Origin of the sequence: Dokdonella sp. (assembly GCF_044227025.1) — a bacterium.
Lineage (GTDB): Bacteria > Pseudomonadota > Gammaproteobacteria > Xanthomonadales > Rhodanobacteraceae > Dokdonella_A.
Window position 1 is genome coordinate 795,995 of record NZ_JBGAFX010000001.1, and the last position, 55,927, is coordinate 851,921.

The 55,927-nt window shown below is 64.4% G+C and carries 55 protein-coding genes and 1 other RNA gene (2 of these 56 cut by a window edge); 28 read left to right on the plus strand and 28 right to left on the minus strand.

The genetic code is table 11. The features are described 5' to 3' along the window. Together ACILRJ_RS03510 and ACILRJ_RS03515 are read right to left on the minus strand one after the other, a co-directional pair. Positions 1-468: the 5' portion of a hypothetical protein gene (locus ACILRJ_RS03510; RefSeq protein ID WP_395680424.1), read on the minus strand. Its footprint begins 381 nt before the window's first position; 468 of the gene's 849 nt are visible here — the first part of the coding sequence; the start codon lies at positions 466-468; its stop codon lies beyond the left edge, outside the window. Positions 469-522: 54 nt separating this feature from the next. Next, positions 523-828 (minus strand): helix-turn-helix domain-containing protein, encoded by a 306-nt coding sequence (locus ACILRJ_RS03515; RefSeq protein ID WP_395680426.1) that lies wholly within the window; start codon positions 826-828, stop codon positions 523-525. Positions 829-1,078: 250 nt separating this feature from the next. On the opposite strand from ACILRJ_RS03515, the gene ACILRJ_RS03520 reads away from it, so the two are divergent. From ACILRJ_RS03520 to ACILRJ_RS03540, 5 genes are all read left to right on the plus strand, one after another. Beyond that, positions 1,079-2,107, plus strand: a complete 1,029-nt coding sequence (locus ACILRJ_RS03520) for a Kelch repeat-containing protein (protein ID WP_395680428.1) — start codon at positions 1,079-1,081, stop codon at positions 2,105-2,107. A 13-nt stretch (positions 2,108-2,120) separates the two neighbouring features. Further along, positions 2,121-2,558 carry a hypothetical protein gene (locus ACILRJ_RS03525; RefSeq protein WP_395680430.1) on the plus strand — a complete coding sequence of 146 codons (438 nt, stop codon included), beginning with the start codon at positions 2,121-2,123 and terminating at the stop codon, positions 2,556-2,558. A 93-nt stretch (positions 2,559-2,651) separates the two neighbouring features. Next, on the plus strand, positions 2,652-3,041 hold the full coding sequence (locus tag ACILRJ_RS03530; protein ID WP_395680432.1) for a hypothetical protein: 390 nt from the start codon (positions 2,652-2,654) through the stop codon (positions 3,039-3,041). Between the two features lie 808 nt (positions 3,042-3,849). Continuing rightward, on the plus strand, positions 3,850-4,332 hold the full coding sequence (gene radC / locus ACILRJ_RS03535; protein ID WP_395680434.1) for a DNA repair protein RadC: 483 nt from the start codon (positions 3,850-3,852) through the stop codon (positions 4,330-4,332). A 416-nt stretch (positions 4,333-4,748) separates the two neighbouring features. After that, entirely contained in the window at positions 4,749-7,826 is a 3,078-nt protein-coding gene (locus tag ACILRJ_RS03540) for an SIR2 family protein (protein ID WP_395680436.1), read from the plus strand. 216 nt (positions 7,827-8,042) lie between these two features. Here the strand turns inward: ACILRJ_RS03540 and traD are convergent, their stop codons facing one another. From traD to ACILRJ_RS03555, 3 genes are all read right to left on the minus strand, one after another. Continuing rightward, on the minus strand, positions 8,043-8,363 hold the full coding sequence (traD, locus tag ACILRJ_RS03545) for a conjugal transfer protein TraD (protein WP_395680438.1): 321 nt from the start codon (positions 8,361-8,363) through the stop codon (positions 8,043-8,045). Continuing rightward, positions 8,360-8,791, minus strand: coding sequence for a hypothetical protein (locus tag ACILRJ_RS03550; RefSeq protein ID WP_395680440.1), 432 nt, complete (start codon positions 8,789-8,791; stop codon positions 8,360-8,362). The genes traD and ACILRJ_RS03550 overlap by 4 nt, the downstream gene beginning before the upstream one ends. A gap of 692 nt (positions 8,792-9,483) precedes the next feature. Next, positions 9,484-9,981: a hypothetical protein gene (locus ACILRJ_RS03555; RefSeq protein WP_395680442.1), complete on the minus strand. Its 498-nt coding sequence runs from the start codon at positions 9,979-9,981 to the stop codon at positions 9,484-9,486. Between the two features lie 189 nt (positions 9,982-10,170). On the opposite strand from ACILRJ_RS03555, the gene ACILRJ_RS03560 reads away from it, so the two are divergent. From ACILRJ_RS03560 to gmtX, 5 genes are all read left to right on the plus strand, one after another. Then, positions 10,171-11,835 carry a MobA/MobL family protein gene (locus tag ACILRJ_RS03560; protein WP_395680444.1) on the plus strand — a complete coding sequence of 555 codons (1,665 nt, stop codon included), beginning with the start codon at positions 10,171-10,173 and terminating at the stop codon, positions 11,833-11,835. A 99-nt stretch (positions 11,836-11,934) separates the two neighbouring features. Beyond that, the gene (locus ACILRJ_RS03565; RefSeq protein ID WP_395680446.1) at positions 11,935-12,300 is read left to right on the plus strand and encodes a hypothetical protein; all 366 of its coding nucleotides are present in this window, start codon (positions 11,935-11,937) and stop codon (positions 12,298-12,300) included. Then, complete coding sequence (gene gmtY / locus ACILRJ_RS03570; protein WP_395680448.1) at positions 12,297-13,790, plus strand: gamma-mobile-trio recombinase GmtY; 1,494 nt, start codon at positions 12,297-12,299, stop codon at positions 13,788-13,790. The genes ACILRJ_RS03565 and gmtY overlap by 4 nt, the downstream gene beginning before the upstream one ends. Continuing rightward, positions 13,787-16,186: a VPA1269 family protein gene (locus ACILRJ_RS03575; protein WP_395680450.1), complete on the plus strand. Its 2,400-nt coding sequence runs from the start codon at positions 13,787-13,789 to the stop codon at positions 16,184-16,186. The genes gmtY and ACILRJ_RS03575 overlap by 4 nt, the downstream gene beginning before the upstream one ends. Continuing rightward, on the plus strand, positions 16,183-16,932 hold the full coding sequence (gene gmtX, locus ACILRJ_RS03580) for a gamma-mobile-trio protein GmtX (protein WP_395680452.1): 750 nt from the start codon (positions 16,183-16,185) through the stop codon (positions 16,930-16,932). Before ACILRJ_RS03575 ends, gmtX begins: the two co-directional genes overlap by 4 nt. A gap of 230 nt (positions 16,933-17,162) precedes the next feature. Here the strand turns inward: gmtX and ACILRJ_RS03585 are convergent, their stop codons facing one another. Then, a complete protein-coding gene (locus ACILRJ_RS03585) occupies positions 17,163-18,548 on the minus strand; it encodes a hypothetical protein (protein WP_395680454.1) in 1,386 nt (461 codons plus the stop codon). Positions 18,549-18,786: 238 nt separating this feature from the next. Further along, positions 18,787-20,109 carry a Spo0J and IME4 domain-containing protein gene (locus tag ACILRJ_RS03590; RefSeq protein ID WP_395680456.1) on the minus strand — a complete coding sequence of 441 codons (1,323 nt, stop codon included), beginning with the start codon at positions 20,107-20,109 and terminating at the stop codon, positions 18,787-18,789. A 198-nt stretch (positions 20,110-20,307) separates the two neighbouring features. On the opposite strand from ACILRJ_RS03590, the gene ACILRJ_RS03595 reads away from it, so the two are divergent. After that, positions 20,308-21,360: a hypothetical protein gene (locus tag ACILRJ_RS03595; protein WP_395680458.1), complete on the plus strand. Its 1,053-nt coding sequence runs from the start codon at positions 20,308-20,310 to the stop codon at positions 21,358-21,360. Between the two features lie 497 nt (positions 21,361-21,857). On the opposite strand, the gene ACILRJ_RS03600 is transcribed toward ACILRJ_RS03595, so the two are convergent. From ACILRJ_RS03600 to ACILRJ_RS03625, 6 genes are all read right to left on the minus strand, one after another. Then, entirely contained in the window at positions 21,858-22,751 is an 894-nt protein-coding gene (locus ACILRJ_RS03600; RefSeq protein ID WP_395680460.1) for a DUF2608 domain-containing protein, read from the minus strand. A gap of 72 nt (positions 22,752-22,823) precedes the next feature. Further along, positions 22,824-24,350 carry a hypothetical protein gene (locus ACILRJ_RS03605; RefSeq protein ID WP_395680462.1) on the minus strand — a complete coding sequence of 509 codons (1,527 nt, stop codon included), beginning with the start codon at positions 24,348-24,350 and terminating at the stop codon, positions 22,824-22,826. 38 nt (positions 24,351-24,388) lie between these two features. Further along, positions 24,389-25,183 carry a hypothetical protein gene (locus ACILRJ_RS03610; RefSeq protein ID WP_395680464.1) on the minus strand — a complete coding sequence of 265 codons (795 nt, stop codon included), beginning with the start codon at positions 25,181-25,183 and terminating at the stop codon, positions 24,389-24,391. A gap of 843 nt (positions 25,184-26,026) precedes the next feature. Continuing rightward, on the minus strand, positions 26,027-26,791 hold the full coding sequence (locus ACILRJ_RS03615; RefSeq protein ID WP_395680466.1) for an ImmA/IrrE family metallo-endopeptidase: 765 nt from the start codon (positions 26,789-26,791) through the stop codon (positions 26,027-26,029). Next, the gene (locus tag ACILRJ_RS03620) at positions 26,781-27,188 is read right to left on the minus strand and encodes a hypothetical protein (RefSeq protein WP_395680468.1); all 408 of its coding nucleotides are present in this window, start codon (positions 27,186-27,188) and stop codon (positions 26,781-26,783) included. Before ACILRJ_RS03620 ends, ACILRJ_RS03615 begins: the two co-directional genes overlap by 11 nt. Next, positions 27,185-27,814 (minus strand): hypothetical protein, encoded by a 630-nt coding sequence (locus ACILRJ_RS03625; RefSeq protein ID WP_395680470.1) that lies wholly within the window; start codon positions 27,812-27,814, stop codon positions 27,185-27,187. The genes ACILRJ_RS03620 and ACILRJ_RS03625 overlap by 4 nt, the downstream gene beginning before the upstream one ends. Positions 27,815-27,942: 128 nt before the next feature. On the opposite strand from ACILRJ_RS03625, the gene ACILRJ_RS03630 reads away from it, so the two are divergent. Both ACILRJ_RS03630 and ACILRJ_RS03635 read left to right on the plus strand, forming a co-directional pair. Further along, on the plus strand, positions 27,943-28,170 hold the full coding sequence (locus ACILRJ_RS03630) for a DUF2188 domain-containing protein (RefSeq protein ID WP_395680472.1): 228 nt from the start codon (positions 27,943-27,945) through the stop codon (positions 28,168-28,170). Positions 28,171-28,223: 53 nt separating this feature from the next. Continuing rightward, positions 28,224-28,460 carry a hypothetical protein gene (locus tag ACILRJ_RS03635; RefSeq protein ID WP_395680474.1) on the plus strand — a complete coding sequence of 79 codons (237 nt, stop codon included), beginning with the start codon at positions 28,224-28,226 and terminating at the stop codon, positions 28,458-28,460. Positions 28,461-28,508: 48 nt separating this feature from the next. Here ACILRJ_RS03635 and ACILRJ_RS03640 read toward each other — a convergent pair whose 3' ends face one another. Next, positions 28,509-28,757: a hypothetical protein gene (locus ACILRJ_RS03640; RefSeq protein ID WP_395680476.1), complete on the minus strand. Its 249-nt coding sequence runs from the start codon at positions 28,755-28,757 to the stop codon at positions 28,509-28,511. Between the two features lie 152 nt (positions 28,758-28,909). After that, complete coding sequence (locus ACILRJ_RS03645) at positions 28,910-29,662, minus strand: hypothetical protein (RefSeq protein WP_395680478.1); 753 nt, start codon at positions 29,660-29,662, stop codon at positions 28,910-28,912. 158 nt (positions 29,663-29,820) lie between these two features. Between ACILRJ_RS03645 and ACILRJ_RS03650 the strand changes: the two genes are divergently transcribed. From ACILRJ_RS03650 to ACILRJ_RS03670, 5 genes are read left to right on the plus strand one after another with little or no spacing between them, the layout of a single operon-like run. Further along, positions 29,821-30,069 (plus strand): multiubiquitin domain-containing protein, encoded by a 249-nt coding sequence (locus tag ACILRJ_RS03650; RefSeq protein ID WP_395680480.1) that lies wholly within the window; start codon positions 29,821-29,823, stop codon positions 30,067-30,069. Further along, entirely contained in the window at positions 30,044-31,240 is a 1,197-nt protein-coding gene (locus ACILRJ_RS03655; RefSeq protein ID WP_395680482.1) for a ThiF family adenylyltransferase, read from the plus strand. The genes ACILRJ_RS03650 and ACILRJ_RS03655 overlap by 26 nt, the downstream gene beginning before the upstream one ends. A 26-nt stretch (positions 31,241-31,266) precedes the next feature. Beyond that, positions 31,267-31,650, plus strand: a complete 384-nt coding sequence (locus ACILRJ_RS03660; RefSeq protein WP_395680484.1) for a DUF6527 family protein — start codon at positions 31,267-31,269, stop codon at positions 31,648-31,650. 54 nt (positions 31,651-31,704) lie between these two features. Continuing rightward, a complete protein-coding gene (locus ACILRJ_RS03665; RefSeq protein WP_395680486.1) occupies positions 31,705-31,911 on the plus strand; it encodes a hypothetical protein in 207 nt (68 codons plus the stop codon). 43 nt (positions 31,912-31,954) lie between these two features. Next, a complete protein-coding gene (locus tag ACILRJ_RS03670; RefSeq protein ID WP_395680488.1) occupies positions 31,955-32,119 on the plus strand; it encodes a hypothetical protein in 165 nt (54 codons plus the stop codon). A 185-nt stretch (positions 32,120-32,304) separates the two neighbouring features. On the opposite strand, the gene ACILRJ_RS03675 is transcribed toward ACILRJ_RS03670, so the two are convergent. The 5 genes from ACILRJ_RS03675 to ACILRJ_RS03695 all read right to left on the minus strand — a co-directional run bounded on the left by ACILRJ_RS03675 (position 32,305) and on the right by ACILRJ_RS03695 (position 37,903). Next, positions 32,305-33,900, minus strand: a complete 1,596-nt coding sequence (locus ACILRJ_RS03675) for a hypothetical protein (protein WP_395680490.1) — start codon at positions 33,898-33,900, stop codon at positions 32,305-32,307. 91 nt (positions 33,901-33,991) lie between these two features. After that, entirely contained in the window at positions 33,992-35,092 is a 1,101-nt protein-coding gene (locus tag ACILRJ_RS03680) for a DUF3800 domain-containing protein (protein ID WP_395680492.1), read from the minus strand. 189 nt (positions 35,093-35,281) lie between these two features. Continuing rightward, positions 35,282-36,016: a hypothetical protein gene (locus tag ACILRJ_RS03685; RefSeq protein ID WP_395680494.1), complete on the minus strand. Its 735-nt coding sequence runs from the start codon at positions 36,014-36,016 to the stop codon at positions 35,282-35,284. Further along, positions 36,003-37,694, minus strand: a complete 1,692-nt coding sequence (locus tag ACILRJ_RS03690) for a class I SAM-dependent DNA methyltransferase (protein WP_395680496.1) — start codon at positions 37,692-37,694, stop codon at positions 36,003-36,005. The genes ACILRJ_RS03685 and ACILRJ_RS03690 overlap by 14 nt, the downstream gene beginning before the upstream one ends. Continuing rightward, complete coding sequence (locus ACILRJ_RS03695; RefSeq protein ID WP_395680498.1) at positions 37,691-37,903, minus strand: ribbon-helix-helix protein, CopG family; 213 nt, start codon at positions 37,901-37,903, stop codon at positions 37,691-37,693. The genes ACILRJ_RS03690 and ACILRJ_RS03695 overlap by 4 nt, the downstream gene beginning before the upstream one ends. A 189-nt stretch (positions 37,904-38,092) precedes the next feature. Here ACILRJ_RS03695 and ACILRJ_RS03700 point away from each other — a divergent pair, with 189 nt between their 5' ends. The 3 genes from ACILRJ_RS03700 to ACILRJ_RS03710 all read left to right on the plus strand — a co-directional run bounded on the left by ACILRJ_RS03700 (position 38,093) and on the right by ACILRJ_RS03710 (position 40,902). Next, positions 38,093-38,716: a hypothetical protein gene (locus tag ACILRJ_RS03700; protein ID WP_395680500.1), complete on the plus strand. Its 624-nt coding sequence runs from the start codon at positions 38,093-38,095 to the stop codon at positions 38,714-38,716. Further along, positions 38,716-39,855 carry a helix-turn-helix domain-containing protein gene (locus ACILRJ_RS03705; protein ID WP_395680502.1) on the plus strand — a complete coding sequence of 380 codons (1,140 nt, stop codon included), beginning with the start codon at positions 38,716-38,718 and terminating at the stop codon, positions 39,853-39,855. The genes ACILRJ_RS03700 and ACILRJ_RS03705 overlap by 1 nt, the downstream gene beginning before the upstream one ends. Before the next feature lie 381 nt (positions 39,856-40,236). Then, a complete protein-coding gene (locus ACILRJ_RS03710; RefSeq protein WP_395680505.1) occupies positions 40,237-40,902 on the plus strand; it encodes a hypothetical protein in 666 nt (221 codons plus the stop codon). Between the two features lie 91 nt (positions 40,903-40,993). Here ACILRJ_RS03710 and ACILRJ_RS03715 read toward each other — a convergent pair whose 3' ends face one another. The 8 genes from ACILRJ_RS03715 to ACILRJ_RS03750 all read right to left on the minus strand — a co-directional run bounded on the left by ACILRJ_RS03715 (position 40,994) and on the right by ACILRJ_RS03750 (position 49,988). Continuing rightward, a complete protein-coding gene (locus ACILRJ_RS03715; RefSeq protein WP_395680507.1) occupies positions 40,994-42,523 on the minus strand; it encodes a choice-of-anchor Q domain-containing protein in 1,530 nt (509 codons plus the stop codon). A gap of 77 nt (positions 42,524-42,600) precedes the next feature. Next, complete coding sequence (gene rpiA / locus ACILRJ_RS03720) at positions 42,601-43,245, minus strand: ribose-5-phosphate isomerase RpiA (RefSeq protein ID WP_395680509.1); 645 nt, start codon at positions 43,243-43,245, stop codon at positions 42,601-42,603. Positions 43,246-43,300: 55 nt separating this feature from the next. Continuing rightward, a complete protein-coding gene (locus ACILRJ_RS03725; RefSeq protein WP_395680511.1) occupies positions 43,301-43,753 on the minus strand; it encodes an EVE domain-containing protein in 453 nt (150 codons plus the stop codon). A gap of 57 nt (positions 43,754-43,810) precedes the next feature. Beyond that, a complete protein-coding gene (locus ACILRJ_RS03730) occupies positions 43,811-44,425 on the minus strand; it encodes a 5-formyltetrahydrofolate cyclo-ligase (protein WP_395680513.1) in 615 nt (204 codons plus the stop codon). A 152-nt stretch (positions 44,426-44,577) separates the two neighbouring features. Continuing rightward, positions 44,578-44,765, minus strand: a non-coding RNA gene (ssrS, locus tag ACILRJ_RS03735) — 6S RNA. A gap of 7 nt (positions 44,766-44,772) precedes the next feature. Next, on the minus strand, positions 44,773-45,078 hold the full coding sequence (locus ACILRJ_RS03740; protein ID WP_395680515.1) for a cell division protein ZapA: 306 nt from the start codon (positions 45,076-45,078) through the stop codon (positions 44,773-44,775). After that, positions 45,075-45,293 (minus strand): TIGR02449 family protein, encoded by a 219-nt coding sequence (locus tag ACILRJ_RS03745; RefSeq protein ID WP_395680518.1) that lies wholly within the window; start codon positions 45,291-45,293, stop codon positions 45,075-45,077. Before ACILRJ_RS03745 ends, ACILRJ_RS03740 begins: the two co-directional genes overlap by 4 nt. Positions 45,294-45,404: 111 nt before the next feature. Further along, the gene (locus tag ACILRJ_RS03750) at positions 45,405-49,988 is read right to left on the minus strand and encodes an EAL domain-containing protein (RefSeq protein ID WP_395680520.1); all 4,584 of its coding nucleotides are present in this window, start codon (positions 49,986-49,988) and stop codon (positions 45,405-45,407) included. A 120-nt stretch (positions 49,989-50,108) separates the two neighbouring features. Between ACILRJ_RS03750 and ACILRJ_RS03755 the strand changes: the two genes are divergently transcribed. From ACILRJ_RS03755 to ACILRJ_RS03785, 7 genes are all read left to right on the plus strand, one after another. Then, positions 50,109-50,657, plus strand: coding sequence for a UPF0149 family protein (locus ACILRJ_RS03755; RefSeq protein ID WP_395680522.1), 549 nt, complete (start codon positions 50,109-50,111; stop codon positions 50,655-50,657). Positions 50,658-50,709: 52 nt separating this feature from the next. Beyond that, positions 50,710-52,023 (plus strand): aminopeptidase P N-terminal domain-containing protein, encoded by a 1,314-nt coding sequence (locus tag ACILRJ_RS03760; RefSeq protein WP_395680524.1) that lies wholly within the window; start codon positions 50,710-50,712, stop codon positions 52,021-52,023. Next, on the plus strand, positions 52,020-53,456 hold the full coding sequence (locus tag ACILRJ_RS03765) for an AcvB/VirJ family lysyl-phosphatidylglycerol hydrolase (protein ID WP_395680526.1): 1,437 nt from the start codon (positions 52,020-52,022) through the stop codon (positions 53,454-53,456). The genes ACILRJ_RS03760 and ACILRJ_RS03765 overlap by 4 nt, the downstream gene beginning before the upstream one ends. Positions 53,457-53,538: 82 nt before the next feature. After that, on the plus strand, positions 53,539-53,988 hold the full coding sequence (locus ACILRJ_RS03770; protein ID WP_395680528.1) for a hypothetical protein: 450 nt from the start codon (positions 53,539-53,541) through the stop codon (positions 53,986-53,988). 10 nt (positions 53,989-53,998) lie between these two features. Beyond that, positions 53,999-55,024, plus strand: a complete 1,026-nt coding sequence (locus ACILRJ_RS03775; protein ID WP_395680530.1) for a DUF2167 domain-containing protein — start codon at positions 53,999-54,001, stop codon at positions 55,022-55,024. A gap of 93 nt (positions 55,025-55,117) precedes the next feature. Next, complete coding sequence (locus ACILRJ_RS03780) at positions 55,118-55,483, plus strand: hypothetical protein (protein WP_395680532.1); 366 nt, start codon at positions 55,118-55,120, stop codon at positions 55,481-55,483. Between the two features lie 71 nt (positions 55,484-55,554). Continuing rightward, positions 55,555-55,927, plus strand: partial view of a diguanylate cyclase gene (locus tag ACILRJ_RS03785; RefSeq protein WP_395680534.1) — the start only. It continues 1,265 nt past the right edge of the window; only the first 373 of its 1,638 coding nucleotides appear in the window; the start codon lies at positions 55,555-55,557; the stop codon falls past the right edge of the window.

Below are 55,927 nucleotides of genomic sequence, written 5' to 3' on the forward strand. Positions count from 1 at the left end.
GTGCGCGCGATCGTGCAGACCAACGAGGCCCACGCCGTGCGCGACATCCATCGGGCGCAGAAAGTCGTCCCAGAACACGGTGCGCTTGAGTTCGGAAAGCGACAGCACGTCATCGGATACCCGCAGCTTGCCCGGGCCCTGCGCTTCACCGGGGGGCGGTCGCCACGGGTTGTGCGCGGCGTAGCGGCTCTCGTACGCCACGGCCGACGCCGCCTCCGCACCGACGAACGCGGGCAGGCTGTCGCGCCCTCGGGTGAGATCCACCGCGACGATGGCGGCGGAGCGGCTTCTCGTCGCGCGCGTGATCTCGCCTAAGAGATCGGTGGCCCAGTCGGCTTCCGCGACTCGGCTGTACAGCGTCAGGAGGATGCGGTCGTACGCGGAGCTCATGGGCCTACTTCGGCGGACCGGCGAGGGATTGTCCATTCCCATCTGGGAATGCCGTCGTTCGCGCGCGATCAGCAGCATTCGAGCCGTCCCGTTCCTGTGCTCGGTGATGCCCCATGCTGGCCGTCGCTCTCCTCAACCCCTGCGAGAACCCTTCGAGTCGCCTGGCTTGGCGGTGCTCTTCGTCTTCGACGTGGCTCGGGCGATGCGCTTTTCCAGTTCGCGCGCGAACGCCACGAACTGGACGTCGTAGACAGCCGCCAGTTCCCGTACCTGGAGCAGCGTGCCCGAGCGCACGCCCCGTTCGAGGTCCGAGACGTAGGTCTGCGGGCGGTCGAGCTGCGCGGCAACCCATGCTTGCGTCAGTCCTCTCTTGGTGCGCAGGTCCCGCAGCAGCGCGGCGATTTCCTGCTGGGCAACGGAGTAGAGAGATGGTCGCATGGCCTTCCTTCCGGAGGGCAGCGAACCTAGTACCTGTATCCCGTATATCTAAAATTCAGATCATAACCTGTTTTTCAGGTAACCTTGCTCGTCACCGCGAGTCCGGCCAGGTGCCGCTCGCCGGACAGGGAGCAGGACCATGAGTGGTGGACAGCGGGAGGGTATGGCCCGGAGCGGGGCACTTCTCGGGGTGGTTCTAGCGGCGGCGTGCCTCGGTCTGCCCGCTTTGGCGGCCGACGCATCCGACGGGATGTTCTTGCCGGTCGCCGATATGACGTTCTCGCGCTACGCGAGTGCCGGCGCCCTGCTGAACAGTGGGACAGTCGTGCTCTACGGCCCCTCGTACGACGGGGACGCGTACGATCCGGTTGCGGGCACCTGGAGCGCGACCGCGCCCATTCCTTCGCCGCGCTTCAACGGCCACCTGTTCGCTTTGCCGGACGGCGACGCGTTGCTGGTCGGTGGCGACCCGACGGACGCGCGGACGGTGCGCTACGTGTCTGAGACACGGTCGTGGGCATGGGGACCGGCCCTTCACGCATCCCGCCGGTTCGAGCAGGCTGCCGCGTTGGCGGACGGCCGCATCCTGGTGGCGGGCGGTTTCGGCGCCGATGCGGCGCCCACGAACAGCGCCGAGATCTACGATCCTGCGACCGGCGCGTTCACAGCGACCGGGTCGATGCCGCGACCGCGCGCGGGCGGCAGCGCCGAGCTGCTCGCCGACGGGAGGGTGCTCATCGCGGGTGGCATCGACGCGACCGGAAACGCTGACCCCTGCGCAACGGTGTACGCCCCAACGACTGGAGCGTTTACCGCTGGCGGCTGCTTCGCCGCAGCGACGCACGGTCGCTTCATGCCGGCGGCAGCGCGGCTCCACGATGGTCGTGTGATCGTCTTAGGCGGTCAGACGTATTTCCTAGGCAGCACACGCTTGGCACCGGACGCCGACGTGTACGACCCCGCGACGAACCGATGGACGCAGCGCCTCGCGGCCGCCCGCTTCGAGCACGCGCTGACCACGCTCGACGATGGGCGCGTCTTGGCCATCGGTGGCGTCGACGACTGGAACAGTCCAATCGAGACCACCGAAATCTTCGACCCGGTGCTCGATGCGTTCCGCGTGGGGCCGCCGCTGATAGTGCCGCGCTATGGACATACGGCCACGGCACTGCCTGGCGGACGCGTGCTGGTGGCGGGCGGGCGCATATCGGCAAGCGAGTGGACGACGAGTGCCGAGGTGTTCCTGAGCGACGCCCTTTTCTCAGCAGATTTCGAATGATTGGGAGGATGACATGAACGGTCCCGCGGTGATGGTGCTGGTGGCGGTGGTGTTTCTCGTCTGGTGCATGGTTGTGTTCGCGCGCCGCGGCGGAGGGAAGGGCGCGTTGGCGCCGGAATGGAACGCAGCGTGGGGCGCGAAAGGCACGGCGGAACGTCCGTTTGAGCCAACGGTGAGCGGCCCGGGCATCGCGATCGACGCGACGCACAGCTGGTTGTGGGTCGCTACGGACGAACACGGCCACCGACTCATCGACAAAGCCGACGTGCGGGGCTGGAAGCACGAATGGAGAGAGGTCAACCAGGGCCATACACAGCTGGAGTTCTGGAACAACGCGATCGTCATCCGTCTGGCAGATCTGGCAGTGCCCGTCGTGCGGGTGTCGTTCGGTCGCGACAAGGAGCTGGCGAGCCAGTGGCAAGCGCGTTTGACGACCTGGATGAATGGGTAGCGCGCCCCTGGGCAGTCGGCGCTCCGGCATTCGCCGTCGGGCCATCACCCATCGCGACGCGCGCACGCGTCGCCACAAATCAAGGGGAAGCACATGTTCAAGAAAAGTGTGACGGTTGTATTGGCGGCGGTCGCGGCGGGATGCACGGCCACGCAAGGCACGCGCATCGACGCCGACCAGACCACCGACTTCATCAAAGGGCGCACGACGAAGGCCGAGGCCGTGTCCAAGCTCGGCGCCCCGTATTCCGAAAGCAGCGCACCGAGCGGCAGCGTGCTGCTCTACGTCTTCAGCAAGCGCACGGCGCAGGCGTCAAACTTCGTCCCGGTGCTCAACTGGTTCAAGGGCCGCACCGACAGCGAAAGCCAGACGTGCCGGTTCCTCTTCGACGTGAAGGGCACGTACCAGAGCCATGACTGCACGGGCGCCAGCGCCACGCAGCGTGCCGCGCTGGAAGAGACCCGTCTGACGCCCGCGCATTGAGGGCGCGCGCTGACGCCCTTGGTGCACACACGGCGCATTAGCGCAGCGCGCCTTGCACGACGCGCTTGATTGTCCTAAAACGGCGGCGTCCGCAGGCGAGCGCCGCGGACGTTGTGCCCATACCGCTTAGCTGATGGGTGCCACGGGATGAGCTTTAAGCCATCCCGGGCTCTCCCTTTTTCTATCAGCTGAGAGGTGGTGTCATGACGCATTCGATCAAGACGGCCCGCGCGCGGGCCTTTCACCGCCAGAATGGACGCTGCTGCTATTGCGACGGTCCTGTCTGGCTCGCCAACCCTGTGGCTTTCGCCCGAGCGTACGGTCTGACCGCCGCTCAGGCCGCCCAGATGCGAGCGACGGCGGAACATCTTCGAGCGCAGTGCGACGGCGGTCGAGGCGGCGCCAACATCGCGGCCGCATGCTGGCTCTGCAATCGGCGCCGCCACCAGCGCAGAGGTGATGCAATGCCGCCGGAGCGCTATCGCCAGCACGTGGTGAAGCGCGTCCGAAAGGGTCGCTGGCACCCGTTTCCATTGGCATATGCGTTGCGCTCGCGACGGCCAAGGCAGTGAGTTCGCCTCAAGCCTTCGCATCAACGTTTACGATGCCGTGTCGGGCGCGTCCGTCATCGCGGTCGTCTCAACGCGCGAAGCATCGCCTTCTTGGGAGTACCTTCGCTCGGACCGCGGGTGCTGCAACGGCTTCGCCGTCGTCCACTGCGTTTCCGTCCTGCGGATGCATTACCCGCTCATCGTCCGAGCGGCCGGTTTCCCACGGCGCCACCCCGCGCGCCGGCAGGAGACCGAACATGGTGGTGCGCGACCAACTCGGCAGGTATAGCTTTCGAGGCAAGCAGAGCGAAACCGACATCCTCGGCATCGCGGAAGACATTCTTCAACGCCGACTCGAACGCTTGGGCACAATGACCAGCCCGGACCAGAGCGCGCAGTTTCTGCGCATGCGGCTGGCCCACCTTCCACACGAAGAGTTTCACGCGGTATGGCTCGACAACCGGCACCGGGTGCTCGCCATCGAGTCGCTTGCCCGCGGAACCATCGACGGCGCGTCCATTCACCCACGCGAAGTCGTGAAGGCGGCGCTGCGCTGGAACGCGGCCGCAGCGATCTTTTCGCACAACCATCCTTCGGGCGATCCCGAACCAAGCGCGGCCGACCGAGCCATCACGAGGCAGTTGAAGGAGGCGCTCACGCTCGTCGAGGTCCGCGTTCTGGACCATGTGGTCGTGGGTGCAGCCGGCACGGTGTCGCTGGCACAGCGAGGATGGTGCTGAGGCACCTCGATGGTCATGTCGGCGCGAGCACACAGCGCGCCGGCATGCGCTTCCGCTCCCGGGCGCGTCGCACCGGCGTTTCACCCATGGGACGGCAGTGGAGTGGGCGCATCAGAACCCTCGGGCGGGTGATGATCCGCTCATTGTCCTGCTGCCCCCATGCCGTTAGCGGCGTGGCCGCATGATTGAAGCTGCTCGGCCCATCATGACGTACACAAGCCGAAGCTGGTCGAGAGTGAGCCGTCCCACCTTATCCATGTCCTTGGGATGGGGGTAGTGGCCGCGCGTCGGGCCGTTGCCTCGAATCCCGCCGCGGTGCGGCGCAAGCGATCGAGCCCGGCGCTCTTCAGGCTCTCTCGCCGCCGCAGTAGGATGCTGCATTCAACGCGCTCAGCACTGCTCACGGGGAAATCCGGATGACCATCTCTATTCCATTGGCATTGAAGTCGGCCATCGAATCCGGCGACTGTGTCTTGTTCCTCGGTGCTGGTATCGGCGCTCACCTACAGGGCCTGGATGGGAAACCCCTCCCGGATGCCGCCGCGCTCAGCGGGGAAATGGCCGCCCATTTCAGCATTTCTTTTTCCGGAGATCCGCCATCGCTGTCGAAGATGTCGCAACTCGTCGAGATACGAAAGACGCGGGAACAACTGGACGAATTTTTAAGGAAGCGGTTGGCCAATTCCGAACCGGATGACGTCCTCGGGTGGATCACGACCCGACGGTGGCAAGCCATTTACACGACCAACTACGATTCTGGAATACCAAGGGCCTACGAAAAAAGCGCTAGGCCGGCTCAAACCCCGCGCGTCATCTCCAAGACCAGCGAGTTGAACCTTTTGCAGGATTTCGAGGTGCCCATTTATTTCATTCATGGCGCACTATTTGGGGCAAGCGCGACCGGCCGCGTGGTCATCACCGAAAAGGATTACACGCGCTTCCGAGAAGAGCGGCGCATGCTTTTTGAGCGGCTCAAGAATCACTTTGCCACGTCTCCCTTTTTGTACATCGGATATTCGAACCGGGATCCCAACTGGTCGTTGGTTCTCGATGAGGTTGAGGAAGAGTTCTCGCCATCCCGGACGCCGCGATCGTTCCGAGTCTGCCCGCATGAAGACGCCTTTGATGAAGAAATCTTGTTGAGTCGGAACATCGAGACGATTCACACCGATTTGGCCGGATTCGTCGCCACCACACAGGCGGTCCTCAACGAACTCGCCGTCGACTCCGATAAGCTGGGTCGCCTTCGAAAATTGGTGCCTCATGACCTTCGGGAAGCCTTCGACAAGAACCCGGCCGCGGCGACGCGCTTGTTGAACTCCTGGGATTACGTGAATCAAACCGATTTCAGTGCCGCGTCCAATCTTCAGGATTTTTTGCTCGGCGACCGTGCCAAATGGAGCCTGTTGGCCGAACGGAAATTTTTCAAACGCGATATTGAAGACGACGTGTTTGACGAGGCGCTGGATTACATCACCGGGGAGAACGCGAAACCCGGTGTCATCCCCATTCTTGGCCCCGCGGGATACGGGACCACTACTCTGCTCATGGCCCTTGCGACTCGACTTGTCGATGAGCGGGCCGGTCGGGTGTTTTTCCACCGACCCGGTGCCGCGCTCTTGGAAGGCGATATCGATTTCGCTGTCTCCCTATTTGGTGGTTCGACCATCTTCTTCATCGACGACGCTCCGCAAAACGCCGCGGTCATCGTGAATGTGCTGAATGGGTTGCGGGCGACAAAAGCGCGGGCGCTGTTCGTCCTAGGCTCACGGTTGAACGAATGGTCCCAAGCTCGGTTCCGTATCTCGTCGAAAAGTTTCGAGATTGATCCGCTCTCCGACGCAGAAATTGAACGGCTCTTGAAATTTCTAGAGAGCAACAATGCCCTGCAAGGGCTCGCCAACTTGAAGGAAGACTTGCGCTTCGCATTCATCCGGACGCGCGCAAATAAGGAACTTTTGGTGGCTCTCCGAGAGGCCGCCGATGGTCGAGGGCTTGGTTTCGACGCAATCATCGAGGATGAGTTTCGAAAAATCGGCAGCGACGTGGCCAAGGAAGCCTACCTCACAGTCTGTTGCTGCTACCAGTTCGGCGCCTACGTTCGTGACGCGACGTTGGCGAACATGCTGAACCGCTCGTTGACCGACTTCTATGAGGCTATCGCGGATGCGACCAACGGCGTCATTGTTTTCGATGTCGTCGACCAAGTGGGTGGCATCACCGCTGCTCGGGCGCGCCACTCCACGATTGCCCGAATCGTCTGGGAGCGCTCCGGCTCGCCCGCGGGCAAGGACGCCGTCCTTCAACGCTCGCTGGAGTTGTTGAACTTGACCTACCGCGTGGACGTGGAAGCGTTCGAGCATTTCACCCGAACCGACAGACTGATTGACTCCATCCGCTCGTTTGACGACAAGGCACGCTTTTTCGAGACCGCGTGTCGGAAGGATCCCGAAAACCCGTATGTGCGTCAGCACTACGCTCGCATGCTGTTGCGCGCCGAAAAGCCGGAACTGGCGTTGGGGCAAATTGAAGAGGGGATATTGCTCAACCCCAAATCCGTGCCCAAGGTGCTGCTGCATACCAAGGGAATCATCCTGACCGAACTGGCCACCAGCATTGAGAGCACGGATATTGCCCGCAAGAGGATGGTCCAGGCCGAGGGGGTCTTCCGCTCTTCCATCCAGAAAAATATCAGGGACGACTACGCGCACACCGCGCTCGCTCAACTGTATTTAAAATGGGCGCAACGTGATTCGATTTCCGAAGACGAGTCTTCGGATTACTTGACCAAGGCCGAGGGAGCTGTGAGCGAAGGCCTGCGCGCGTGCTCGGACAAAGAGGCTTTATGGGTCGTCTCCGCTAGCATCGAACATAAGCTGGGGGACCAGCCAGCACGGATGAAAGCTCTTGAGAAGGCAGTCAAGGAAAATCCCATTGGTGTTGTCCCGCGCTTTCTGCTTGGCCGCCTTTACCGAAAGAAGGGGAAACACCAAGAGGCCATCGCGATCTTGAAACCCGTTGTTGAAGGCCACCCGGAGGAGTTCCGGGCGGTGCAGGAATATGCGCTCGCCATGCTGGACGGAGGCGCCAAGTTGCCCGAGGCCATCGCCGTGCTCCGCCTTGGGGAGACTTACGGCCTTAGCGACCTGCGTTTCATCTGTCTGCTGGGCGGCCTCTTGTTCCTGGATAAGCAATTCGACCGTGCCGAAGAGGCATTCGGTGCCTCTGAACGCCGCGACTTCGCCTACAAGGATTTGATCACTATTAATTTCCGTCCCAAATCCGGACCCGAATGCTCGAACCAACTGACCGGCCGCGTGGTGCGCATGGGCACGTCCTATTGTTTCGTGGAGGTCCAAGGGTATCCGCTGTTTTATTGCCCGTTCGTTCGAGTGGGAAAACTCTCGCTGCGCGTGGGCGCGGACATTCGCTTCCTGTTCGGCTTCGCGGCCAAGGGCCCGCGGGTGGATGAGATTCTTTGGGCGAGCAATTGAGGGCTACTGCTGAGCCTCGTTCTTCGAGTTGAGCTACGGGCGGCGCATCACGTTGGCCGTTTTGCGCACTACCTAGCGCTCTGACGCGCGAGCCATCGAGCACGTACGCTTGACCTAGATGGCAGCGGCTCGACGTGATCAGGGAACGAGCGGGTGGCCGCCAACCCAGTAAGGCATGGCGATAACCAAGCGGCGCTCGCCATGCCCGACGAGAAATTACGATGCGCTCGTCGAAATGCCCTCCAACCATTCCTGCCCCTTCTTTCGGATGGCCAACCGCATGGTGGGTGAGGCACCCACGCGTTCCTTTCCGTCGAGCAGCAGGCCCACGATCTCGACCGACGAGAAATCTGCACACTTGGCGGTTAGGACCGCACCTCCGAACTCAAGACGCTTCCGTCGCTCTTCCCGTCTAGACCGTAGCTTCGCCAGATGAGCGTTGCGCATCTCGCGCATGAGTTGACGCGCTTTCAATGCAGCCAAGCGCTGGGTGGCCGATGCCACCCGTTCGCTCAGCTTGTCCGAACTCGAACTCATCGCGGACGCCTCCGGCAGCGCACCGTGGGCTGCTCTTCGAAATCACCTTGCGGCGTATCGCTTGGAACGTCGGTTTGAGACACGTCTTCGGGTATATCCGACGCTGCCGACGGGGCATTGCCAGCGACCCTGCCGGCTTCTTCCGCCCGCGCGCGTCGCCGCGCCTCAATCGCCGCCCGCAGGCGTTGTCCGCTGTCCATGGATGGCTTGTACTGCGGTCGGGGGCCGCGACGCTGGTTGTCGCCATCCAGAACGGTGCGGACGAGGGACGCCGTCCGGTTGGCGAAATCGTGGAGGCAAATGTCGTCCGCCGTCATCGCGAAGTGCGGGAGCCGATCGAGTTCGGACCGGTAGCACCAAATAAGGTGGTCCAAGGCGAAGCCGGCCTCAAGAAGTGCGGCGCGGTGAAGGGGTTCGTACGTGGTCATGGCGAGGCGTCCTGGTTGGGGAGTACCTCTTCGGAATACACGCCGAGCTCCGAAGCACAAGGACATGAAATATGCGATTTTTGGATTCGCATATTGAATGCCCGTGGCCATGTGACGGCCGTCACGTTACAGGCGCTGGCTCGAAGCGGATGCCGCGATGTGGAAACGAAAGAGCATGCCGTCGCAGCGGCACCCATGGGCAGGGCTCAAGCCTGGCCGATAGGAAGCGATCATCAAGGCGAGGCAAGAGCGCAAGGACGCAAACTCCCTGCGGGGTTTGCCGGCCCCTGGCGGGGCCGTTGCGCCGGAGCTGCGCCCCGGACCCCGATGCGACACGCATCGATGATCCGCTTGTAAAGGTGCGATCGTGCCCAATCGTCGTGACGCTGTGCGCGGGAAGGTGGCCTTGCCAAGGTCGAAAAATCTGCTAAGACAATGCAGGTCGACTTGAGGGTGATGCGCTATGAAAGTCAGTACGTTTTGGAACAAAGCTTTTCTCGCTGCGCTCCATCGCTTGGCCGCTGCGGATGCAGAGGCGGAGGCGGATGAAGCCACCCGCCGTGCTGTTTCGAGCTGGCAAAAGCATGCGAATGACTACGTCCCTACCATGACATTCCGTGGAGACCTAGACGTGGCGAAGCATCCGCTCCAATTGTCCAAGTTGGCGCCGCCTCCCGAACTACCTGACTACCTCAAGCCGGTGAGTTAGCGCGCGGATCAGTCGGAGCTTGCTGCGTAATAATTCTCTGCATTGCGGCAATCTCCTTTGTTGCAGCAAGCAAGCGGAGCTCCAAAATCACCGCGTGGGATGCATCTGCAAAGCGACCGACGAAATCGTTCCCTATATAGGCGTCGGTACAACGCATACCCCCTCCAAAGGTGTTCGAAGTCAACGCAAAATTCGTCGGCTTCGGAAGTTCTTGCGTATCAAGTTTCACCCACGAATCGTAGCCGTCTGCGAATAAGATGGCCCAAGCATCGTACGCAAAACTGGCCAGAAACATCCCGGCGTTCGTGTAGACCTCGAAGTCGTACTCAGTAGTCGAACTCGTCTCACTCTTTTCAACTTCGCTGAAGGATGAGGGTGCGGATGTTAACGACGGCGGTAGGTCGGGAGCCGGTTTCTTTGCCTTGATGCCGTGCGTCTGGCGCGCCACTTTTTCAACATAGCAATGTACAAACTTGCGCACGGACATAATGATCCTTGTCAGTGAGGAGGCGTCAAAAGCAAAGCAAGAAAAGGTCACCCGCAATCGGTGAAGCGCGAGACTGTTGGACGCACGCAACATGCGCTCCCATATCGTTGCATAGTACGGTTTCGCACATCCAATGTCCTTGCGGATCCCGATGTTTGCCGTACGGTGTAGTTCACACCGCCTATGGCCATCTACTACTCCCGCCTCTCCCCCATCTCCCGCTCCCGCGGCCACAGCGCGGTCGCGGCGGCGGCCTACCGTGCAGGCACGCGCCTCCACGACGAGCGGACCGACCAGGCGCACGACTATTCGAAGCGGAAGGGCGTCGTGTCCGCGGCGATGCGTGCTCCAGTACGCGCCTCGTGGGCATTGGACCTCGCTTCCGTCTGGAGCCGCGCCGAACAGGCGGAAGTTCGGCGCAACGCTCGAACGGCGCGCGAGCTGGTTGTCGCCTTGCCCGCAGAGCTGACCGAGGTACAGAACGAGCGGCTTGCCCAGGACATCGCACAGGACCTCGTCGACCGTTACGGCGTCGCGGTGCTCGTGGCGGTCCACCGACCCGACGCGCATGGCGACGATCGCAACGTCCATTGTCATCTTCTGATGAGCACCCGCGTCGCCGGTCCCGAAGGGTTCGGTGTGAAAGTTCGCGTGCTCGACGACCGGACAACAGGCCCCATTGAGGCCGAAGCGATGCGGTCGCGGGTCGCCGAATGCATCAACGCCGCCTTGGCTGCCGCGGGACACGCCAAACAGGTCGATCCCCGGCCACTGAAGACACAGGCCCGGGATGCGGCGGAGCGAGGCGACTTCGCTGGCGTCGTCGCGCTCACGCGTACGCCGACCTGCCACCAAGGTCGGGCCGCCTCGGCAATGGCGCGGCGCGGCGGTGCATCCGAAATCGTCGTCGACAACGCGGCCGTGCGGCGCGACAACGCAGAGGTGACCGCATGGGGTGCCGGGCGTGCGCAGGTGCTGCGCCGGGTTGCGCAGACACGAGCCGCGCGCAGCGTTCGCGCGTCGAGCGTGAATCTTGGCGATCGGCTTCGGCCGCGCAATGGGTTGGGTCCGCTCAACGCCTTCACGCGGGCGACGGGAGCCGACGCCGAACTTCTCAACGCCCAAGCACAAGCGGCCCATGAAACCGCGCGCGTGGAACGCGATGCATCGGAGCATCTCCTCGATCTCATGGCCCGTGCCGCGAACCAACACGCATCAGCCATTCAGGCCCATTTTGAGCTCCTGAACAAGTCGGGCGCGAGCGCCGCCACCGCACGTTCGGCCTCCTCTTCGGCAATGTATTCCTGGGAAGTACCGAGCCGTCGGAGCGAGAAGGGATTGCCGGACGCACGAGCGGCGCGGACCTCGGTCCAACGAGCGCGGGCCCGCGAAGAGCGAGATCGGGGGCGCCTTGCTCGTGCGGAGCGCCGAACGGACCGCGCTGCAGGGGAGCCCACCTACTCCGAAGGCTTGCAGCCACCGACGTGGAAGAAACCGCTCACGCGTCGGCAATGGGCCGAGTACCGCCGTAGCCAGCGCTCCGCGCTCCGCGCCGCTGTTGCGGACGACGGGCAGGCTCGGCACGTCGAGGTGCGCGAGGCGGGTGCCCGCGCACGTGGGGCGCACAAGAAGGCGCACGCTGCGCCGCGCGCGCCGGCCGACGCAATGCGCGCATCCGAAGCGATGCATGCGCAAACCGCACCGACCGCGCTGACGCCAACCCCCTCACTCTTCGGCGAGTTCGATACCGTCCAGGCGGACCTGGCCCGGGCGATGGACGCCCTGGTCCGCGGGATGCCGTCTCCTTCATACCGGCCCTCGATGCGTCGACGCCCGACGCCTCCATGATGGCAGTCGGACCGCGCCACCTTTGGTTGAAGCTGGGGACTTGACGCGCCGCACAACCTGCATACGTTGGACGAAACGTCTCGCGTCGAGGAGCCAGGTGTGGACCGCATACAACCGATCGTCGCGCTGCTCGTCGAGCGACCTCTGTGGTCCAGCGCCCGCATCGCGCGCCACGTCCAGTGCGATCCTCGCAGGGTGCGGCGATACAGAAGGTTGCTGGCGGAAACCGACGTCGAACCGGCTGCATTCTTGGATTGTGACGTTGCGACGCTCGATGAGTTCTTCAACGGTCGCCGGGGAGCACCGCCGCGCCGCCGCGTGCCCTGCTTCGCTGAGCTCGAACGCGAGCATCCCGGATCATCGGGGCGTTCGCTGTGGCGCGCCTACGTCGCCCAGGCAGCGAAGAAGGGTGAGCTGCCGATGAGCTATTCGCAGTTTCTGCGGCGGTGGAAGGGCGTGGCGTGAGCGCGAATGACCTGCATCTCGGCCTCCACCGCGGCTCCGTCGCGAACGATGAATCTCCAACCGGCGAGCGGGCCGATGACGCCCACGTATGCGCATTGACGACGGTTGCGGCTGCCAGTCGTCGAAACGAGCGCTTCTACGTCCTGTACCGCCGCTCGGCGCATGACCACGCATCCGAAGCGGTTGCGCCCTTCGTTCCCTTGCTTCAGTTCTTCATCGACCGAGGGATGGCGAACCGCTTGCAGCGGCAGCGTACGCATGCGCGCAGCGTGGCGCTGCTCCTCGATTACTTGGCCGCGCGGGGCGACTCGGTGACCACCGCGCCAGCCGACGCACTTCAGCATTTCGTCGATGACCTCGTGGCAGGAACGATGGATGATGACGGGCGCGATCCGACCGGATTGCGTTGGCCGCCTCGCTCAACCGCAGTGGTGGAGGCGCACCTCGCGCGCATCACCGCATTCGCAGATTGGCTCTCTGAGCGCGTGGGTGGCCGTTCGCTCAACCCGTGGCGAACTGCACGCCCGGAGGAACGCATCCTTCAACTCCGACGTTTCGATCGCCGCGCCGCCGGTGCGCTCTTGGCTCATGCGTCGTATCGCGCGCACGAACGCGGCGCTGCGGAGCGCGTGCGGAACGTACGCGCGCCTCGGTACGACCGCGGCGGGTTCGAAGAGGTGAGAGCGTTCGACGAGAAGGCGTTTGCGCGGCTCATCGAGCACGGTTGGTCGCGGCGAGTACCGGATGGCGCGGCATTGGCACAGCGTTTCCGGTTGCGGGACCTCATGCTCAGCGTTCTCATGCACGGCGGCGGGTTGCGTGTCAGCGAGGCGTTTCACCTGTTCGTGGGTGATGTCATCGAAGATCCGGACCACCCTGGCACAGCGCTGGTGCACCTCTTTCACCCCGAGTCCGGTCAAGCGCCGGACGACTTGGGCGGGCCGTGGCGGGACCGTGCGCACTACTTGCGCGATCGGTGGGGCCTGCGCCCTCGAACGTTGGAGACGGGCGCGCTCCAAGCCGGCTGGAAAAACCTGGCATTGACCGACACGCGACGCAAGGCATCGCGCGTCTACTTCTTCCCGACGCACTGGGCCGAGCTCTTCTGGCTACTCTACAGAGCGTATGTTCGCCATCGCCCTGATGGGGACCATCCTTGGCTTTTTGTGAGCGAGCGCTCAACAGAGCGCGGGCGGCCCTACACGATCGCCGCGTTCGAGCAGGCGCATGTCCGAGCAGTGAAACGCGCAGGGCTTTCTCACGGCAAGCGTCACGGCACGTCGCCGCACGGACATCGGCACGCCTACGGACTTCGCCTCGCCAACGCCGGGATCGACCGGCGTGTGGTGCAACGCGCGCTGCACCACCGAAGCCCCTGGTCGCAGGACGTGTACACGGCTGCTCAGGCTAGAGAAGTAGCGGCCGTTCTGGATGCCGCTTCGCAACGCATGAGTGACCAAGCGGCCTTCCGCATCGCGGAGTCGCCATGAAGCATTCCGCCGTGGCCGCTCGCCCCTCTTCTCATGTTCGGAGAGATACCAGCAATGGCGCCAAACGGGAGGAAGTCGTTGACGTGGGGCGCGAGCGACCATTCCCGAAGCGATCGGACCCTTGCTTCACCTGGGCAGTGAACCATCCACAACTGGATGCGTGGCGCAACGCATTGACCGAATGGGTAGGCCAACGGGCAAGTCGGCGCGCAGCAGTCGAAGTGGGCAACGCCTTGCTCGACTTTGCGCACGAGGCGCCCACGCTCCGAGAGTCGCCGGAGGTTGTCTGCCGCCGTCAGGCACCTCACGGCGCGTCGTTCAACGATTGGTTGGCGGGGACGCCGAAGAATCGACCGGCGCTCGTGAACCTCGCTCACGAGTTCTTCGCGTGGTACCTCGACAAGCACCTCAGCGCGGCCGACGACTACGGCCAGCCGGTGCGCAGCCCCAACCACTTCAACCCCGTTCCGCGGCGGATCCAAAGCCGCCACTCGACGGAAACGAGTAGGGATCCGCTGCCCACCCGCTACGTGCGCGAGCTCCGGCGATTGCTGATGGCCGATGACTGGGCATGGGCCAAGAAGCAGCGCCGCGACTGGGTGGCCGCCGTCGACACGCAAACGGGCGAACGTGTGCAGACATGGTGTCCGGTGCGCGCCTCCGCGATCGCGTTGAAGCTGCTTCTACCCTTGCGCACATTCCAAGTACGCATGCTCGATTCTGGAGAGGGCGATTCATGGACCCATGAGGCGACGGGTTGGAAGCCCAATACCGGCCCGCATGCAGCTGCCGGGACTCGGCTCGTGCGCCGCGGTTTCCTTCGTCGGTTCACGGACGCTGCCAGCGGGACCGAGATCACGGGGTTCTTCGTCAACACGAACAAGACGGCCGACGCGCTCGCCGACGAGGCCCAGCACGGCTACGAAATCCCATGGGAGAACCAGGAGGCCATCGGAATCGTTGATGCTTTGGTGGCGTGGCAAGCGCGCTTCAACCCGATTGCCGGGCCGCTGGCGTGGGCCGATGTCGCCTCTCCCGACGTGCGCTTGGCGGGGATCGCGAGGGCCGGAGATGTGTATTTCCTGATGCGCGACCCTTGTTCGAAGGACGCGCGACAGCCGATCGGCAAGGAAACGCTGGACGACTTCTGGGCGGCCTTGCTGGACGAGCTTGAAGATCGGGTGGCCGCACGCGGCGAAATGCGGCCGAACGGTACCCGCATCCAGTTCGTTCGAAAGACGAAGAAAGAGTCCGGCCGCTTGGCGCTCTTCGGGCTTCACTCGCTGCGCGTCAGTCTGCTGACGGCGCTGGCTACAGAAGGCGCGGTCCCTCTGCACATTCTTTCGAAGGTCGTGGCAGGGCACGCGTCGATCGTCATGACGCTGTACTACGTAAAGACGAATCCGGCGGAGCTGACGCGCTGTCTGACCGAAGCCTCTCAAAAGGTGGATGCCGCCGAGCAAGCTGATTTCGTCCGCTACCTCGCTTCGGAACAGCGCAAGGAGGAGGCGTTTGTCAGCAACGATGCGGCCGGCACGACGGCGCTGAGCCGCATGGACGCCGGGCTTTGGAAGACGATGTCGACAGGCGTCTGTCCGGTAGGCGGCACACGCTGCGGTGATGGAGGGCCGAAGCTTTCGGGCAATCGCTACGCGCCTGTGCCGGGCGGCTCGCTCAACTGCGTCAGCTGTCGTTTCCACATTACCGGCCCGGCCTTCGTGCCCGGGCTCGTTGCGCGCTTCAACGCAGCCAGCTTGGCGATGGAAGGGGCGCGGCGCGAACTTCGGTCCGCCGAAGAGGCATTGACGGTTGCGGAAGATGCTCGTTTCGACCGAGAGCAGGCCGGCCAAGAAGGTGGCGCGTTGGACGTGGCGCGCGCGCACAGCCGCTTGGAAGCGGCGGAAACGCGGCTCGCGGCGAACGTGGCCGCCATGCAAGCGACCTATGGCCTCATCGAGCGATGCAAGGCGGCGGCACGCAACACCCAGAGCGGTCTTAACCTCGTACTGGCCGGCTCGATGGACGACATCGAGGTGGCGGTACGCGAGACGACGCAGGTGGATCTCTGGGATGCCGTTTGCCACGCTGCCGACATTCATCCGGCTCCTGAAGTGACCGAGGCGACGCTGAGGCGATCGCAGGCGATAGACCGGTTGCTGATGCGTCAAGGAGCGCCACCCTTGCTGATGGATATGCCGGACGATGTCGCGCGGATCGCCGGCAACGAACTCATACGATGGATGAGCCGTCAGGTCGGCCGCGATTCGGCATTGGCGTTGCTGGACGGACGGGCAGCCGGCACACCGGACGTTGACCAACTCGTCGCGGAAATGGTCGACCAGCTATCGCATGCCGCTGGAGCGGCATCCACTTCGCTGTCGGTGCGGACGTCATGACCGCGCATGAAACGGAGACGCCCGACGGGGTGCTGGCGCGCTTGCGGGCGCTTCATGCAGATCCGCGTCGGCAGCGATCCCTATTGGTCGTCGACGAGGTATGCCGTTTGCAGCGCGAACATGGAAGCCACGACTTCAGCGTGAAGACGATCGGCCGTCTGTCCGCCACTCGCAACGGTCCGGGACGCGCGGCCATCGCGAATCCCAACGGAGCACCCTACCGGGAACTCATCGATGCGCACCAGCGAGCGACAGTTCCGATGCGTGCGGCGAGCGGGGGTGCGCAGGACGACGAAGCCGCAATCTTGGCCGGGGTCAGTGGGCCGCTCCAACGGGCGCGCGTTCGCACGGCGCTAGCCGACGCTCGCCACTGGGCCGAAGAGGCGAAGCGATGGCGCAGGAAAGCGAATGCCCTGCAGGCGATCGCCAATGCGTCCGCCACTCTCACCCTGGAACCCGGAGAAGGGGCCGGCGACCTGCCGACTGCTCGCTTGGGTCGAGCGGCGCGCATCGAGTTGCTGGCCACCGAGAAGGCCGCGCTGGCTGCGGCGCTCGATGGGCGGCGCCTTGGAACCATTGGCCTTCGCACCGACGCACGCGGGCGCGTCCTGGATGCGGAAGGCCGGGTTGTTTTTCCTATTGGATTTGCCACGATGCTTGCGAAGGTGGCGGTCGCGTTGGGCGTTGAGTTCGGTGACCGGACTTCGGTGACGTCATCGACGCAACGTCGTGATTCCTTGGGCTAAGTGGATCGGTTACTAGGGAATCTATCGGTTTTCCCTAGTAACACGAGGTCACCGAACGCAAGAGTTCTGCGTGGAAGGTTTAGCTGCGCAAAGCGCAATCGCTAAACCGGGGCGCGCCGCATAGCGGGAGCGGCCGATCGAGGTGAGCTCGTAGAGGACTGCGCCGCATTGTCTCGACATTCCCGGACCCCAGACCGTCCTCGTCGAATCGCACGCGCGCCGGACATCGCCTACATGGTCTGAAACGCCTTGGGATCATCGGGGCCAGCGTAGTGTGGCAACCGAGCGAGCGATGTGCGTAACGCCGACCTCGCGAGAAAGGTTGCGTACCTGCGCTCCTCGTCGAACGGCATCATGAGATCGACATGGTTGCCATGCAAAAACTGCGAGCGTCCATGGCTGTAGATGCGGTTGACCACCTCCTTGAAGGTCATCGGCGCAGGCCCTTTGACCATGACATCGTTCGCTTTGCGGCCGGTCTGGTGGAGCAGCATTGCGCGAATGCCCTTTTCCATCCCTCCTCCGGACAGGATGTCGAGACTTGATGCGAGCTTGGCGAGTGCAAGGCCGTCGTGCGTCTCTCGGCAGCCTTCGGAGGCGACAGCCAAGGCCGTCGCCCATCGCTGGATCAGCTGCGGATGCTTGGAGCGTAAAGGATCCAAGAGGGTTCGAATGACAGCACCAGCCGATTTCAGCAACTTCTTCTCCTTAGGCGAGGCCACAGCCGCAATCGCGTCTGCCTCTGCTCCAGTCCATCCGCGGAGCTTCAGTCCAGAGCCTGGAATCCAAAGGTGGCCTTTCGACTCCATAAGCGTCGAGCCGCTGACAGGGACGACGCGATCGTCGCCGAGGACAAACTGTGCATGGTGTTCCGCATCCTGAAAGAGGAGCGCGAGGCAATCGAGCGCTGTGCGAGCTGCGTAGCGTGCACGTTGTCTCGACAGTGCGCGTTCGCTGCCTGTGACTTTGACCTTTAGGACGGACGGGGCGTCCTTGATCGCCCGGTATACCCAATCGGCCAGCGGCCATGGTTTGGATGGGCGCGCTTTACCGGCAAGGAGCTCCCGCACGCGGCGTTTCCAATCGGTGTCTCTTTTCCCGGGGCGCTTCGCGAAGTATTGCAGAGCCTTGCGAGAGAAGTGGACCGAGTCCAGCCACTTGTCGCGAGTAAGAAAGACCACAGGCCCAATCGCGAATTTCCGCTGAGCCTCCACGTTCATGGTCCACGCCGGGAAGGAATGTGTGAACTCCGTGGTCAAAGCCGCGACCGCTTCCGTTAGTCGCTTCTTCAAGCACGCCTTTCCGTTCGGAACGCCGCCGACTTTCGGAGCGAAATCGCCCGAGGCGTAGCAATCGGCGATCGCCTGCCGCACCATCGCGTAGTAATCGTTTTCGCCCAGAATCTTGGGCAGGCTGTTGGATGCGCGGTACAAGATGTGGCTGATGTGGAGCAGTGCTTCGAGGGACCTCTTCGTGTAGTGCAGCTGATGGCCGCTCTCCGCCGTCACGAACGTTGGCAGCACACCTTCATCGAGCTTGTTGACGTCGACTTGTCCATCGGGATGAACATGGTCGAACTCTTCGATCACTTGCGTGAGTGCCTCATCCAGCTTCATGGCGTGCTTCCTGCTTTGCGGCTGCACGATTGTGCGTTCTGTGGACTGCCCAGGGGAATGTAGGTCCTTTCGGCACATGATTGGAGAGCGCATCGGCGGATACGTGGCCGGAGGAAGAGGGATATTCCAGGCAAGGCAGTACGGTGGCCGCGGCAGATCAGCGCCAACGTGCCAGGGTGACGGAGGCTCGCCTCGCCACAAAGCGATGCCGAGCAGACGGCTGCGCAATGGTCCTGGCTCACCGTTTCGTTCCTTTCGGCTTGGCGGTGGGCTTCGCCCGGGGAGTCTTGCGCTTGGCACGCGCCGACACCTTTCGCGACCGAGGCTGACCCGACGCCTCATTCCGTCCCACCTGAGTCTTCTTGGCTGCCGCGTACGTGCCGTCATTGGCCGCCGCGCGCTTCGGACCCGACGGCGGCATGGCGACCTGATTTCCCAGCGCGAGCCATCCTTTCCGGGCTTCGCGGCTGAAGAGCTCGACTTTGGCGGCGTCGGGATAAAGCCGTTCGATTTCGTCGACAAAATGCGGCGGCTTTCGGGAATGAGCCTCCACGCAGTCCGGGTCGATGAACACGCTGGCCATCGGCTTGCCTGCACTCACGAGCCCCTGCCCGCGCTTTCCCATGAGCAGGGTTTCATGCTTGGGCAAGATGGCGCCGAGCGTGGGCACGCCGCGCCGTTTGATCCACACCGCGGCAGTGACGTAGCGGAAACCCCAGGCTTCAAGGACCTCCAAGGCGTCCTTCAGCAGGCAGTTCGGTGTCCAGAGGAACAGCACCGCGTCCTTCGCAGCCAAGCGGGAAACCGGCAGCTTCTTGATGGCATCCAAGTCCATTGTGGGGTAGTGCCGCTCGGGCGCGGCCGAATGCGTCGACAGCCTCTTGTTTCCATAGTCCCAAGCGGGATCGGCGAGGAACAGGTTCAGAGCGGTGTGCTGCGTGCAGAGCTGGTCCAGCGACGCGGCGATGTCGCCCTCCTGACTGACCGCGCGCTTGGCTTTCGCCGCCAGCGTGCGGCTTTCGACGACGCGGACCGCCTGCGGCAACGACCACTCTCCCTTGAGAACCTTGGCGTGGACGTCCGGCGCGCCCTTCACGCGCCGGTAGCGGTCCAGGGTGTCCGCGCTGATGCCGGCGGCGCGGGCCGCCTCCTCGCGGCTCATGCCGGCGTCCCCGCGGGTGTGCTGGTTCACGCCCTTGGTCCAGGTCGCGAGCACGTCGGCCATGGCGGCGCGGACGCCCAGCGTCAGCTCCCGGCGGCAGGCGTTGATCTCGAAGAACGAGCGTCCCAAGAGCAAGGGCGACGCTGCATCGCTGTCGTCCACGGGGAGGTCGAGGATCCAGGGCTCGCGTCCCAGCGCGGTCAGGGCCCGCATGCGCCGCCGCCCGTCGACCAGCTGCCCGCCGCGGCGGAGGATCGGGACCAGCTGGCCGTTCTGGCGGAGGCTGGCTGCGAGGTTTTCGTCCGAGGGCCCGTCGGCTTCCTGGACGTGCGCAAGGACCGCATCAAGGGCGGCCACCTGGTCGGGTGTGGCCAGACGAAGTCTTTTTGAGGAGTGCATGGGAATATCCCCGGTATGCTGCGCCGTTGCAGCACCCGCCTTATCCACCTCAGGAGGGGCCCTGCACTGCAACGCAAAACCTGCGGGGGTTTTTGACGCATGCCGTTCCAGGGATTCGAGGAACCGTTGTTCACGGGCGAGCGTCGGGGCGGACGTCCCTCGAACGAGCCATCTTCGCGACTCCGAAACCTCGCCTGGATGCGCGGTCTTCTGCGTTCGCTGGACGACGTGGAACGCTGGGCGCTCGAATGGGCCGGTCGTTCCCCGCCCGGGCACGACGCGCCTCCAGCCAATGAGCTCCAGGTAGGCCCGTCCCTCGCGCCCGTTCCGCGCGGCTGGCACGACCGGTCGGCCGATGCCGACGTGCTCGCGGCCTACTTTGCTCGGCCCCTCCGCCCGCCGCTTCCCGAAGATCCGTTGGCGCGCACCCCCACGTTGCTCGACCAGGTGTTTGGCCCACTCTTCGGTGGCGCCGACGGAAGCGGCGGCAGGTACTTCTCCGATCGGGTGCAGCGGGGCCTGATACGGCCCGACGCGACACGCCTCCAAAGGCTCGACGACCTGGTTCCGGGGTCGCGCCGGGCGTTTGAAGCGGAGCTATCAGGGATGGACGTCGGCTGGTTCTACGACGCCCTGGACTTCACGAATCCCTGGTTCGCCCGGCTCTACCTATGGCGTGCTCAAGACCCCGATTTTGAAGACGCCGGGTGGGACGGCTTGCTCGCGCCGTCCACCGTGACCACGGCTCTCACGGTTGCGCCAGCGCTACACGAGCAGCGCCACGCGGCCTATACCGTGTCGGCGCACGACGCCGAAGCGTTCGAAGGGCTCATCGGTCAGGCCGCCGCGTTCACGGTCCAGCCCTCCTTGCTGGTGTCGCCTGTGGGCGAGCTCGATGCGGTCCTGTACCGGGTGCATGCCGCTGCGGCGGCAGCCGGCTCCCCAGGGAAGGCATTGGAGATGGTGGCGGTGGTCAGCGAAATGGCGCCGGAAAGACAGTGGGCGATCTTGAGCAACGCCGTCGCAGCCTGCCGACTGGCTCGATTGCTCGACCTCGACACGACAGTCCCGACTTGGTGGCTTCGTAGCGTGCGGCAAGGAATGGCTGCTCGCCTTGATGCGGCGGATCGCGAGTGGTACTGCCCGCTTTCGGGACGGCGCCCCGCTCTCATCACCGTCCTGACTGCTCTCGATCAGGTGGTGGTCGCAAAGGGCGAGCCGAATATCTTCGACGAAGGAGTCGAAACCTGACGGGCCGGTGGCTGTCCCTTGCGATACAGGGGCCGGCGACTTAGGAAGCACCCAACCGGAACACTGCGACCAGAAAAACCCGTACGGGCGACCCTGGCTGCGTGCGAGAGCCAATTACGCGACTGCCGCGGCAAAACCTCGCCAATCTTTAGGACGCCGCTCGATCGCCTCGCGACCTATTTAGCGCCGTGTTCCGTCGGCCCATACGCCCAAGTGGGTCCGCGCCGAACTTGGGGAGGAAGCGCGGTATCACGGCGCACGTGCGGGCGATCGAAGGGCCTGCCGAGTCCGACGCCCGAGGGTCTCTGGCGTGCACCCGATCTTGCCACTGATCGAACCGATCACGGCCCACTGCGAGTCCCGGTCCTTGTGGTGCTCCAGAACCATCCGCACCGCTCGCTCCTGCACCTCAGGGGAAAAGTTCGACCTTCTGATCGCTCCATCCTCTCAAGGAATGGAGCATCCGGGAAAGTCGGGGCGGTTCAAACTCGTGCCAGCTACTTGGGTGTCAAGTCGCATTGCCCCGCGTCAATACGCGCCCAACGATCCGGGAACGCTTCCGACAGCGTGGTCCTGAGTTTGCCCCATTCCGTCTGCGCTTCGCTGATCTCGTGGGGATCTAGATCTGGCGGCAGTACTTCCTTAACGCCCATGTACTGAAGGGCGACGACCGGAATCGGAGAGGGCAACCCCTGCAGGGCCTGGCGCACGTCCTGAAGATTTTTGGGACCGTCATCTACCATCACCACGGTGGCGTAGCGGTTTATGTCAGGGAGCAAGGCTTTCAGCGCATCACCCTTGTTACCGCCACCGGTCATGTAGACGCCGTGCTCGTAGCTCCAGCCGTCGATGAGCACCGAGGAAAGGACTTCTCCCTTGGCGTTGCGAAGCATTGGGAGGTCGTTGTATCCGGCATGCCGCCATTCGCGTTCCGTTGGTCCGCGTGAGCGCGGGTTTCGGGACGTCAGCGCGATTCGATCGGCGGTCAACGCGTTGACCGCGGCCACACCGGCTTCGCCATCGCTGGGAACCTGGCTTCCCAGTTCGTAGATCATGCCGTTGACGTCGCCGAGACAAGGCACGCGAGCAGGATTGCCGGGTTCGGCACGCAGCTTGTTCTGCCACGAAAACCAACGGTCGCTTCCGAAGAACTTTCTGTGGGCGGATCCCTCGGGTGGCGTGGTCAACAACGTGTCGTCGATGTCCAGAACAACGAGGACGGGTCCTGCCGACGACGCCACGTACTTGCTGGCTTCTCCGAGGTGGTGAATCGGGATGGGTTCGTCGAGCGAATGCTGCTTGCTGGGCGTCTGCGCGCAGCCGACCAACAGCGAGGACACGCCAGTTCCCATCGCAACCACCAAAGCCGTCAGCCCAATCGTCATCTTCATCTCGGCCTCCACAGCACCACTTTGCTTCGACGCCGCGCCTAAATGCGGATCGCTCGTCTCGGGAGTTCTCGATTACCGGAATCCGGAGGTTGTGCACGCACGAGGCGCTTGCTCCGACTCTATGGCCGCTGCTCTGGCGTCCATCGCGCTGACAATGAAGGCTCCCGCTCCCCGATCGAACACGTCGCTGTGCGCCCCACCGCCTGTACCGGGCATTTCGCAGTTGATGAAGGCATCGGACTTGACGAGGTGCGGTCCGCCCAGCGTGAGCCGCGATGGCTCCGTGATTCGTCCCTCTGCATCCGCTTCGAGCACTTCGCAGCCGAAGACCTTGAGGTTGCCGTCGCGATCATTGAGCACGCGTTCGGGCGAATGACCTCCACCCACCAGAACGCCGATGGGCAAGGAGCTTGTTGCGGTGTCGTTGGCGGATGAGCTGAGGAGCACCATCGCATGCGGATCGCGATTCGCGAACCACGGCTCTTTGCCTTTTTGCTCGCCGTATCGATTGATGGGGAAGGCCGCCTGCAGGCCGGCGAACGCGATCGGTGGGTAGGAGGCGGGCCTGGGGCGACGAATGATGTCGGACAAGTACAGCGCGGTCCCGACCACACGGGTGCCGTAGCTGTGACCAACCAGGGTGACGGGGGTCTGATGACGGGCGGCGACGGGAATAACCGCGTCCTGGACCAAACGGTTGACCCAGGTCAGCCCGAGCTCATCGGCGTCGTTTCCTTTGGTCACGACGCTCGCGTGCGTCAACTTCCAGAGCTTCCATTCCCAGCTCGATTGCCAGGAGACGGTGATGTACAACGGACGGAAGGGCTTTGCGTCCGTTGGGGCGCGCGCATGCTGGATGGACGCCATCCAGTCCATCGTGTTGTAAAGGGTTTCCCGCTGGGGCGTGTTCCAGCCTGTCGATAGCACGACGATGTCCGTGATCCGACCGCTTCTCAGAGCGTCGTCGAGCTCGGTCGCCAATGTCCCGAGGGCGCGCAATCCGTTTTCGTAGAGCGTTTCGTCGCCCTTCGTGTTGCGAGAGCGCGGCGCGATGGGTTCGTCGTACGCGTTGTACAGAAATCGTGCGTCACCGTAGCGCCCACCGCGAACGCCATCGATGGCGACCACGTGTGTCAGGAGCATTGGACGTCCCTGGATCATGACCTTGCAAATCGAGTCGCGTATCGACGTGTCAAGCGGCGCGACGTTGAAGTCGCGGCCTTCGCAACGCTGGTTGACATGTGCCGGTGCGTTGCGTCGGGGCTTTTCGATGCCCACCAGAAAGATGGGCGCCGCAACGTCGAGTGCCCTTGTGTCTGGTCGGTCGGGAACGGATCCCGCCAGCGTCTGGCGGGGGTGAAGGACGATGTCGTGGTAGATCGCTTTCGCGTGCAGCTCGTCAGTTCGAGCAGCGTACCGCTGCTGCTGGTCCGCCGAGAGTTCTGCGTCTGGGGGCTGTATGGATGGGTCGCTGACAAACGTGGGCTGCTCTGCCACGCCGGTGCAGACCGGGATGCGCGGGCCGGTCGCACAGGCGGACAAACTCGCGGCAAATGCCGCGACCCAACACAGCGCGTTGATTCTTCCTGTTCGGTTCATGCCTATCCCCCGGACGTTGGTTCTCCAAAGGCCCCTGATCACCCCAAGGCGTCGCATGCTTCAGCGAGTTCTTCCTTGCTCGGCGGACGATCGTCGGTGCCGACGGGCATTCCCTTGATCAACTGCCGGAATGCCGCTTCATCTTCAGGTTTGTTCTTGCCTTTCCAAGACACTTCCAGCAACTCCATAGGCGGTGCGCTTCGGGACGGGCGGAACGTCCAGTGCTCGATCTTGACGTCCTTATGGCTCTCCCACGGAATCCGCATGCGCTCCATGCGGATGGCGCACGGTCTCGGTGGCGCTGATGCCGACAGACTCCCCGGCTTCCCGGAAGTGCCTTCAACGTCGCAACTGAGGCTGGCCGTCCGTTTGAACACCGATCCCGAAGGGTCGAGAGCGACATCCCACTCCCCCTCGACTGCCGCGTCGTCGCAACCGACAAGGGCAGCCGCTCTCGGTGGAACGACGTCGCTGCCGCGCACCTTGTACGTCCAACTGCGGTCACCGCGGCGCCGCAGGATGGCGCGGACCGGTGATGGCTCAGGCCCGGACGCCGAAAGTCTGAAGTAGCGCACTTCCACCGCAGGTTCCTGCTGTGCATCGGCGGACAGCTGAGCGTGTGTGCGCAGCCACATGGCCACTTCACTGACGGTGGTCAGCGACTGGAAGGGTTTCCATCGAAGGGAGTATTCGGCTTTGCGCAGATCCGTGACGGGAGGAGGCGCGATAGCGGTAGGTTCGGGTGCGACGACCGAGTCGCGCTTTGAGGAATCCGCGTCGCGCACGGAGCACGCGGGAAGCAGTAGCGCGAACGCTATGGAAACCAAAAGCACGCATGTGCATCGCATCGGCATCTCCCCCTGAAGAGCACGGCGCGGACCAGGCGCAATGTGGACCTAAAAATCCGACTCGTCAACAGAAGCGGACAAGGCGCAAAGGGGAGAAGGTATATTAAGTGCGCCAGCTTTTTGCTTGCTCGCTGCGATTCGTAGCCGCTCGAACGAAACGTACGAGGCGCGTGGGCTGACGGCGCGCAGCCACGGCGCGCGCTCGCAGAAGGCGGCTGCGTTCGCTCGGTGCGATCCGGCGACCTCGTATATTGCAGCCGGACATCCTTGCTGGCGGTCGGCATTCGCATCAAGCTCATGTAGGAGATTTCCTACACGCCTCGCGCTTGGGCACCGCATCGGTATACCAGACAACCGCGACGGCACTAGCAGGGGACTATGTTCTGCTCGAAGCGCTCGGGGGCCCTCACGCGCAACGTCCAAGCCGCGCGCCGGTTGTCGCGGATGCTGGGGTCTGCGACGTTACCGACCGCGTGGGGGCTGCGCGTGGTCCACGCTAGCCTAGGCGTGCCGTTCCGCGCGGTGGAGGCGCGTGCCTACTTGCGGCTGCGCCGTGGTAATCCACCGATAGATGACATCGTCGCCTCTGTGGTCTAGCAAAGCTTGCCGCCGCAGCGGCAAGCTGGTGATTCGAGCCCGGCCAAGTCATACGCTGCCGGGACGGCGCTGGGCGCTACGCGAGGATTTTCCCATGGTCCAAGAAGTGTCCACGAGGACTGGCTCACGTCAGCGTAGAAGTGCCTGCAGGTGCGTGAAAGGCGGGGGGGCCGGGAAGAGCCGACACACGATACGACGAAATCGCGACCGCGACCGATCCAGGTGGCGGACCTAGCGCAGCAGTTCAAGCGTCGTAAGAACGGCGTCGGGAAGCTTCAGCGACTGGCAGCACACGTCCTTGCCGCGCGTGGAGGGGCCAGACATCCATCGTGTGGCGGGCTCGGTGTGCGGACGCGTGCGCCCGCCCTCATCGCCGTACAGTAGCTTGATGGCGGGTCCATCGTAATGGAGCTCGCCCAGGATATAGGCGTCCGGCGGCAACGAGCGCGACTTGCGGAACCAGCAGCGGCCATCCGCCAAGTGGCACGCGACGGCGGCCGGCCGAGCAGTGTGGCGCAGCAGCTTAAGTACGGCCGCCGTCAAACTCGACCGAAAGGCGCGCGCCAGTTCCTGGGCGGCGTCCAATGTGAAGGCAAGGCCTTCGGCGCGCGGTGCCACCAGGTAGTCGGGAAGGACCAGCTGGCTCGCGTAGTTGTTCGCGGCCGACTCCCGGCCTTTGGCCTCGGTGTTCGAGGGCGAGATGTCGTCGGCGGCGCACAGCGCGCCTCCGACGGCGCGGTCGCACTGCCAGTGCGCAAGTTCGTGGGCAAGGGAGAACCGCTGCCGGCCGGGGTATTTCGGATCCGGTTTGATGCTGATGATGCCGCGGTCGCCGAAGACGACGAGCCGCGCTTCGCATCCGTCGAGCGCCCGGTACCGCACCTCGGCGCCTTCCGCGGCGGCGATGCCATCCAAGTCGATGAACTCAGGCTCGACCACGCCATGCCGCCACAGCAGGGCCTCGCCTGGGGAAAACGTGGAGGGGTTAATCCGCATGCTCATCGGGCGGCAGGGCGCCCATGTCCACGAGGTCGTCGTACAGCGACTGCCAATCCGCCTCGGATTGCCGTTTGCCCTCGCGGAATGCAACGGCCAGTTCGGGTCGTGCGGCAACCACATCGCGGATGAGGGCCTTGATGACGTCCAGCGCCGGGCGTTGGCGCTGCCGCGCGCTCAACGGGGCATAATCGGCGCTGCGGGCGGGCTGCGACTCTCGGGCAATCCGCGCAGCGGTGGCGCGCACGGCCGAGCGCCAACGTTCCCCCTCGGCAGCGGTGTCGACGCCGTCTTCGGCGTCCTCCCTCTTCAGCTCCTGGTCCGACAGAGCAAAGGCATCCAAGGCCGCCAGGTACCGCAGCCTCATGAGGTTGTGCCGTTCGTCGTGCTGGGTCATGGCGCTTTTCCAGGGATCGCCAGCTTGGCCAGCGCGCGGCGTAAGCGCCGGCGGATCGTGGCGTACTGGGTCGCGGTCCAGCCTTCCTCTTTTCGAATCTGGGTCGAACGCTGCCCGTCGCGCAAGCGAAAAACAAGCATGAGCACCTCGTCGTCCTCATCGAAATGGGTTTCCACCGCAGCCAAGGCTGCAGCGTCCTGTCGGGCGGCCGCCGCGCGCTCTTCCTCGTCCAGCCAGGCGCTTTCCGTCGACCCTACATGAAGGGGCCCAATGGCGAAGTCGTGTGCAGCGACGCCTTCGGGGATGAGGTCTTCGAAGTGATCGGTTTGCGATTGTGCCGGTGCCTCGACCGACGCATTCGCCACCGAGCTCATTGTCATGAACAGGAAAACCGGCAACGGGACGTGGAGGGGCCAGCGTCGGCCTCGCTCGCCGCGGGCGCCGCGCATGGCCCGCGCCACCGCTTCGTGAACGAGTTCAAGAGCGTCCGTGTATTCCGTGCCGAACAGCAGAGGTTGGCCCGCGCGCCGAAGACGTCCCCAATCCTCATCGCTGAGGGTTTCCAAGGCCGCACGCAGTTCGCCCTCTGAGGCGTATTGGATTGTTCCGCGGTCCGCCGAGTCCATCGACGCCTCCTTGACCACTTGATGCGGTGCTCCGTGAAAACTCGGACATCTCTTCTGGCTGTCCGAGTTTTTCCGGCGCGCCGCATACCTAGGGAGCGGCCCCTTCCTGCCGCCCGAAAAGGATACCGATGAACGGCAAGCGCAACCAACACGTGGTGCCACACGCGGACGGGTGGGCGGTTCGCGGCGAAGGTGCCGAGCGCGCCAGCGGCGTCTTCGACACCAAGGCCGAAGCCACAGCAGCCGGGCGCGCGATCGCCCAAAACCAGGGCACGGAACTCGTCGTCCACGGACGCGATAGGCGCATTCAAACGAAAGACAGCCACGGACACGACCCGTATCCGCCGAAGGGGTAAACGATGGGGCTGCTTCGGCAGCCCTTTTTTCAACACAAACAGAAGGAGCCTCGATGGCCCTGTACAAGTACGGCGAACACCTGCGCACGAGCACGCACGCCGCTTTCGACGAGCAGAACGAACCGGGTGCGGCGGCTGCGCACGCCGGCATCTACCGGTGCGTTGCGTGTGGCGACGAGATTGGCATCGCTAAAGGTCACACGTTGCCGCCGCAGAACCACCACCAGCACGCCGCCGGCCTCGGCCGCATCCGTTGGCAACTCATCGTCTACGCCCAATCCAAAGGTTGAGTCTCGGCGAGAAGGGGAGGTCGATGCCACACCCGTTCCAATCTCGCCTCATGTCTCTTTCGGGGTGACTGCTGCGGACTCGCGTATCAGCCGAAGGAACCGGTCGCTGCGCATGACCATCTGCGCGTGGAGCGAACGGCGGCGCTGCTCCAGGTCGTCCATGTCGTTGGCAAAGCGCTCGGCTTCTTCCGGGGAAACCCGTGTGAGCAAATCCCAGCGAATGGGGAGGTTGAAGTACGCCCCAACCTCTGTCCACACGGTCTGTTCGGGGACGTCGATGTGCTCCGGAACGTCCACGTGCTCCAGGACACGGCTGTGCTCCGAAACCGAAATCGGCGCAGCCAGGTCGGGCTTGCGAGGTGCGCCGGGGTGGACAGCGGTTGGCCGGGGCGGAAGAGCCGTTGACTCGGTGGCGCCGCGCGACTCGAAAACACGAGGACGAGGCGTGACTACCGCGTTCGCACGCACGTTCCCTTCGACCGCGCACTCGCCAACAACGCTCGACCGGCTGGCGTGGGATTCACCAGGTCGAGCGTGAGGACGCATTCCAGGGGGCTTCGAATCCAAAGGTCTCGTCCTTCAGGGGTTACCAAGAGCTGCGACAGCAAGGCGTGCTCGGGGAGGCGCAACCGAGCCCTCATCGTGGCGGTGAGGCTTCGGAGAATCTCTGCGGGAACGGGACCGTCGAAACCCATCCTGAGCCACTGTAAGCGGCCAACCCGTTTCGTCAAGTCGACCTCGGTGTCGGCTTCAACGTGGACGTCGATGCGGGCGATACCCAGCCGATGCGCTGCTTCAACTTGCAGGCACAGCGCCGCCCAGGCGATGCCTTGACCTTGGAGGGGCTCGCTCAGGTAGTAGCCCCGGTTGCGAAGGACGGGCCCGACGTTCGGGTCGTCCGACACATCCAGGCGGCGCCGGCTGGGCGAGCTGAAGACGCCATCCCGTGCGAGTGCCAGCGCGCCGCTGCGCAACCGGCCAGAAGGGCCGACGTTGCTGCCGTCGAGCATCCAATGCGTCATGCCGCCGCCCATCGGGCGAGGCGGCTCCACGTCCACAACCGTCTCATCCACCGCACCCGCCAGACGCCACAGGTCCAAGTCGGACAGCACCTGTCCCCCAAGGATGACCTGCTCCGAGGATTTGCGGCGAACCCTGATGTGGCGGCCCGTGACGGCCTCCCAACGCGGCGTGCTCGGCATGACGAATCCTCCCAGGAGGTTGGAGCTGGCCGTTCCAGATGTCCGAGTTTTCGCTGAGCACCGCATTCATAAGGAAGCGGGTTGAAACGCCGCGGTCGTGTCTCGTGACGTGAGACAGCCGTGGTCGTTCATCGCGACACCAAAGGAGAAGAAGCCCCATGAGCACCGAAAAGAAAAAGTACGAGATTTTTGTCAACGAAGACAAGCACGAGATCGAGACGCACGCCATCACCTACGAGCGCGTGGTCGACCTTTACCTGGGCGAGGGTCAGCCTCCGTCCAAGCAGTACGTCATCAAGTATTCGCACGGTCCGTCGGAAAACCCGAGCGGAACCCTCGCCCCTGGAGAAGAGGTCAAGGTCAAAGATGGAATGCGCTTCCGTGTTTCCGGCACCGGCGAGTCCTAAGCGGTTCGTCCAGGATCTCGAAGAGCTGGGCTACGACACCGGCATCGTCGGCGCGCATTTTGCGCTGTACGGGTTGCCGTACCTCGACGAGGCCGGCGGCCTCCAGCACGGCGATCTCTTCAGCCCTGTTAACTTCGATGCCGACGGCGTCATCAACGGTTCGGACACCCATCAATGCTGGTGGGTGGGCAGTCGTCCGTTCGGACGGGATCGCAGTGACCTGGGCGTGGGGTATGCGGACAACCCGCGCCTCATCGTCGAAGGCCTCACGGCGAACACGTCCTTTTCCTTGAAGCTGCGTGACGGCGACGCCCCACCGCGCGACTACGCGTCCTTCGAAGAAAAAATGCTGACGTACCTCCACGTCATCGTGGGCCCTGCCATGGCGGCGCACCCCGATGCGACTCCGCTGCGCGGAATCGAGCGGCGTGCGGAGGAACAAGGCTCACCCCTTCGTTGGCCAGACACCATGTCTGCGAACTACGGCATCAACGACATCGCCAACCGTTTGCGCGGCAAGAAGGTTGCCATCGTCGGTCTTGGCGGTACCGGCTCGTGCATCCTCGACTTCATCGCGCGCACGCACCTCGAAAACATCACGTTGTTCGACGGCGACAAGGTCCACGTCCACACGCTGTTCCGCATCCCCGGCTTCCTCGGCAAGAAGGTCATCGGCAAGCCGAAAGTCGAGGTGTTGGCTCAGGTCTACGACGGGTGGCACGCCGGCATCACGGCGGTCGCTGAGCGCGTTACGGCCGACAATATCGAGCAACTGCGCGGCTTCGACTTCGTGTTCGTCGCAGTCGACGACGGGCCCGCGCGAGGCGTCCTCCTTGACTGGTTGAGCAACGCGGGCATCCCGTACGTCGACTGCGGCATGGGACTTGTGCGTTCCTACGGAAGCACCCTCAACGGTCGCGTTCGCGTCACCGGCGTCGATCGCGCCGCCTACGAGCGGACCGAGGGCACAATGTTTCTCCAGACCGACAACGCCAAGGATCATGAGTACCGCAAGCAGGCTCAAATCATCGAGCTCAACGCGTTGAATGCGGCCTGGGCCGTCGTGCGCTTCAAGCAGCACTTCGGCCTGTACGAACGCGTCGACGAGGCCGCTGGCTACATCTTCGAAACCGCGTCGTTCGAGGTCAGCGCTGGGGGTCCCCCGCAATGAGGTATGCGTACCAAGCAGTCGAACGCATGCCCAAGCCCTTGAGTCCGGGCGTCGTGTACCACAACGCCGAGTTCGAGCTCGCGGCACTTCTGTGCGCCTGCGGCTGTGGTCACCGCATCACTCTTCTGGTTCCCGACGGTCACCGCATTTCAGTTGATGGCAACGTGCCTTCCATCACGCCCTCCATCCTCGTCGCCGACGCGCCGTGCCGCTCTCACTACTTCATCACCGGCGGTGAAGTGGACTGGTGGCCGGCGATGTCGGTGCGTCAAGTAGAAGCGGTCATGCGCAAGCAGGTGGCGCGCCACGTTGCCGTCGACCAGGCGAGCCGCTCGTGGTGGGAGCGGGGACGGCGTTGGGCGCTGCGGACCAAAGGCAAGGTCAAGCGCTTCTTTGGCGGGGCCCCATGAGTCAGAGCCGCACAAAACACCGAACAACAACCTTACCAGGAAAGGAGTTAAAACATGCCCCGTCGCCGTTCGGTCGTTTGCCCGTCGTGCGGAACGTTCCTGTGCGCCCGCGATACGCGGTGTGAGGTCTGCAACGCGTGGAGCCCGCGCGTGAAGCAGGCAGTCTTCTTCAAGGGGGTAACCGTGGCCGCGGCGCTGTTGGGTGGGCTTTACGTGTGGCACGCCATACAGCAGTTCGGGACGACGCTCGTGCCGCATTGATGGCGACTTCGTGGCGACGTTCTCTTAAGCTCTTGGAGCCTTCATGAGAACCAGTCAAACCAGCATCTTCGTCGAAGCCGACAACGCGGACGCGCTGCGAGCGCTCCTCGCGAACATTGATACCGATGTGCCTCTGCGCTCCGAAGCCCGAACCACTGAGCTGAAGCGCATTAGGAAATACATCGAGGAGAAGAAGCCACAAGAGTGAGGTGTATGCGCGTCTCAGCGCCGCGCATGCTGCCCTGAGGATTTTCCCGCGGACGTCCTGTAGATTTCGTCGGCCAGACTGGTGCTATGTGCGGGTGACGCCACTGTTCTTTCCGGGTTTTAGAGCGGGCTTCGCCAATGCGATTGATCGCGGCGCAGCCTAAGCGCTTATGTTCAATCGGGAGCTTATCCGGCGCTCACTTCGCCCGTCGGAGGCGACCAAGGGGGTTCCGCGGCGGCAACACGCAGATAGTCGATCTCCATCTTGAACTCGGAACGCAGGCGCGCGAGGAAGTCGGACGTGTGAGCATCCAAATCCGGCTCGCCCACAACGATGAGCTTCGCCGGCTCCAGGCCGCCGACGCGGAAGCCGTACTCCAACAGTTGTCCCATAGCCTGGCGAACCACTTCACCCGCGGTGGCGGCAATCTTGATCTCGTAGAGTTCACGGCGCCCGTCGGGCCGGCGCGCAATGGCGTCGGCATAGCCGCCTGTGCCCGTCGGGTATTCGGTCCAGACGTTATCGCGGCCGAACGTTTCAACCAGCGTGTCGTACAGGGCGGTCTGAACCGCGTTGTGCCGGAGGACGATGGCACGGCGTTGCGGTGGTAAGTCCACGAACGCCTCGGCCGCGCGGGGCGTGTGCCCCGGGGGGATGTCGTTGGATGCGGAACGCGATCTCATCTGCTCGATGACGAACCAGGGGAATAGGTTGCGCGCCAACGCATCCTCATGGACGCCTGCGCGTTCCATGTGGCCGACCAATGCCTGCGCGCGGTCTGCCCAGCCACGAAATCGCGGCAGGACAAAGCCGGTGTTCTCGACAAACCACTGGAGAACACCCTCTTGGCTGGGCGCATCCACAGTCGTGTGGTAGTGCTGCGGGTGAATCCCCGCGAACGCGCGCGCAATGAGCAAGCGTGGAACCATGCTGACCCGTCCTTGGGCTTTCCAGCCCTCGAACCGTTCCACGATGCGTTCGAAGTTGCCGGGTGTTGGGTCAGCTGCGATGTCGCGAATCACTTGAAGGAGCTCGGGCCGCATTTCGTCGACGAGGTCGAACTTCAAGACGCCTTGCCCCGCGTGGCTGATGGCGTTGTCGACCGTCTTCCACAGCACATCGAACACGTCCTCCGGACGACCAGCAGACAGGGCGTCCGCGATGGCTTGAATCGTCGCCCGGTAGCGAGGCATCCATTTGTCCTGAAACCACGCATCCGGCGCACGAAAGCCAGAGAAGAAGTTCATGGCTTCGGGCGTGAGTTCGATACGCGATGGTTCGGTGGTCGGTTGACCCTCTGGGGAAGGTCCAAGGACCGAAGCGGGTGAAGCCGACCGGGGTGGAGGGGGACGGCCTTCGAGCCGTGCATGCGCGGCAGCGACGGCGTCCGCCGAGAACTCATCGGGAAAGCGAACGACGATGGCTTCAAAACTTAGCTCTTGAAGTCCTGCATCTTCGAGCACCTCGAATCCTGTCGACGGCCGACGACTGAGCACCATGCGTTCAGCGGCAGCCAACACCCCATGCCTCTTGAACATTTGACGTGTTCGGTGGGCGGGTGAAGTGCGCCCCTTGACTCGGCTCTGCTCCTCTTCGTAGGCATAGAGCGCGATGGCGATGGCCTGCTCGGCGGGGCTGGTGAAGCCCTCCTCAATGGCCCGCAGCTCGCGCATGCGCTGAAGTGCTTGGACCTCCAGCTCGGGGTGGCCCAGCCGCCGCGCATTCTCCGCGAAGCGGCGGGCATCGTGAGGTGTCTTCAGCCTTGCGATACGCTCGTCCACGACGTTTTAACTCCCAAATGGACGCAGATCTTTGCGTGAGGGCGGCCGCAACAGCATGGCGGCCGACGGACGCTCATGGTTACTAGAGGATTTACGTCTCCCGTCTGAAGCGATCGAAGAATCCCGAGTCCTTCAGGAACTGCGCTTGGCCGTCGACGATGCTGATGTCTCCCAGATCGGGCTCCGGCGCTGCCTTGATTTCAGGGTCAGGAAGGAGGCCGCCAATGAAAAGAGAGGCCAAGCGGGTCTCCTGGAGCGTCGCATGGTATTCCGACATGGGCCGCCGTCCTGACCACGATAGGAGGCAGTCGATAGCGGCACCGGCCAGCAAGTCGGCAATCTGAAGCTGTGGGTGATCCCTGGAATCTGCGAACGACAGTTCGGAGATGCGCAAGGGAAGCTCCATCTTGCGCTCGCCGTATCCCACTTTGCGCGCCGTGACGTCTGGTTTCATCAGCGCGCGAAGGAACGGCTCGGTATGCGCCAAAGGCTTGGATCGGTCGTGGGTGACGGGGAACGATCCTGACGTCCGGCGCATGGCGTCTTGAACGAGCAAAACAAATGAATCGACAGCAGGATCGAATGTCTCGACCTCTGTATAGACCCCTAGGAATTCGTTCAGTCGGCCGCGTGCGGCCATTAAGAACGTCAGAAAGTCGGAATATTTCCTATCGGCTCGTTTGGCGGCATCAGCGAGGACCTGATCGAAGCTACGGAATGCATCGGGCGTCCGCCTTCGAATAGCAGCCAGAAGCGAACCGAGCAGTTTGTCCCATGCGCCTGACGGGAAAATGTAGTTGCCGGCGTAGTACCAAACGTTGCTCATCCCCACGGCAGCGTCCCGTGAATACAGATCGATGCCCCCTTCATGCAGCACGGGCTCGATGAGCTTATCCACCATCTGCGCAATGAGATAGAACCGCTTGTCCACGACAGTGAATGTCGTGGTCGTGTTGTCGAGTTCGGGCGAAGAAAAGAGCGCGGTAAGTGCGAGACGGCCTCGCGCGGAGTTCTTTAGACGGCTGTACTTCGCTTCGGCCTGCCCTTGGGTCAGCAATGGAGCAATGAGGGCAGCAGCAATGTCTCTTGCGATCGTTGTGCTCGCCAACGAAAAAACAGGTTGATCGGCGTCCAGCAAACTAACGCCGGTGTTGCCGGATTCATCGAGGAATAGGTGCCTTTGATCGGTCATGAGCAGCGTGGAACACGTTTTTGATCACAGCGCTTTTAACAGCAAGCTGCCGCCATATTCCGTCGACCAACTCTCATGCTTTAGCCGAAGACGCCAGCAAATGCGCTATTCCCGGTGCGCGGGCATCATAAAGATGCGTTGCTAACCGGGTGGGTTGCGAACTACTTGAACAAAGTGCCAAGGCGGGCCCTACGAGGCGCGAACCATTCTCCCATCGAGAAACTCGTAAAAGTCAGGGTTGCGCTGAGCGACCAGCTTGAGCATCCGGTCGAGGACGTCGCTCATCGCGACTTCGTTGACCGAATCGCCGACGGCGAATGCGCGGAGATTTACAGCGGAGGGTGAGGCGTTAAGGAGTATCAGATAGAACAATTCGAACTGCTCCTCGCGTCCGGCCGGGTCGTTTCGGCCGGTGAAGAGCTGAAGGCGCGCATGTGCGTTCACGAACGTCGACCGCCTTTTTGCGGTGTCGTCGGACGCGGCGTCTTTGTCGAGGAAGAAGAATCCGGCCAACACGGCGTAGGGAAAGCGGCGATGGAGCGTCACGGCTTCCATCAGCATATCGCCGCGGCGGTTGATGAGGTTCTTTTGGAAGTTCTGGGTCTTGCGGTCCCGAAAGTTTATGGTCTTCACCGAAACTGCGCACAAAAGCCCCGACTCCTCGGTGGCCCAAGTCACGTCGACCTTTTTTGCGCCAAGACCGCCTGCCATCCGGCGCTCGGCACCGGAGTCGCCCAGATCGCCCTCTCCGGCAGGGCGCGCCTCCTTCAGGCCCCTGTTTCGGAGCTCGTGGGCGACCGCCAAGGCCACCCGTGCTGAAACTAGTTCGCTGTATCGCTTCTTGTCCTTTTGGCTCGCGCTATCGGCCGGCTTCGGCGGGAGCATCTTCAGCCCCTCGGCGAGCAGGTCATCAATCCTTGCCATGAGGCCCTCGCGCCCTTGTCATCCTGCGGCCATGCAGGGTTGCGCGAGCCGCGCGAATGGCGTCCAACTGCGAGCGGCTCCAGCCGAGGTGGTCTTGGAGAACGACGCGATCGACTGCGTGGATGACCGGACCGATGTCGTCGCGACGGAGCATGCCGCCGATTTGCGGCTGGATCAGCCGAAGCCTTTCGCTGACGGCATTGAGCACCGCCAACGAAGGAAGTGGCAGGCGGTCAACCTCGGTTGGTTCGTGCTTCAACATCCCACCACCGTAAGCGCGCCCGACCATTTCAGCGCCAAGGAGGGTCAGGCTGTTCAACGAAGCAATCGCCAGCAGCTCCTGGCCGAGCGCTTGCCGCACGGCATGAAGGCGAACACCGTAAAGAGAGTTGAGCAGATGCACGCCTGCGCCGTTGCGAACGAGCCGCGGCCTATCGTGACTCATGTACGCAAAAAGCAGATCAGGCCGTGCCACCAACGGCACGCGCCACCAAGGCGTTCTAACTTGGCACTTGTAGGCCGAATGGACGCCTTGCTCCTCTCCCGCGGAGATATAGCGCTGCGCGGCCCTTGAAGGTTCATTGCCCGGAGCAAACAGGTAGCACTGCTCACCCTTCTTCGCCAAGACCTCCCATCCATGCTCGGAAAAGGTCAAACCCCGCAGATGCCTTGAGCCCGGCGGAGAAATCCGCACCAACTCGTTTTGAGGCAGCCTGAGTTTCTTGGCCTGCGCCCTGGTAAGCGTGAAGAAGTCATTGTTGCCCGTGACCGCGCCGAGATAGGTCTCACCCCAGTCCAGCATCACCTCGAAGTCGTGGCTGGCTACAGCTTGGTCGTAGAGACCGAAGGCGTCCGTAGTAAGCAGCGCGCCCGTCCATTTGTCGTCACCGCGGGGTCTGAACTCGACCCAGTTTCCAGCATCGACGTTTTGCAAATCAGCTGCGTCCCGAGCCTGATAGAGCTCAAAATGCTGCGCGCCACCCGATCCTTCGGCCAGAAGGAGCACGACCTCTTCCAACACACCCGGAAAAACCAAGTTTTCGAACAGCACAAGGCGGACGGTGCGAAAGCGGCTCAGCAGAAAGCGTCGAATCTGAGCGGCGTATTTGACCGCCAGAAGCTCGGCCGGCAGCACAAGGGCAAGTCGACCCTCAGGCTTGAGAAAAGCGGAAGCATGAACCGTGAAGGCAGCCCAGGAGCTGGCCAACCGATTCAACCTCACACCTTGACGCAGGGCAGCTTCCAGCGAAGCGCTGCGGGAAACCCCGGCAAAGTTTTGGTAGCGGACGTACGGCGGATTGCCAATGACCGCGTCGTAGGTGCGTTCTGGATGGCGAGTGAAGAAGTCACCGACCTCCAGCGAGGCGCCGTGCCCATAACTGCTCAAAATCTGGCGCGCTTCCTCCAGCGATTCGGCGTGGATGTCCTGTCCGTGGAGTTGTTCGACGAGTGCTTCTTGGGGGGCTCCCAACTCCCGCAGTCGGCTGGCCGCCGGGACCAGAAACGCAGCTTCCCCGCAAGACGGTTCCAGCACGCGATCGCGCGGAGTACGCAGCGCCCATGCCGCCATGAAGCGCGAGATCTCCGGGGGCGTGAAGAAAGCTCCCCGAGCTTTCCGCTGGTCGGCGACGACTTCGAGATCGTTCTTGATAGCCGGATGAGAGGGGGCGTTGCTCATGAGTTCTTCGCCGCAGCTCGAATGGGCACGGCCGAGTTCAACGTGAGCTCGCGCTGGACCTGACGGTCCAGAAAGTCGCGGACGGCGCTCCGCACAACCTGGGAAATCGATACGTCGTCTTGCCGGGCAAGTAAATCTAGGCGGTCGTGGTCTCGCTGCGTGAGACTGATGGTTACCCGGTGTTGGAACTTCCGAGCTTTTGCAACCATATTCTGCGCCTCCCAGATGGAAGCGGAAGGTACCGCGACCTTGCGGCATAGTTCAACAAAGTGATGCGAAGTGCATCAGTATTGTTGCTCTAGCCGCTCACCGGTTGGTCGGATGGCGCGCGAAGGACAAGGTTGACGAACACGCGTTCAATGCACCAAAATTCGTTGACGAACCGAGGATTTCGCACAATGTCCATCCTTCCGCCGCCGTCGGATTTTCACCCTCAGTTGTCTCCGGATCGCCTGCGGCTTATCGCAAGCTGGCTGCTTGAGGAGCTCCTCGCAACCGTGGATGACCTTACGCGCTGGACGGACAACTCGTGGACCCGAGGCACGACTGCTTTCGGGCGGCAGCGCAGCCGTATTCTCGCCGAGTGGCGATCCGGTAAGTACCCTTGGTTGGATGTCGTCGATCCGGGAAATGCCTTGGTATTCACCATCGACGGCGTGCCGTGCCGCTTCAGCAACGACGATCCCGATAATCCCTCGAAGGACGCGGTGGTTGGGGTCAATCCGCGCCAGACTTCGTTCGCGCTGTTTGCCCGTCCGGGGGAGCCCGTACGTCACTGCTTTGTAGTTGACCGCGTTGTCGGCGACATGGCAGAGCCTTACGTTGCGGTGGATGGTTTTTCCGCCGCTGGCGAGCGCGTATGCCGCTGGGTATCTGACTCGGTTCGTGCGTTTACGTCTATCGCCGCGGAACAGCCCGCGTCGGTTGATGTGGAGAAGGCGAAACTCGGTCCCAAGCAGCCCAGCGATGGCAGCGGCGAGAAGCCGGCTGCTGCGAATGACGACCTGTCAGAGCCGCAGTGATGGCGGCCTTCGTCGGGGCGAGTTTGCGCCTCGCCCGCCTCTTCCATGGTCTGTCCCTAGCAGAGCTGGGTGAGCGGACAGGTGTCTCTAAGCAGTTTCTCAGTCGCGTTGAAACGGGCTCAGAGCCTGTCTCTTCGTCGCTTGAGCAGACCTTGGCGGGTGAGCTTTCTGTCCTTCCTGAGTTTTTCCATCACGTCGAGCCGAACCCCATCACCGATGAGCAGTGCCATTTTCGAAGTCATCTGACAACCAAGGTTGCCTTGCGTCAGGTTGCCCGAGCTCGGGGTGAAGTTCTGAAGAACTTCGTGGAAGTCGTCGATGAGTACGTCGAGCTTCCGAAATACGGCATCGATGAGGCGGAACCCGACAGCGCCGAAGGCATTGAGAAGGCGGCTGAAAACTTCAGAGCCAAATACGGTCTTGGCGTTGGTCCTCTGAGCAACATGCTCCGTATCGCTGAGAACGCCGGCGCCATCGTGATGCGGGTCCGCGGTCTCGCGCCTGAGATCGACGCCATCTCATTCGCAACGCGACGACCGCTGATTGCGCTCAATGACGAAGGCAAGTCGGCCTGCCGCAAGCGTTTCGGCATCGCGCACGAGCTGGGCCATCTAGCGCTACACATCGGCGTGCTGACCGGTGACCGGCTGACCGAGACTCAAGCCAATCGATTTGCCAGCGCACTGCTTATGCCTAGGCATGTATTCATGGGCGAGTGCCGGATGGCGCTAAGGGGAGCGCGCCTCAACTGGCCAGGGCTGTCGGCATTGAAGATGCGCTGGAAGGTTTCCAAGGCGGCCATCATCTATCGAGGGCGTCAGCTAGGTGTTTTTTCGGAAGACCATGCGCGCGCCGGCTACATCGGCCTCAATCGCCATGGCGAAGCTGTACACGAAACCGAGGATGCGAGCATTCCTCACGAGGAACCCGAAGTGGTCAGCGATAGCTTGACGCTGATGAGGGAAAGCTTGGGCGTGCCCACGGCGGCCATAGCGAGACAGATGCGGGTCCAGCCTCCGCTATTGAACGGCCTCCTGTTGGCACCAGAGGAGGTGAACTCGGGAAACGTAGTCAACCTCTTTGCTGACCGTTCGAGGGGCGACGATGCGAATCTGAGGTTGCCCGTGCACGGGAGTTGACTCTCAAAAACGCCCGCGTGCTACCCTCCGCCGCCTTGGTCACTCCCTTGGACACTTCGCCGGCTGACCCGTTACGCATCAAGGGCTTAGGAATGCGGTGTGGCTGAGGGTGACGGACGATCCTAGTCCCCCAGCCAAAACAAGAAGCCCCCCGCCCAGCGGGCGTTTTTTGTTTGACGGCCATGGACGGCCCGAATGCCGTGTTCGGGTGCTACGGTTCGAGCCGGTGTTCGACAAGATCGTCTACTCCTGTCCCGCAGACCGGGCGACAACGAGGAGAATGCGCGCATGCGCAAGGCGGTCGCGGCGGGGTGAGGCGGTGCGGGATGCGTTACGCTTCCCAAGCGGCTCTGCCCGCATTGGACGAGCGGAGCAGCACGCATGGAAAAACCCGGAATCGTGGCGGGAAACACGCCGATGTCTTTCGAGTGGCCGAACACGCGCGGTGAGTTGACGGCGACGCTCGGCCGGGCGCTGGAGCCGATCCTCGTACCGCTCGGTTTCGAGATGCGCGCGGATCCCCATGGCGACGATTTCGTCAGGACCCGAGGCGATACGACGCTGACGGTCTGCGGCGTCGGCTACGACGAGGAGCCGGCCTATGCGTGCGACGTGCTCGTCACCGTGCGCCATCACGTCGTCGAGCGACTGCTCGCGAGCGAGATTCCGGACAGCATGTCACTGGCGACGTGGACACTGCGGCTGTCGAACCTCGAGAACCACGGCGGGTTCGCCATCAGCTCGGTCCGGCACATCGAGGCCTTCATCAAGTTCGTCGGCCGCAAGCTGCCGGCACAGATCGAGCGCTGCGGCGAGCTGAACGAGCTCGACCGCATCCTCAACGCGGATCGCACACAGATCGACGGCGTCGATTTTGCGACCGCCGAGGGGCGAATCGTGCTCGCATGGCTTGCCGGCAATCCGAATTTCGAAAGCATGGTCGCGTACGCCGACACGCGCTACGACCGTCGCGAGATCGAAGGTGATACGCCGATCGTGCGACTGGCCGATCAGGTGCGCCGGACCGTGCCAATGGAACGGGCGTGAGACCCGCAACGTGTATCGCAGACAATGGGGCTGGTTGATTGTGCCCATGCCGCGGGCGCAGGCGGGGTCCGATGAAGCCGGGCAGGTCTGGCTACGGGAAGGTGCTGCGCCAGGGTTTTCGAAGCATGGCGAGTGCGCCAATCAGGATGGCCAGCGTCGCCAGCGCCCATGACGACACCGCCGGTATCGGCGCAGCCGCCGCGGTCACAACCGGTTCGGCCTCGAACGCCCCGATGTCCGCGGCGCTGCCGCGGACGCGTTCGAACGCGGGGCCGCGCTGGTCGAATGCGAGGTCATCGTCATTGCTGCCGGCGTCGATCGCCGGGCTGTCGTGGAGCAGCGCGTGCGTGCGGGTCGGTCCGCCGTTGTAAACGAGTGGGCCGAGCCGTGGGTCGTCCGCGAGACTGTCCGTCGGCAGGGTCACCATCGGGCTCGTCGTGCCGATGAGGTTGTTGCCGCCATCGACGGAGATTGCGATTGGCGAACCGTAGCGGTTGTCGCGATTGCCGATGTCGCTCGAATTGCCGCTGACGATGCTGCTCCTGAAGTCGCTGCCGGGCGCATTGAGCCAGACGCCGCCCCCATCCAGCGCCGAGACGTTTGCCGTGACCGTGCTGTTGTGCAGACGCAGGGTCGATGGCCAGCGCAGGAACAGGCCGCCGGCAATGTCGCTTTCGGCGGTGTTGCCGGAGATCGTGCTGTTCGACACGTCCAACGGGTTGAACACGGCGATGCCGCCGGCGCGGCCCTGGCTCAGGTTCGAGTCGACGGTCGAGCCACTGACGCTGCCGCCCACGACGGCGACGATGGCGCCGCCGATGTCGTAGCTGGAGCGTCCGGGGCGCGCGTGATGTTCGGCACGGTTGCCGCTGACCGTGCTGTCGACCAGTTGCACGCGATACACGAACGCGGCGCCGCCGAAAGCCGCTGTGCTTGCGTCCTCGTGGACACCGTTGGCGACGTTGCCGGACAACGTGCTGTTGGAGAGCGTGAGCGAGTAGGCGTACAAAGCGCCGCCGTAGGCGCCTTCGCCGCCGGCGTAGCAGTTGTGCATCGTGGTATCGACGAGCTCGACGTAGCCGGCCGACGCGAGGCAACCGCCGCCGGCAACGTGGAAGCCGGTGGCGCGATCGCGGCCATTGCGAACCGTCATCCCGCGCAGGCTGAGTGTTCCGCCGTGCGGATGGATGAAGATCCGGTCGAGCGCGTTGCCATCCAGCGTGAGCGCTGCGCGGCCCGGGCCCTGGAAGACGAGGCTGTCGAGATCGATTTCGACCGCGCCCGTGGTCAGCGTGATGGTCGAGCAGGCGAGTCCGGTGAAGTCGATCGTGTCACCCTCGCCGGCCACCGCAACGGTCGCGCGCAGGCTGCCCTCGCCATCGTCATCGCAGTTGCGTACAGCCAGCGTTGCGGTCGGGGCGGTCGCTGCTGCGGGCCGCCGCGCGATCGGCATGCTCGTGAAGATGCGCCGCGCGGCATCGGTGCGGATGCGGATCCAGTCGGTGCCCGCGCCGGTCGCTGCCGCTGCCGGCGCAGCGATCGAGCAAGCGAGCGCCGCCGCGACTGCTCCGGCTACAGCTTGGCGGCGCAGCGGGCGAAGGGATCCGGCAGATTCGAGCATGGTGTTCCCCGGTTGCGGTTGCGTGCATCCATTCCTGTAACGGTCAAGCGTGCGCGGAGCGGCCACCGCAGACCGGATCAGCGCATCTCCTCGGCGCCAATCAGCACGATGTCGGCCGGCCTCTGGGCGAACAGGCCGACAGTGACGACTCCCGCGATCTGGTTCAGCTCGCGCTCGAGTTCGACCGGCGCGCTGATGCGCAGGTTGTGCACATCGAGGATCCAGTTGCCGTTGTCGGTGGTCACGCCGTCGCGCCAGACCGGTTGGCCGCCGCGTTTGACGATCTCGCGCGCGACGTAGCTGCGCGCCATCGGGATGACTTCCACCGGCAACGGGAAACGGCCGAGCACGTCGACGCGTTTGGCCGGATCGATGATGCATATGAACTTGCGCGCGGCGGCAGCGATGATCTTCTCGCGCGTGAGCGCGGCGCCGCCGCCCTTGATCAGGCAGCGCTGGCCGTCGCATTCGTCGGCGCCATCGACGTACAGCGGAATGTCGCCGGTCGCATTGAGGTCGAGCAGCAGGATGCCGCGCTCCTTCAGCAGGCGCGCGGACTGCTCGGAACTGGCGACCGCACCCTCGATGTCGTTGCGGCGCTCGGCCAGTGCGTCGATGAAATGCGCAACGGTCGAGCCGGTGCCAACGCCTACCACCATGCCGTTCTCGACATACCGCATCGCGGCGCGTCCGGCAATGCGTTTTTGCTCATCCTGGTTCATGCAGAGGTTCCGCTTCGGGGTTCGAGGCGCGTAGGGTACGCGTTCGGTGGGCGTATCATTCGAGCGCGAGGATGCAGTCCCACTGCGCCTTCGTCACCGGCAGTACCGACAGGCGATTGCCTCGTTGCAGCAGGGCGAAGCCGTCGAGTCTGGTTTGCTCCTTGAGTTCGGCCAGCGTGATCGTGCGCTTGAGCTTGCGCTTGAACGCCACGTCGACCAGCATCCAGCGCGGTTCCTCGCGCGTGCTCTTCTCGTCGTAGTACTCGCTCTTGCGCTCGAACTGGGTCGGATCGGGATAGGCCGCGCTCGCCACTTCGGCGATGCCGGCAACACCCGGCACTTCGCAGCTGGAGTGGTAGAACAGCACGCCGTCGCCCGTGCCCATGCCGTCGCGCATGAAATTGCGCGCCTGGTAGTTGCGCACGCCGGTCCACGGCTCGATCTTCACGCGCGCCAGGTCGTCGATCGAGAACACATCGGGCTCGGTCTTCATCAGCCAGTAGCGCATCGCGGCTTCTCGTCGGCGGGAATCGGCGTGGACTTTACCAGCGCATCGCGCGCTAGGTTACGGCGGCGGGGTCAGGTCGATCAGCTCGCGCTCGGTCGCCACGTAGTCCAGACGCACGTCCCATGGCTGCACGTCGAGCGCATCGACCTCCTGCAGGGCGTAGGCGACGCCGACCAGCACCGGCTTGCCGACGCCGCGGCGGTCGCGCAGGAACGCGAAGCTGCGATCGTAGTAGCCGCCGCCGAAGCCGAGCCGGTGGCCTCCGCGATCGAAGCCGAGCAGGGGCACGAGCACGACATCGAGCGCGCCCGGTTCGAGCCGGTCGGCCGCTGCGCAAACAGGTTCCGGGATGCCATAGCGGTTCGTCGCGATCGTATCGCCCGGCGTCCACGGTGCGAAGCGCAGCCGTCGATCGACCTCGACGATGGGCAGGCAGTATTGCTGCTCGCGTGCGCGCAGCCCGCCCATCAGGGCCATCAACGGCAGCTCGCCGTCGACCGCCCAGTAGCCGCCGATGCGCCGGTCGGTCATGAACTCGGGCACCTGTTCGAGTTGCGCGACGAGCGCTTGCGCCGCCGCAATCCGTTGCGCCGGCGGAACGGCTGCGCGCTGCGCGCGCAACGCCTTGCGCAACGCGCTGCGCGCCTCTGCACCTCGCGTAGGTTCGCTCATTCCATCACCGGGCGGGATTTGGCCCGGTGCGCTTCATCGACGCACCGAACAGCGCGGCCGGGGATGGCCGCCTTGGAGTCGATGGTCGCCGCACGCATGCGCGCACGATTCGTCCATCGCCCCCGCGATCAGGGACGATCGCAAAAGAGTAGGCATCCTCCACCTGTGCCGGTGCACATCGAACGACCTTGATCCCGGGGATCAGGTGGGATGGCTCGCGAAACCTAAGGCTTTCCGCTCGAAGGCGGACCTGCACACCGGTTGTCGTGTCGCCGTCCCGGGGTCGTCTATAGGAACAAGGCAATATGTAAGAGTGCGCTGCCGGGCACTGCAGAGGATACCTGGCTCTATTGTAATGACGCTGGGAACGCGCGTTCAAGCTTCAGATTGATCGCTTGCAGTTTCTCTGCCAACTCGCGCGATTCGCCCGATCCGCGCTGGCGCTCGTCGAGCAGCTCGTGGCAGATGTTCAGTGCGGCGAGGATTGCGATGCGATCGAGGCCCGCGGTGCGCGCGGAATTGCGCATCTCGCGCATCTTGTCATCGAGGTAACGCGCGGCCGCGATCACGCCCGGGCGTTCTTCCGGCGTGCAGGCGACGTGGAACTCGCGTTCGAGGATATGGACGGTGACGGGTTCGCCGGGACCACTCATACCTGGTTCTGCTCCAGCGATTTGAGCCGCATGATCATCGCCTCCACGCGCGAGCGCGCCTGCTCGTTGCGCGCCAGCAGCTGCGCGCGTTCGTTGGCGAGCTGCTCCTGGCTGGTGCGCAGGCTTCGATTCTCGTCCTGCAGCGAACGGCACAGGTCGAGCAGGCGGTCGACCCGTTCGCTGATCGCGAGGAGACTTTGTTCAAGCGCGGACATGCGAGCGAATATACCGGAATCGGGCAGCGGGAACAGCGCGCCGGGCTTGGTTAGCGCCGGTTCGGCCGTGCCGGCATCCCGCCCTTGCGAAAAGCAGCGGTGCGACCGGCTTCAGCCCTGTTCCGCGGGCGTGCTGCGCCGCCGCGTGGCGCGCTCGCGCAGGAAGGCCAGACACTGGTCGGGCGGCAACGGGTGCGCCAGCCAGTGACCCTGCACCTCGTCGCAGTCCTGTTCGCGCAGGTAGTCGACCTGCTCGATGCGCTCGACGCCTTCGGCGATGACGTTCAGGCCGAGCGAGTGCGCCATCGCGATCACGGTCGCGGTGATTGCCTCGTCGTCCGGATCGGTGGTGATGTCGCCGACGAATTCCTTGTCGATCTTGAGCGCGTCGATCGGCAGGCGCTTGAGGTGCGCGAGCGAGGAGTAGCCGGTGCCGAAGTCGTCAATCGCGAGATTCACGCCGATCGCCTTGAGCCGGCGCAAGGTGGTGATCGACTGCTCCGCGTTCGCCATGACCATGCTTTCGGTCAGTTCGAGCTCGAGCTGGTTCGGCGCGATGTCGTGTTCGGCGAGCACGTCGCACAGGCGCCGGATCAGGTCGCCGCGCAGCAGTTGCGCGACCGACACGTTGATCGACATGGTGATGTCGTGCAGTCCGGCGTCGCGCCATTGGGCGAGCTGGGCACAGGCACGCGCGACCACCCAGTCGCCGATTTCGATGATCATCCCGGTTTCTTCCGCGATCGGGATGAACACGCCCGGGGAGATGTCGCCGAGATCGCCGCTGCGCCAGCGCAGCAGGGCCTCAACGCCGGTGATGCGGTCGTCGAGCAGGGACAGCTTCGGCTGGTAGTGCAGGCTCAGTTCGTTGCGTTCGAGCGCCTTGCGCAGTGCCGCGACCATCGTCGCGCGCAGGCGCGCCGCCGCGTCCATCGCCTCGGTGTAGACCATCCACGTCTTGCGCCCGTGGTCTTTTGCCTGGTACATCGCGGTGTCGGCGTACTTGAGCAGGTCGCTCGCCGCCTGGCCGTGGTCGGGGTGCAGGCTGATGCCGATCGAGGGCGAGATCACCACTTCCTGGCCGTTGTCGAGTTCGAGCGGCTGCTCGAAAGCGGCGATGATCTTCGCCGCGACATGCTCGGCTTCCGCGCCGCTGCCGATGTCCTCGATCACCACCGTGAATTCGTCGCCGCCGACGCGCGCGACCGAGTCGCCCTCGCGCACGACCTGGCGCAGGCGCGCGCCGGCCGCCTTCAGCATGCTGTCGCCGGCCGCGTGGCCCATCGAATCGTTCACGTGCTTGAAGCGGTCGAGGTCGAGGAACAGCACCGCCACCTTGCGCGCGTTGCGGCGCGCGCGCGCGATCGCATGCGCAATGCGTTCGCTCAGCAGGGTACGGTTCGGCAGGCCGGTGAGTGCGTCGTAGTTGGCGAGGTAGCGCAGTTCCTGCTCGGCGCGCTTGCGGTCGGTGATGTCGGAAATGACGCTGACGAAATGGGTGCGCTTGCCGTTCGCGTCGCAGATTTCCGAAACCTCGATCCAGCTGAGGAACTCCTCGCCGCTCTTGCGCCGTTGCCACAGCTCGCCGCGCCAGTGGCCATCGCGGCCGAGCGCCTCGCGCAGTTCGAGGTACTGCTCGACCGGATGGCGCGCGCAGTTGAGGATCGCGGCGGAACGCCCGGAGATTTCCTCGATGCGCCAGCCCGTGATGCGGGTGAAGGCAGGGTTGATCGTCATGAAGCGGAATTCGAGGTCGGTAACCGCGACCGCTTCACCCATGCTGCGGATCACCTCGTGCGCGACGCGCCGCTCGTGCTCGGCCGCGCGTTCTGCGGTGACGTCGCGCGCTGTGCCGCACATGCGCAGCGGCTGTCCGTCGGCGTCGCGCTCGACGATCTTGCCGCGGATGAGCGACCACACCCATTCGCCCGACTTGTTGCGCAAACGGTGTTCGGACTCGAACGTGTCGGTGATGCGCGCGATGTGCTGCTCGAGGCGGCGCTCGACCGCGGGCAGGTCGTCGGGATGCGCCTGCGCGCGGAACCAGTCCTGATTCAGTTCGGTCGGCCTGCGCGAAATGCCGCGGAACAGGTCGCCCGATCCGGTCAGCACGATGCGGTCGTTCGGCATGTCCCAGTCCCAGAAATCGTCGCCCGAACCCCACAGCGCGAGACGCAGGCGATCCTCGCGTTCGCGCAGGTCGAGGTGGTGCGAGCGCTCCTCGTTGCGGCGGCGGCGCTGGCCGCGCCACAGCACGAACAGCAATCCGCTGCCGCCGAGCACGTACACGCTGCGCGCGGCGAAACTGTCCCACCAGACCGGCGTGACGTTCAGTTCGGTCTGTGCGATCTGCTCGCTCCAGTAGCCGTCGCGATTGCTTGCGCGCACCTTGAACACGTAGCGGCCGGCATCGAGGTTGGTGTAGGTCGCATCGTGGCGCGTGCCGGCCTCGATCCAGTGCTCGTCGAACCCTTCCAGCTGGTAGGCGAAGCGATTGTGTTCCGGCGTGCCGAAATCGAGCGCGGCGAATTCGAAGCGGATCAGTCGATCGGCCGCCGCCATCACCAGCGCATCGCCATTGCGTTGCGCCGGCAATCCATGTGCGCCGACGCGTGCCGAGGTCAGTACCACCGGCGCCGCGTAGCGGCTGCTCACGATCGCCTGCGGCAGGAACAGGTTCAGGCCGTTGATCCCGCCGAACACGATCTCGCCGCTGGCGAGGGTCGTCGCCACGCCGCCATTGAATTCCATGCCCTGCAGCCCATCGGCGAGCGCGAAGCCACGGAACGATGCATTGGTCGGATCGAACGACGCGATGCCGTGGTTCGTGCTCAGCCACAGGCGCCCCATGCGGTCGCCGCGGATTGCATAGACGGTCGCACCGGGCAGCCCGTCGCGCACCGACCAGCGCGAGAAACGCGCGCCGCTCTCGTCGAGCGAATCGAGCCGGCTGAGGCCCGACTGGGTGCCGAACCACAGGTGTCCGTCCGTGCTCTGGTGGATCGAACGCACGAGCGTCGCCGACAGCGAGTGCGCGTCCTGCGGATCGCTGCGAAACACGCGCACGCTTCGCTGCACCGGATCGATCAGGTTGAGGCCGTTGATGTTGCCGGCCCAGATGCGATGCTCGCGATCCTGATACAGGGTAAGCACGCGATTGTCGCTGAGTCCGTCGATCGCGCCGTCGCCGGCGTCGCGCCGGTAGTGGGTCCAGCTGCCGTCGCGCGGATCGAAGCGCGCGACGCCGGCGCGGGTGGAGCCGAACCACACCGCGCCATCGTCGGCGACGAGCAGGGCGCGGATGTTCCCATCGATCAGTCCGTGCGTTCCGCGCGGATCCACCGGCAGGAACTCCAGCGTGCGCCGTACCGGATCGAACAGCGCCGCACCGCGGTCGCTGCCGATCCACAGTCGACCCGAATCGGCCTGCGCGAAACCGTAGACGGTGAGGTCACGCGCGCTCTGCTCACCCTTGATGCCATGCAGGACGAGGTCATCGAAATAGTCGAAGCGGTTGTCGTGTTGCCGGTAGCGCTTGATTCCTTCCGGCGTGCCGACCCAGAGGTCGCCGCTGCCATCCTCGAACACCGCGCGGATGTAGTTCGCGGCGGTCGGCCGGCGCGACGGGTCGCGGTCGGCGACGTAGCGGAACGCGGTGCCGGCGGGATCGACCTTGCTGATGCCGCGTTCGTGGGTGCCGAGCCAGAGCAGGCCGGAACGATCGAACTGCAAGCTCGTGATGATCGCATCCGGCAGGCTGCCGGGCACGCCGGCGTCGGGCCGCAACCATTGCGTCTCGCCGCTGCGCGGATCGAACAGCGCCAACCCGACACCCTGCACGCCGAGCCAGAGCCGGCCGCGCGGATCCTCGACCATCGCGGTGACGGGCTGGTCGCCGCTGTCGGGCCAGATGCGCCGCGCCGAGCCGTTCTCGTCGACGACGTAGAGGCCGTCGCTGGTCGCCACGCGCAGGCGCCCGTCGAAGCCTGTCAACAGGGCGCGCGCGTCGGCGATCTGAGTGGCCGCGACGCGCACCGGCGCGGCGGCGCCACGGCTGAGGCGCAGCAGGCCGGACGAGCTGGCGGCCCATACCTCGTGTTCGGATTCGACATCGAACTGTCGCAGCTGCACCGTGCGTTCGCCCGCGGCGCCGAGCGGCCATTGTTGCAGGACCGCGCCGCTGCGCGGATCGAGCAGCAGGATGCCGCTGTCGCAACCCACCCACAGTCCGCTGCGCGGATCGACGCGCAAGGTGTGGATATTGGTAAACGTGCCGATGTGCTCGAAACCTTCATCGTGCGGCCGATGGCGCACCAGCCCGGAGCCGAGCGTGCCAATCCAGAGATTGCCGTCGGCGTCCTGCGCCAGCGAGGAGATCGGACCTTCGGGCAGGCTCGCCGGATCGTCGCTCGCATGTGCGAAGGTCGTGAAGTCGTAGCCGTCGTACTGCTGCAGGCCGCTGTCGGTGCCGATCCACAGATAGCCGTCGCGATCCTGCAGGAACGCGCTCACCGTGTTCTGCGCCAGTCCCTGCTCGGTGCCGATCGTGCGGAAGTAGAAGTCGCGCCGCAGTGCCTGGGACTGCGATTGCGACTGGGCAGCCGATGCGCACAACAGCGCCGCCGCGACGGCGAATGCCGCGTACCAGCGGCGGGGCTGGATCGATCGGGCCGATGACGACGCGAGTCCGGGCACGGGCGAGTCGGGGCGAGGGGGGCCGTCGCAGTGTAGGCAAAGCGCGTACGCCATGCCATCTGCCATCTGCCGCCGCGACAGCGGCTAGACTTGCGGCTGCTCCCCTCGACCCGTTTGTGCATGATGTCGCCCAGCTATCGCCGCGTCTCCACCACCCTCGCCGGCCTGCGCATCGGCGTCCATGCAAGTGACCTGCACGGCTCCCTGACGGGTTACCTGTGCGCGGGCGGTCGCGCCGGTGCGGACGACTGGCTCGATCGGCTCGAATTGTCGCCGGCGGATGCGCAGGCGGCACGCGACGACACGCTTGTCGCGCTGCGCGCGGCCGCGCTGGCCCAGTTCAACCACGACCCGGCGCAGGTGGAGCCGCTGCTGCCGGATGCGGGTGCGGCATTGGCGTTGCGCGCGGACGCGTTGGTGGAGTGGTGTCGCGGCTTTCTCGGCGGCTTCGGCCTGGTCGGCAGCACCTTGCACGCATCGTTGTCCGATGACGCGAACGAGATCCTCGCCGATTTCGGCGCGATCGCGACCTCCCGCCTCGAGATCGAGGGCGGCGCAGGCGACGAGCAGGCCTATGCCGACGTGCTCGAGTTCGTGCGCGTCGCGGTTGCGCGCCTGCATCGCGAGACCGGCGAATCGCGACAGGCGGCGGCGCGTTTGCTGCATTGAATCGCGGGTGAGGCGCTACACTAGCGCCCGACATCCACCACCACCGTCGCCGATGATCGAACCGAGGGAATACGCGCGCCGGCGCAAGCAGCTCATGCGCATGGCGGGTCCCGACGCGATCGTGATCGTGCCCGCCGCACCCGAGCGGGTGCGCAACAACGATGCGCACTATCCGTATCGCCAGGACAGCGATTTCCATTATCTCAGCGGCTTTCCGGAAGCCGACGCCGTGCTCGCGCTGGTGCCGGGGCGCGCGCCGAGCGAGACGATCCTGTTCTGCCGCGAGCGCGACGCCGAGCGCGAGCGCTGGGACGGCCCGCGCGCCGGCACCGAGGGCGCGGTCGCCGTTTACGGCATGGATGATGCGTTCCCGATCGACGACATCGACGACATCCTGCCCGGCCTGATCGAGGGTCGCACGCGTGTCTACTACCACTTCGGCCGCGACGCCGAGTTCGACCTCAAGCTGATCGGCTGGGTCAACCGCGTGCGCGCGCAGATCCGCCATGGCGCGAAGCCGCCGCACGAATTCGTCGCGCTGCCGCACCTGTTGCACGACCTGCGTCTGTACAAGTCGCGCGCCGAGCTGCGTTTGATGCGCAAGTCGGCGCAGATTGCCGCCGAGGCGCATCGTCGCGCGATGCGCGCGACGCGCGCCGGCCTCAACGAACACGAGATCGAGGCGGAGTTGCTGCACGCATTCCGCAAGCACGGCGCGGTGCCGAGCTACGAACCGATCGTCGGCGGTGGCGCGAACGGCTGCGTGCTGCACTACCGCGCGAACAACGCGGAGCTGCGCGATGGTGACCTGCTGCTGGTCGATGCCGGTGCCGAATACCAGTGCTACGCATCCGACATCACGCGCACCTGGCCGGTCAACGGCCGCTGGTCGCCCGAGCAGCGTGTGCTCTACGAGCTCGTGCTGGCGGCGCAGCTCGCCGCGATCGACGAGGTGCGCGCCGGACGCACGTTCGATGCCTACCACGAAGCCGCGGTGCGCACCCTGACCCGCGGCCTGTGCAAGCTCGGCCTGCTCGCGGGCAGCGTCGAGAAGAACCTGCGCGAGCACACCTATCGCAAGTTCTACATGCACAAGACCGGGCACTGGCTCGGCCTCGACGTGCACGATGCCGGCGACTACCGCATCGACGGCGAATTCCGCGTGCTCGAACCCGGCATGGTCGTCACGGTCGAGCCGGGCCTGTACATCGCGCCCGATCTGAAGGGCGTGCCGGCGAAATTCCGCGGCATCGGCATCCGCATCGAGGACGATGTCGTCGTCACCGACGGCGAGCCGGAGGTGATCTCGGGCGATGCACCGAAAGATGCCGACGAGATCGAGGCGATCATGGCGGCGCGCGCATGAGCCTGCTGCACCTGCTGCTGGCGCTCCTCGCGAGCGCCGCTCCCGCGCAGCTCTCGTCTCCCGACTCCCGCTCCGCCACGGTCGAGTACGGCCTGTTCGGCCCGCTGCACCTCAGCCGTCCGGACGGCGAATTGCGCCACACGGTGTTGTTGTTCTCCGACCGCGACGGCTGGACGCCGCGCCAGCAGGGCCTCGGCGAGGCCCTCGCACGGCGCGGCGCGTTCGTCGTCGGCATCGACCTGCCGGCGTACCTCAAGCGGATGGAGGCGATCAAGGACGCGTGCTCTTATCCCGCCGGGCATGTGGAGGAGGCTGCGCACTGGATCGAACGCCACGAAGGCGCCGCGGACTATTCGCTGCCGTTGCTGATCGGCGACGGTGCCGGCGCGACGTTCGCCTACGCGCTCGGTGCGCAGGCGCCGGCCGGCACCTTCGAGGGTCTGGTTACTCTTGGCTGGGATGCCGGGCTGCGTCTTCCGAAACCGTTCTGCGCCGGCGATGCGGGTGCGATGACCATCGCGACCGGGGCCGGTGATTTCCGCGTCGGCAAGGTGGCGAAATTGCCGCTCGACTGGCGGCCGCATCCGTTCGCACCGGGCGCGCGCATCGATGGACTCGGCGTGCCGCTCGCGACCGTCTGGCGCCTGCTCGGCAGCGTGCTGCCGGCGTACGCGTCGAGCGATGCGAAGGCGGATGCAGGCGCGCTCTACGCGCGCTGGCGCGCACGCGATGCCGCGTCCGTCGCGGCACTGCCGGACGACGTCGCCGATTTGCCGCTGACCGAAATCGCGCCGACCGCCGCCGCGGAGGAGCCGGCGAACGCGCATCGCATCGCGATCATCATCACCGGTGACGGCGGTTGGGCCGGCCTCGACCGTGGCGTCGCCGATGCGCTCACCGGTGACGGTGTGCGCGTGATCGGTTTCTCCACGCTGAAATTCTTCTGGCACAAGCAGACGCCGGACGCCGCCGCTGCGGCGATCGCGCGCGTGATCGCGCACTACGGCGGGCAGGATGCCGACGCGCGCTTCGTGCTGATCGGCTATTCGTTCGGCGCGAGCCTGGTGCCGGTCATCGCGAACCGGCTGCCGGAGGCGGTACGCGCGCGCGTGCAGGGGGGCGTGATGATTTCGCCGGACGACACCGCGGTGTTCGAAATCCATGTCGGCGACTGGTTCGGCTCGACCCATCACGACGACGCGTTGCCGCTCGGTCCGGAGGTCGCGCAGGGCAAGCTGCCGCTGGTGTGCGTGCATGGCGTCGACGAGGACGACAGCTTCTGCGTGACATCCCAGGCGGCGGGCGTGCGCGCCGTTGCGCTGCCGGGCGGACATCACTACGACGGCGACTACGCAGCGCTCGGGCGCGCGATCCTCGCCAACCTGCCCGCTGCCCCGGACGCCGATCATGCGCCGCCTGCCGCGCAGAAGTGACGCCGGCGCCGCGGCTTCGTCTATGCTTTGCCTGCCTGTGCCGGCCGCCAGCCGGCCAAAGGGAGGGGGGACTGGCATGCGCATGCAGCGGAAACATGTCCTGGCGGCCTTGCTCGGCGGCGTGCTCGCGCTCGACGTTTTCGCGCAGACGCTCGACGAGGACGAGGCGCGCATCGAGGAGCTGATGAATGCGCCGGCCACGGTACGGTCGGTCGCGCCCGCACCGGCCGCATCGGCCACGGTCGACGATTCGATCAACGAAACGCCGATCGCCGCCGCGGTGGTCGCGCCGGCGCAGAGCGCGGACGACGAATGGCTGGCGCCCAAGCAGAACGAAAACGCAATGGAGTTCGCCGATCTCGCGCACAGCATCGGCGCGCGCGTGTCGATCGTCACGACCAATGAGCGCGAGCACCATGGCGTGGTGACCTCGGCCGACGCGAAGCAGGTGACGATCGAAGTCCGGCGCAAGGGCGGCAATGCGAGCTATGTGCTCAAGAAAGAGCAAATCCTGAAGATCGAATCCCGCTGAAGGACCCTGCATGTTCACGGCGCTTTACCTTCTCGTGGCGTTGCCGCTCGTCGCCGGCCTGCTGTACCTGCTCGCGCTGGTGCGCGTGTGGCGTTCGAACCAGACGCTGGCGATCCTCATGCTGCTGCTCTGGCCGGTCGGCCTGTACGTGCTGGTGAAATACTGGAACGAGAAGGAGGAGGGCGTGCGCACCCCGCTGCTGGCGTCGTTCGCGGCGGTGGGCGTTTGGCTCGGGTTTCTCGCCTGGGGGCTCGGCTACCAGCCGCCAGCGACGGCGCAGATGGCCGATGGCGACAGTGACGCACAAGAACAGGCGCCCGCAGACGATGACGGCATCGGCGCGAGGCTGCGACGCTCGGTCGCCCTCGCGAACCTGCCGAGCAGCACCGGCCGGGTGGATTTCCCCACCGCGCATGCGTCGATCGATGTGCCCGCGCATTTCCGCTTCATCGACCGCGCGGCACTCGCCACCGCGTTCGCCGGCACCGAGGACGAGCCGGACACGCAAAGCATCGGCTGGCTGGTGCACGAACGCGTCGACCTCACTACAAGGGACGCCTGGCACGTGGATGTCGATCACATCGCCGACGGCTTCATCAGCGACGACACGTTCACCTCGCAATCGCGCGAGACCCTGCTCGCTGCGGCGAAGCAGGCGACGCGCACCCTGTCCGACCGGCAGGAAGCCGGCGAACCACCCTACAGCCTGGTCGGCTACCCGGAACTTCCGCGTCTCGATCCCGCCGGCCACAGCGTCGCGTGGGTCGCCGAGATCGCCTACGACGGCAAGCCGCAGCACGTGCTCGACTGCACGGCGATCAAGCTTGGCCGCAGCGGCGCGTTGGTGTATTCGATCAGCGAGATCGACCCGTCGCGCCGCGAGCTGTGCCTTCGCAGCGTGCGCCTGCTCGCCGGCCGCAGCGCGTTCGAGAAGGGCCAGACCTACGCCGACCGCTCGCGCCTGCTCGACAAGAAGGCCGGCTACGACCTGGTCGGACTGGTGACCGGAACGTGGGCGGCGACGCAGCCGCAATAGGTGGTGGGCGCAGCGGCGCCTCCAGGATTCAGCTCGCTGAGCTTCCAGTGGCCGCCCGCGTGCCGCAGCTCCCTTCCCGGCAGGTGAAACAGGATGATCAAGAAGACGCTCGCACCCGTACTGCTGATGGCCGCATCTCTTGCCGGCGCCGCCCAACCATCGGAGGAGGAAGCGAAGGCACTGATGCGCGACGTCAGGAGGGTCGATGCCGAGCTGAAGCGCGATGTCGGTCTGAGCATCCATGAAACATCACTTCTCCTGCACGGGAGTTCGACCACCTACCAACCCAAATGGGTATTGGAACGCAGCGGTGATTTGAAGTTGCTCCAGCGCATGGAGACGAAGGGCTTCATTCGCTTGCATGTCCAAAAAGGATTGCCTGATGGCAGGCAGTCGGAAGAGGAGTTCGTCTCCTATGAGGCGACCGACCGCGGGCTGTTGATCATGGCGGTGCTGTAGCGCGAACCCTGGGCGAATTGCGGGGCAATTTTGTTTACACTCGGCCCACCATACGTATCCGGAGCCACCTGATGCGCCTGATGCGCATGCTGTGGCGATGCCTGCTTTGCATGCTGCTGTCCACGGTCGCGCTGGCGCACGAGGTCGAAGTCGCCCGCCTGACCGTCGCGCCGGTGCAGGATGACGTGCAATCGGTGCGCGCGGTCCCTGCGGGGGACTGGTCCGCGGTCGACGCAATCCGGTACGAGCAGACAGCGAGTTGGTGGCGCTTGCAGCTTGCGCCCGGCACCCGGATCTCAAGCGATTGGGTGCTGGCGGTCAAGGAAGTCTACGACGCCGAGTTGGTGGCCTATCTGCCTCCGGACTACCGTCCATTGCCGATATCCGGGTTTGATTCGAATCGACTACAGATCGGCTCGCGCCACCGACTCGCGCTGACCCTGC

Coding starts and splice junctions, on each gene's coding strand:
- rpiA (WP_395680509.1), bottom strand. CDS start 43,245: ATGAACCAGGATGAGCAAAAACGCATTGCCGGACGCGCCGCGATGCGG.
- ACILRJ_RS03725 (WP_395680511.1), bottom strand. CDS start 43,753: ATGCGCTACTGGCTGATGAAGACCGAGCCCGATGTGTTCTCGATCGAC.
- ACILRJ_RS03690 (WP_395680496.1), bottom strand. CDS start 37,694: ATGAGCAACGCCCCCTCTCATCCGGCTATCAAGAACGATCTCGAAGTC.
- ACILRJ_RS03685 (WP_395680494.1), bottom strand. CDS start 36,016: ATGGCAAGGATTGATGACCTGCTCGCCGAGGGGCTGAAGATGCTCCCG.
- ACILRJ_RS03630 (WP_395680472.1), top strand. CDS start 27,943: ATGAACGGCAAGCGCAACCAACACGTGGTGCCACACGCGGACGGGTGG.
- ACILRJ_RS03625 (WP_395680470.1), bottom strand. CDS start 27,814: ATGGACTCGGCGGACCGCGGAACAATCCAATACGCCTCAGAGGGCGAA.
- ACILRJ_RS03595 (WP_395680458.1), top strand. CDS start 20,308: ATGCGCGGTCTTCTGCGTTCGCTGGACGACGTGGAACGCTGGGCGCTC.
- ACILRJ_RS03705 (WP_395680502.1), top strand. CDS start 38,716: ATGGCGGCCTTCGTCGGGGCGAGTTTGCGCCTCGCCCGCCTCTTCCAT.
- ACILRJ_RS03670 (WP_395680488.1), top strand. CDS start 31,955: ATGAGAACCAGTCAAACCAGCATCTTCGTCGAAGCCGACAACGCGGAC.
- ACILRJ_RS03710 (WP_395680505.1), top strand. CDS start 40,237: ATGGAAAAACCCGGAATCGTGGCGGGAAACACGCCGATGTCTTTCGAG.
- ACILRJ_RS03770 (WP_395680528.1), top strand. CDS start 53,539: ATGCAGCGGAAACATGTCCTGGCGGCCTTGCTCGGCGGCGTGCTCGCG.
- ACILRJ_RS03650 (WP_395680480.1), top strand. CDS start 29,821: ATGAGCACCGAAAAGAAAAAGTACGAGATTTTTGTCAACGAAGACAAG.
- ACILRJ_RS03575 (WP_395680450.1), top strand. CDS start 13,787: ATGAAGCATTCCGCCGTGGCCGCTCGCCCCTCTTCTCATGTTCGGAGA.
- ACILRJ_RS03515 (WP_395680426.1), bottom strand. CDS start 828: ATGCGACCATCTCTCTACTCCGTTGCCCAGCAGGAAATCGCCGCGCTG.
- ACILRJ_RS03765 (WP_395680526.1), top strand. CDS start 52,020: ATGAGCCTGCTGCACCTGCTGCTGGCGCTCCTCGCGAGCGCCGCTCCC.
- ACILRJ_RS03605 (WP_395680462.1), bottom strand. CDS start 24,350: ATGAACCGAACAGGAAGAATCAACGCGCTGTGTTGGGTCGCGGCATTT.
- ACILRJ_RS03600 (WP_395680460.1), bottom strand. CDS start 22,751: ATGAAGATGACGATTGGGCTGACGGCTTTGGTGGTTGCGATGGGAACT.
- ACILRJ_RS03550 (WP_395680440.1), bottom strand. CDS start 8,791: ATGACCACGTACGAACCCCTTCACCGCGCCGCACTTCTTGAGGCCGGC.
- ACILRJ_RS03525 (WP_395680430.1), top strand. CDS start 2,121: ATGAACGGTCCCGCGGTGATGGTGCTGGTGGCGGTGGTGTTTCTCGTC.
- ACILRJ_RS03585 (WP_395680454.1), bottom strand. CDS start 18,548: ATGAAGCTGGATGAGGCACTCACGCAAGTGATCGAAGAGTTCGACCAT.
- ACILRJ_RS03680 (WP_395680492.1), bottom strand. CDS start 35,092: ATGACCGATCAAAGGCACCTATTCCTCGATGAATCCGGCAACACCGGC.
- ACILRJ_RS03715 (WP_395680507.1), bottom strand. CDS start 42,523: ATGCTCGAATCTGCCGGATCCCTTCGCCCGCTGCGCCGCCAAGCTGTA.
- ACILRJ_RS03730 (WP_395680513.1), bottom strand. CDS start 44,425: ATGAGCGAACCTACGCGAGGTGCAGAGGCGCGCAGCGCGTTGCGCAAG.
- ACILRJ_RS03530 (WP_395680432.1), top strand. CDS start 2,652: ATGTTCAAGAAAAGTGTGACGGTTGTATTGGCGGCGGTCGCGGCGGGA.
- ACILRJ_RS03760 (WP_395680524.1), top strand. CDS start 50,710: ATGATCGAACCGAGGGAATACGCGCGCCGGCGCAAGCAGCTCATGCGC.
- ACILRJ_RS03540 (WP_395680436.1), top strand. CDS start 4,749: ATGACCATCTCTATTCCATTGGCATTGAAGTCGGCCATCGAATCCGGC.
- ACILRJ_RS03665 (WP_395680486.1), top strand. CDS start 31,705: ATGCCCCGTCGCCGTTCGGTCGTTTGCCCGTCGTGCGGAACGTTCCTG.
- ACILRJ_RS03635 (WP_395680474.1), top strand. CDS start 28,224: ATGGCCCTGTACAAGTACGGCGAACACCTGCGCACGAGCACGCACGCC.
- ACILRJ_RS03780 (WP_395680532.1), top strand. CDS start 55,118: ATGATCAAGAAGACGCTCGCACCCGTACTGCTGATGGCCGCATCTCTT.
- radC (WP_395680434.1), top strand. CDS start 3,850: ATGGTGGTGCGCGACCAACTCGGCAGGTATAGCTTTCGAGGCAAGCAG.
- ACILRJ_RS03590 (WP_395680456.1), bottom strand. CDS start 20,109: ATGCACTCCTCAAAAAGACTTCGTCTGGCCACACCCGACCAGGTGGCC.
- ACILRJ_RS03615 (WP_395680466.1), bottom strand. CDS start 26,791: ATGCGGATTAACCCCTCCACGTTTTCCCCAGGCGAGGCCCTGCTGTGG.
- ACILRJ_RS03620 (WP_395680468.1), bottom strand. CDS start 27,188: ATGACCCAGCACGACGAACGGCACAACCTCATGAGGCTGCGGTACCTG.
- ACILRJ_RS03560 (WP_395680444.1), top strand. CDS start 10,171: ATGGCCATCTACTACTCCCGCCTCTCCCCCATCTCCCGCTCCCGCGGC.
- ACILRJ_RS03700 (WP_395680500.1), top strand. CDS start 38,093: ATGTCCATCCTTCCGCCGCCGTCGGATTTTCACCCTCAGTTGTCTCCG.
- ACILRJ_RS03745 (WP_395680518.1), bottom strand. CDS start 45,293: ATGTCCGCGCTTGAACAAAGTCTCCTCGCGATCAGCGAACGGGTCGAC.
- ACILRJ_RS03755 (WP_395680522.1), top strand. CDS start 50,109: ATGATGTCGCCCAGCTATCGCCGCGTCTCCACCACCCTCGCCGGCCTG.
- ACILRJ_RS03660 (WP_395680484.1), top strand. CDS start 31,267: ATGCCCAAGCCCTTGAGTCCGGGCGTCGTGTACCACAACGCCGAGTTC.
- traD (WP_395680438.1), bottom strand. CDS start 8,363: ATGAGTTCGAGTTCGGACAAGCTGAGCGAACGGGTGGCATCGGCCACC.
- ACILRJ_RS03740 (WP_395680515.1), bottom strand. CDS start 45,078: ATGAGTGGTCCCGGCGAACCCGTCACCGTCCATATCCTCGAACGCGAG.
- ACILRJ_RS03520 (WP_395680428.1), top strand. CDS start 1,079: ATGTTCTTGCCGGTCGCCGATATGACGTTCTCGCGCTACGCGAGTGCC.
- ACILRJ_RS03695 (WP_395680498.1), bottom strand. CDS start 37,903: ATGGTTGCAAAAGCTCGGAAGTTCCAACACCGGGTAACCATCAGTCTC.
- gmtX (WP_395680452.1), top strand. CDS start 16,183: ATGACCGCGCATGAAACGGAGACGCCCGACGGGGTGCTGGCGCGCTTG.
- ACILRJ_RS03775 (WP_395680530.1), top strand. CDS start 53,999: ATGTTCACGGCGCTTTACCTTCTCGTGGCGTTGCCGCTCGTCGCCGGC.
- ACILRJ_RS03645 (WP_395680478.1), bottom strand. CDS start 29,662: ATGCCGAGCACGCCGCGTTGGGAGGCCGTCACGGGCCGCCACATCAGG.